Here is a 57671-nt window from a genome sequence, read left to right as displayed (position 1 = left end):
AATATAAATATTTATGTTATAAGTTCTATTACCAAGCATTTCTTTTAAAATATGTCAAATATTACCTTCTGTAAAACAACCTATATTTCACTTTGCACCTTGATTTTCAATACCTTGTTTATTATTTTTAAAATATTGTTTTTTTAATTTTTTATGGTTTTTTAATATTTCATTCATATATTTTATTAACTCAGCATATTGACCATTTTCAATAAAATTTCTACAAGTATTATATTCGTTTCAATATTTTCCTTTATTTCCAGCGATTATTCCAACATATAATTTTTTAACTAAATGAAATTTATCTAAAACAAATTGCGCACCTAAATAATCTGCTACATCTTTAATTCATCCTGCACTATCACCACAAATAATAATTTTTGTTTGGTCAAAATTTTCGAAAAATCTATTTCCTTGTTCTTTGATAAATTCAGCAGTTTTTTTAACACCAATTGCTGTTTTTGTTGGTCTTATTATTACATCTGCTCTTTTATTAACTAATTTATGATTAACATTATCTGTACAAAATAATACTAAACGCATTGAATATTTACCAGAATTGCGTTTAAATTTTCAAAATTTTCGATGTCCATCATCAATACTAATATAAATAAATTGATTTGGTTCTAATTTTATTTTTGGAACATTTAATTTATTAACTTGATATTCTTGAAATAATCTACTAATACTTGTTGTACTAAATTTTGTTTGCTTCATAGTATGTAAAATATCAACATATCTTTTTCCATCAGCAAAATGTTCAATAACATTATTTTTGATATCCTGACAAGTTCTTTTATATTTAGGTAATTCTAATTCTTCATCTAATAAACAAACTCTTACTCATTTTTTTAATTGTTCATCATAATATTTATAATCACGACATTTATAAGTAACAAGACCATTGATAGTATTTCTAGTTCTTTCTTTAATTTTAACTGGAATATATTTTCTATCTCTTTCTTTTAATATTCTTCAATCTGTTTTTTCTCATTGATTTTTTATATCATCTCTAAATGATTGATACATTCTTTTTGTTGCTTCTTTTAAAGTTCATAAATAATTAAAACTCATATTTTTTTTCCTAACTATTTTAAAAAATTCTAAATTTATTGTAAATAATTTAAAAAAATAATTTACTGCATATATTATATAAATATATAAGTGTAATTTTAACTAAAATAAAAAATTATTTAAAAAACCACTTTCATATTTAAAATATAATAAACAAGTTACATATAATTAATAGTATAGGTATTACAAAATAAAAACCTTTAATTTAGGCGTTTATTTTGCATTTAAAAGCATACTTGTAAAAATAATCAAAAATAGTACAATTTATAAGTAAAATCAAGGAAAAAAAGGAGAATTTAATATGAAAACATGAATAAAAACAAATTTAAGTAAAATAACATTAGCATTAGCATTAACTGGTACAACAACTGGAACAATAGGATTAATCATGGGGGTGCTTACCCATAATGTTAGTGGAGTTAAATATTTTTTAACTCCACATAAACAAGTTGAATGAGTTGTTCAAACTATTTGAACAACTAATCCTAATGATACTTTAAAAAAAGATTATAAATTTGAGTTATATTTTGCAGATGAACCATTAAGAAGAAAATTTGATATATCTTTTCAAAATTGATATTACACTACAGATATAATATGAAATGGTAAATATCCTAATGGATATTTTAATAAATAATTTATATTTCTAAGTTAATATAAGAAATATTTTCATTATATTTATCAAATAAATTAATATTTTGTAGGTTTATTTCTTGTTTATCGGTAATTAAAATTAAATCATAGTTACCAGCACCAAAAATACCACTTATTTCAATCCGATTTAAATTATTAATTGGATTTTCAATTAGTAATTCAAATTCATTAACATTTTCAATTTTAGAAATTTCTTTATAAAATTCTAATTTAGAAAATAATTTTGATTTATTTGAACCATATAAATTTAAAGCATTTTCAATTTTATTATTATGAATAATTAATTTTGTAAAATATTTTCCATATTCACCATTAGCTAATGTTCAATCAGCAGGAATTAATGAAGGTATATTATTACTTTCTAATTCATTTGTTATTGATAATCAATTAAATTGATTATCATCTAATTTAAATAATTCATTTTGACTAATATCATTATTTTTTAGTTTAATGTTATTAACATCAGTAAAATCAAAATATACAGATTTTAATATTACTTTTATATCCTTATACTGTCAAATATCATTTTCACTAGGTTGTATTGGACTTGATTGTAATTCAAAATAATATGGCAATAAAATTTTATTATCATCATTTAATCCTTTATTTATTGATAATGATGAATAAATATATTTTGATAACATAGTAAATATTTGTTTAAATATTTTAACTTGTGATAAATTAACATAATTTGGATAATCTAACTCTCATTGCCTAAATAAGTTGGTAATTACTTCATCGGGTTTTTGACCTTCAAATTTTTTTCTTAATTCTGCTATTTTATTTTTTGGTTTACCTTTATCATCATAATCTGCACCTTCGAAATTTCTATTATAGTTATATGTATAACTTAACATATCTAATAATAATTTTTGTAAACTATCAATTGTTGGTGCATCTTTTATTTCAATTTCTATACTTTTAAATCTATTATTGGTTGCAAGATAAACATATCATCCCTCATTATTAAAAGATAAAACTTTTTTATCTTCTAAATGTATTTCATGTTTTAATGGTCAATTACCATTTCAAATACCACCCATTTCTCAACCTAATCAAGTATCAGTTACTCTTGCATTATTAATTACTTCTTTTCTTGTTTCTTTACCCCCACTAATAGCAATTAAATCTAAAACTGATTTTTCTTGCCCAATAAATTGTTTTGCTAAATTTCAAGGTAAAATTTGTTCACTAAATCATTGTTGTAATATTCTAACTTTTGGTTGAGTTTCAATAGGCATTGATAACAACGGAAATGCTATCTTATCTTTAATAAATAACTTTGGGTATACTTCCATATTGTCAACTTCACCAAGTACCTTTATATTGCCAAAAATCATGCTTCTAGGGGCTTTAATTTTTAAACCAGTAACTTTTGTATCTTTATCTAATGGTTTTTGTAATTTAATTATGATTGGATAACCATCTCTTGTTTTAAAATCTTTAATTTTAATAATAGTTATACTTTTAGTACTTCTTGTTTTTGGATTTTGATAAGGTTGTGAATAATTATTAATAATATATAAATTATCAATATTATTTTCAGTTAAGGGTTCATTAATAGATACAGCATATAACTTAAATTGATTTAATAAATTTATTTCTTGAAAAATTAAATTTTTAATATCAGTCATACTATATTCAATTGTATTATCATTAATATTAGTACTTGCTCTTTGATTTAATTGCATAGTAAAGTCTGATGTTTCAACAGCAGTAGTTTTTAATACTTTCTCAATATCAATAAAACCAATTTTAATAGTATTTGCTGAAAATCTTAAACTATTATTTTCATTATTTTTAAATAAACGTTCAATTTCATAAATATAAATTGTTCTTTTTTTAAATTCATCATATGCTCTATTAATATCAGGGTCACTAGTAGCTCTCATCATATTAGTAAAGTCATAAGGAATATTATCAATTAAATAATCATTTTCTAATTCTGCTTGATTAAGTTTAGTTTGTTTCTGTGGAAATTTCGTTTGTGGTTTGTTGTTGTTTTCCATTGTTCTCTCCTATTAATTGGTTATTTTTGGGGTTAAATAATTTTAATTTAACAGTTAAATTATTAATTTCTTGTTCATCATTAATATTAAATGTTTTACTACTTAATAAGTCTTTATCTAAACGTACTAATATTTGAATAAATTTAAGAATATCAATATTAAATTGTCATAACTTTTGTTCAATATAATTAATAGTTGAAATATTTACAGCTGTACTTTCTGGAACTGATTGTTGTGCTGATTTCTTTTGACTTGGTATATGAATACCACAACGTTTAAATATTTCATTAACATTTCAATCGTATATATCAGTTAAATTTTTACCTTTAAAATTACTATTTGTCATATTAATATTTTCATTTTGTTCATTATTATCTCCACCACTTTTAAATATGTAATTTTTAGTAACCAAAGTTCTTACTGCGTCTTCTATTAAAGATTGAACATTGCCATAAGTTTGACTAAATATAAATTTAGGTGAATTTAAAATGGTATCTAAAACAATTTGTTCATAAATAACATCTAATGCTTTAATTTTATCCATTACTTTATTACAATCTGCTAGCTCATTTGCTTTATTTCTCATAATTGCTATTGGTATATAGTTAATATTTAGTGTTTGTTCTTGTGCTAAATTAGGATTATTAATATATAATTTAAAATCTAATGGAAATTGTTTTTTATTATCACTAATACTATAAATTGCACGATTAATTGTTACTTCTTCATTGTTTAATGTATAAACTTCAAATAGTCTTACTGTTTGTACATTTTGTTCATAGTTATCATAAAAAATAGTACATTGAATTAATTTACCAGTAATATCATAAACTCTTTGTTGAATATCTACTACTTGAAAATATAAGTCATCATTAGCAATATAAATTAAATAACCACTAATTCCTAATTTACTTAATTTAAAAATAGAATTTCAATTTTTTCTGTAAAATTCTTGTTGAATTAAGTATTGTTTAATAGTTTCATTATTTATTTCTAATGGAGCATTATATAAATTAGCATTATTTTCTGCCACAAAATCAGTAAAATATGTCTCATGATTAAAATCATTAAAACCAAAATAATTTAAAATTGAAGCATGCGTACTTTTGTGTTTATTAGTTAAAAATTTTACTTTTTCATTTTGATTATCACTAGTATTTATTTTATCTCTTCTAAAAAATCTACCTAACATAATATTTACCACCTTTCTTTAAAATATTTGATTAATTTTTAATATAATTTTGACAATAATAAATATAATTAAGCCAGCAGTTGCAGATGATAGAATTACTCCAATTAAACCTAAAATAATTTTTATAATTTTAAAAAACATAATATTATTCCTGTAATTCTTCTAATTTTTTAAAAATATAATCTCTACCCATACCCCACATTATTCTATTATTATAAATATTAATTTCAGTATCCGCATTAACATTATTATTTGATATTCATAAACTACTTTTTAAAACATTTGTATCTAATTGATAATAAAAATTAATTATTTGTCAACTATAATTTTTATTATTTTCTTTACTAGTATAATCACCAAAACTATAATATATTCTATAATGTGTTTTATCTTTAAATATATATTCTATATGTGTAATATTATTTTTATCTACTACGACTTTACCTACTTCTTTTCAATTTGAACCACTTGGACTGGGTTGTGGTTGTTTTTCTAATATTTCATTAATGGCTTGTAATAATTTTTTATTTTGAGTTTTTAATAATTTATATTCATTATTTTCTAATAAATCTTTACAAAGTAATGAATTTTCTTCATCATTTAATGCAATTTCATTTGTTTCAGTATTATATTTAAAATAATCATTTGAAAATTTTTTATCTTTTATTTTTTCTTTTAATTCATTAATAGCACCGACAATAGTTTTATCAGTAGTTTCTAAATTAGGAATTTCTGCACTAATAGTATTTATTTGAAATGCAATAGGAAATTGTGATTTTACATCTTCTAATTTTTTATCTACTTCTTCTTTTTTATAATAATCAGATAAATTAGGAATTTTATTATTGATTTCATTAATTGCAGGAACGATTTGTTTAGAAACTGTTTGTAAAGCATCATCATTGATATTTTGCTTTTTATCTAATAAATTATTAGTTTCTAGTTTTGTGTAATAATCATGTTCAGTACTTTCTTCTGTTATAAATTCAGTTGGTGTATCTATTCCTTGATATTGATATATTTCTTCTATATCACCAATTAAATTAATTTTTCCACGTTCAGGATAGGAATTACCACCACCCCTAAATTTTTTATTTCTATTGTCATAGTAAATCGTTCCGGTATTTAAAATTCTTTTATTTTGGATTTGTTCACTATACGTCATGGAATCAACATTTAGCAATTCAAATTCATTAAAAACATTATTTAAATAAATTTTAATTACTTTATAAAATTTCATAAAGTTATTTTCTGTTAAATATTGATAACTGATTTTAATAAAATATCATTTAAATATTTCTATATTATTATTTTCAACTTTTTTTCATAAAGGACTAGTTTCAATATTAAATCAATTATTTTTAACATCATTAATATTTTCATTTGCTTTAATTAATTCAGTATTTAATTTGGTAATTTCATTTTCATTAGTAGTAATTCGTTTTTGTTGTTTAGCAGAAAAATCACAAGTTGGTGCATGTGTATAATCACCAATTTGTGGATTATTTTGTAATGCTTCGGGGGGTAATGTACCAATTTCATCAGGTCAATCTAAAATCATTGTTTCAGTTTCTTTATCATAATCAGTTGCAACATAACCTTTATTAATAAATTTACTAACAGGACCTCTATATATTTCATTTTCATTATCATCAACTAAATCATCATATAATTTAATTTGTTTTAATAATGTAAATTCTTTTTGTTGTTCAATTAATTCATCAACTTGATTTCTAGTATAAAATGCTTTTAAGTCAATTTTTTCAACATCTATTTCATCATCATTATAACTTGAAAATATTTGTTTTAATTCTGTTAGTCTTGCCCATATTTTCATTCTACTAGGTGCTAAATCTCAAACATTAATTGTAGGAATACTACTTGCACTAAATTGATTACCATTATTAAATTGAATAGTAGCATCAACATTAAATTCAATTGGTGTACGATTAAATACTCAATGTTCTACCATTACATAAACCATATCTCTTAATGTTTCTTTAATTAATTCATCTTTAAAACTATCAAAAGGAAATTTAGATAAAATAAAATTAAGATAAGCATTAATATCATTTTGAGCACGAATAGCAAATGTTTTAAATCAATCATTAGCATTTGGTCATGTTTGTATATATTGCTGTGGCGTTTCTGTAATTTTTCCAGTTAATGGATATCAGTTATTATAATTTTCAAGACTGACATCAGTTCAAAGTTTATTAATCATAATTTATCATTCCTTAAAAAATGCTTGTTTATAATGATGAGTATGTTTTTTTGTTTTTTTATGTGTTATATGTTCAATTTCTTTTTGTATTTTATTTTTACCTTTTTTTAAATTTTTCTTACTTTTTGTTACAACTTGACTATATGCAAATTTTTCTAAATGATGTAATAATCCAGTACCAAATAAAGTATTAACACTAAATTTTAAACCAACATTTTTAAATGATTTGTTAATATTTTCAATAGGATTATTAATAATATTTACTACTTTATGATAAGTTCTAATAGTTCTAAATATTTCTCTATATACTTTAAAACTATCTCTAATTACTTGTTGTACCACTGGTGGAGCAAATGCTATTGCTTTTAATCATTTATTATGATTAACACCATAACCAATGTATCAACCACTATATCAACGATATCAATGGAATGGATGTATTTGAGTAACAAAAGTTTTTGCTTTAAGAATACTATCAACAACTGTAATTGATTTATATTTAGGATTGCGATGATAAATAGTAATTGCACATTTATTTAATGACAAAGGTTGAATTTTACAACCCATAAATACTGGTGAATTTAATGGAATTAATTGTGCGTGTTTAATTGCTCTTTTTTCTGCACTAGTAAATAAATTAGTTGCTTTTTCTTTTAATTTCTGAATTTTTTCAAATACTTGTTTTTCTAACTTTTCAAATTTTTCTTGTAATTTATATATACTTTCTCGTATTTTTTCAAAATATGGTGTATCTTTTCAAAATTTATTTAAACCTTTTTTTAAATAAAATCTAATATCAAAATATTTAAAAGTTTGATTTGCTTTTAAAACAAGTTGATGAATAACATTATTTTTAAAATTAAATTTAATAGCATTAGCACGAATTTTTTGTAAATCTAAAATTAAAGTTTTTCCATATCTATTTTCTGTATGTATTGTATGAACTAAATTTAATCAATCATGTTGATTCATTTTTAATACTTCTTTTAAATCAGTATTAAATTTTTTTAAAAAGTTATTTGCTTTTTCAATATCTTTAATTTTAAATTTAGGAGTTAATTGTGGACTTAGTTTTATTAATGTATTTTGTAATAATAAGTAATCTTTTAACTCTTGTGCTTCTAATTTTTGAAAATTATTTTTATATTGTCTTTCAGCAACATAACCTAAATCTCGTAATACTGTTTCACGATTAGGAGTAAAACTATAATTCATTAAATAACGTTTATTACCAATAATTTTATCTGTTAAAATTTCTTTTCCACTTACTTGACTAATAATTTCTTGTAAATTTTTTGCTTCTTTAATTCCCACTTGTTCTAATGTTTTAGTTTTTTGTGCTAGTTTAATAAATTTACTTGTACGATAACCACGACTAATTTTATTAAGTCCAGCAAATGCAGGAAGTATATTAAAGAAAGTATTTAATTTTGTTACATTTCCTTTTAAATAATCATAAACTTGATTAATAGTAAAATCAGTTAAAAACTCTACACCAACAGCACTAATACTAGCAACTAAATCACTTGCACCTAATCCAAGTGCAAAACTTTCACTTAATCCACCAGTAAAAGGAGCAAGTGCTACTGCTATAACTTGTACACCAATCATTTCTAAAATTTCTCATCAAAAACTTTTGTTTTCTTGTTGGTTACTTGTTCTAGTATGTTTTGGTTTATTTATGTTTAAAAGTATTGCTGTACTAGTTGTACCGATTGGCATAATATTAATTTCCTTTATTTAAGAGTTATTTTAATTGGATTTGTTGTTCCTTTATAATTTAAGTCATTAACATTAGCAGTAATGGTTATATATAAGTCACCTGCTTTTTGTTTTTGATTACTTACATTAGTTTTTCCTTGTGCATCACTAAAATATTTAATAGTTGGATTTGTTAAATTTGGATTTAATGATTTAAGTTCATTAGTACTTTTTATTTGTGTATTTAATTCACTATTATTGTTATTAACATTTGCAGTAATATCAGTTGTTAAACTTGTAATTTTAGTTTTTAAATCAGTTTTTTCTGTTTTAATAACTCCACATAACATTCAACGTGATGTTGTTTCATTATTAGAAATATATGGTATTGCTTCTCCAACAACTTCACCAGCAACTTTATATGCTCTTCCTGCTTTATCATCTTTAATAAAATCTACATAAATAACTGTATTTTCTATCATATATCTTTTCATCGCTCTTGGTGTTGCTAAAATAAAGGTCATTAATTGTTGTTCATTTTTATCATTAGTAAAAATCATATAATCATCAAGAACAATTTCACATAATACACCTTTTACATATAAATTATTTCCATTTAAACGTAATTGTTGTGCCAACTGATTATCGGTAATTAAACCTTTATTATCTGCTAAATAAACTAAACTATCATAAAGACCATTAGTAATAAAAAATTTACTATTTGCAATGTTTCTAAATTGAAACAAAGTATTTCAAGCAGATAACATTGATTTTAAATAGTCTACTGGTGTTGTATCTTCAATATCGATTTTAGTAGCAAATTTTGCAATTGCTTGTGTATCATCAATTGCCAATTTATCTGCTAAATCATTTGCAACTTCATATTGCATACTATCTAATAAATTTTGTCCATTATTTGCTTTTAAATCTACATCTGCAATAATTTCTCCTGCAAGATATTTTTTAGTTATTTTTTTACTAATTTTATCTGTATCAACATATGGTAATTCATATCTTTTACTTTTATCATCTCAAGCAATAATTTTTACTTCTGGTTTTTTTGGTTTTTTAACAATAAACTCAATATTTACTGAGTCAACAATTTCAGTAGGGAAAAAGTTTGCTCATGGACTATTTGAAATTTTAAAAAATTCTATAAATTCTGGCGCTTCTACTAATCTCTCTGTATTGTCTAAATTTTGATTAAATGGTACTGACATTTTATTTCTTCCTTTCGTTTATAAATAATTTTTCTTTTTATAATTAATTAAAAAATTTTCTTTATCATTTGTTTTATTATTAATAATTATTTGTTTATTTCCACCTGTATTAATTGTTTCTTTAAATACTGGTTGTTCTTTAATCATTTTTTTAATAGTTTCTTCAATTTTTGAATTTTCTAAATTATTAGTTTTAAATTTTAAATAATCATAAAATTCAGTTTTAACTTGATATTTTTTAAATATATTAATTATTTCTTTTTCTTTAATTTCTTGATTAAGTTTATTTAACTTATTTTCTGCTTCATTAACTTTATTTTCTATTTCTTGTTGAACATTATTTTCAGTTAAAGGTTCAGTTGTTTGTTGAACATTATCTTTATTTTCTAACATTTAACATTCTCCTAATCTTATCCCAATAATCAATCTTTAACTAATTGTGGTATTTCACTTATTAATTTTTTATAATCATTAACTGCATTTTCTAATGTATCAATATCAGAAAATTTAAAACAATTATTAATATGTAAATCAAAATTTCTATCAATACTAATATCTTGTTTTCTATATTTTTCATTAAATTCAATTTTTGTCATATTATTTTTCTCCTTTATTAATCTTTTCATTTAATTTTGCTAATTTTTTTTGATGTTTTATAATTTTGTTATTTGCTCTAACATGTTTTGGAGTTGTGATAAATCTTTTTAATAAAACAATAATTTCTCTGCAAATTAATGTTCCAACACTTGTTCCAATAATTATTAATTCATGTAAAAATTCTTTCATTTCAATATTTTCCTTTCAATTATTTATTTTTTAATTATTCATCAAATTGACCACCATTAATTCTTTCAATCATCGATTTTGAATTACTTATAATGCTTACTAATAAGGCAATTTCTTTATTTAATTGTTCCATTCTCTCTTTATATGTATGAATTTCATTATTATAATATTCAAGTAATTTTTCTTTATTCATAAATTATTCACCTCCTTTATAAACTCATGTGATTATAATCTCAATTTAGTGAAGCATTATCATGATTTAATGGAACTTCGCTCATATTATCACTACCATATTGACTAGTTCTTTCACTATTAATTGTGAAACTATTATCATTAATTAATCTTGCAGTTTCATTATTAAATGATGTTTCTTGCATTTCTTCAATATGATTAGTTGTTTCCATTGGTAATAAATTATGAATAATTTCACTTATTCCTGCAATAATAGTAGGTACTGCATAAGCATTATTAAAATCATTATTAATACCCATAGCAACTCCACTTGATATTAAACATCCACCAGTTGCCATATTACAAATCTTTCTTATTGTTTCAAATTTATTAGGTATTAACTCAGTTAATCCACTAATAAGATTTGATATACCATAAGCATTTAAACTAATATATGTATCTCAATCCATTAATGACTGATTTTCTTGTTTATTTAATAGTAATCATGGAGGACCTTCTGTTGTAGTTGTAGTAGTTATTGGAGTTGGTGTTGTAGGAATAATAGGACTAATATTATTTTCTGTTCATTTACTATAATTTGCTAAACCAATTGTTCCTAAACCTAATAATATTTTTTTACTACTATTAATTAATTTAGTTTTAGTATTTGGTCTTTGATTTAAATTTCATATATCTAAACCTAATTTTTTACCAAATAATAAACTATTAATTGAACCTAATACTGGATTTGCAATTACTTGACCATAATAAGCACTTGTACCAATCATTGCACAAATTGGACTTATACCAGTTCTAATTAACTTAGTTAAAGTATAATTTGATTGTGTATTTTCGTTTGGCATTTTAATCTCCTTTATTTACTTTTAACATTTCTCTTACAATATCTAATAAAGTATTTACTTGATATTCATATAATTCAAATTCATAATTTCTAATTTTAATTTTTTCCTTTTTCATTTTTTTATTCTCCTTTAATTTTCTAATTTTTTAATTGTTACTTTAATTCAACCTTGATAAACATCATTATTACCAACTATTAATGCAACATTACTTTCTGGGTCCGAAACAATTATGTGTTTGGATTTAACATTTGGGTATTGTCTTAAAATAATTGCTCTAATATCATTACTTGTATGAATTGCTTTTGGAAATGGTGATAATATTTCAATTTCATCTTTATTTTCAAACAAAGTAGGTAATATTATCATTAGTCAAATTCACCTTTTTCTATTTTTTCAATTAATAAATTTAAAATATTTTTGTCAAAATCAGAGTTTGTATAATTAATTTTTTTAGTTCATTTAATTATATCTTTCATATATTTAAGTAATTTTTCTTTATTCATTATCAAAGTCTCCTAAATTTCCTCAACTTCTTCTATTTCATTTATTAACTGCTTCTAATCAACAACTATTACAGGTATTGGATAAAAAGTTTTCTTTTACTTTATTGCACATAGAACATTTATCTTCATATTTCATATTATTTCTCCTTATTTTCAATTTGATTAGCAATTTCATTTAATATTTTTAATACTTTATATTCATTTTTTAATTCTTTAATAATAAATATTAAAAATATTATTAGTGTTATACTTGTTATTAATATTGGTACTATTAATAAAAATTTTCATAATATCATTTTTTACTCTTTTCATTTTTTAAATCATTTAACATTTATTGAACAAAATGCACGATTTTTAGGAATGTTTAAAGTGTTAAAGATTTGACCAGTTACAATAATTTCATCATTTTTGTTTAATAAAATACAGCGTCTATAAAGTTTTGGGTTATTAAAAATTAAAGTAACGTAGTTTAATCCATTTCATTGACCACGAACACTATAATATAATTCTTTATTACCTTTTTCGTAATATTTTGCTTCAATAGTGTTACTCAGTTTTACTGTTAATTTGACATAATTTGCTTTATCTTTCATTTTTATAATTCCTTAAATAATATTGAATATGTTTATATGCATCTTGTTCATGTTTTGTAAATTTTATATTTCCTTTATAATTTTCTATTTTAGTTTTATTTTTTGGTTCGTTTTCTTGAAAATCTCAATTCATAACGTCTTCTACTAATACCATTAATGCACCAATAATTTTAGGAGTTGCTAATGGATTAGTTAATAATTGTTTTGAAGTTAAAAAGAAATTTTCTACAATAACTAATATTTTTTTATCAATAAATTTGTTTTTAGTTATTTGAAAATATATTTTATAAAAATCTTTACTTTCTAAAATAGTTTTTGTTTTAAATGTTTTATTTAAAACAATACTATTAGTTTCATTTGAATATATAACGATTCCATTATTACCAATTCCAGCAGGGTCAATTCCAATAATTAAGTCATATTGCATTATTAATCAAAGTTTCCATTTTTAATTTTTTCTTGTAATCTCATTATTAATTTCATTTTTCAATTACTAATATTAATTTTAATTTCATCACTAATATCATCTTTAAGTAATTCCATAAATTCATTATCAAGATAATAAATTAATTTTTCTTTATCCATATTTATACCTCCTGCTTAACCTAATATTTAAGATACAGTCGTAACAAATTGTTTTACTATTTTTATCTCTTAAAAAATATTTTCTTGTTTTTATATCATTAGTATTAAAGAATAAATAATCTAATTTATTTTGTTTACATGTTCAACAAAAATACTTTTTCATTATGAGTTGAAATTTCCTTATAAGAAGTAACTATATAATTAATTGGTAAATCATCATGTTTATATGGATTATTTATTTTAAAACATTTTCTGTTTTCTTCTCATGTAATGTTATATTTAAAACAAGGATTAGTAATTTTAGTTTTGTTATCTGTTATTTCACCCATAAATCAACTATTATGCTGTTCATAAAATTTTAATGGTTCAAGTTTTATATCATTAAGATAATATTCTTTTGAAGCAGTTGGTTTATTAACAGTTATTTTTTGGTCTTTAATATATGGTTCTAATAATTTTATTAATTCATTACCACTTAATTCTCTTTTAATATTTTCTAAATTAAAAACTCAATATGTATATTTATCATCAGCAATAAAACTATTATTTTTAACCATTCATTTTGGACATTGTAATTTATATTCACCATAATCAATAAGAATAGCTTGTGGTTTATCTTTAACAATTTGTTCTTTTTTAAATTCTATTTGCATAATAATCCTTTCCTAATATGTTCTGTTGCTTATAGCATAAAGAACATATATTTTGATTTTTAGATTATTAATAATACTACTATTAGTTTTATTCATTTCAGAAATTCTGGGCTCAAAAATAAATTGTGAAATTTTAAAAAGAAATCGAGGCATTCGATTCAATATTTATTTAATTTGTGTTAAACAAATTAATATTTTAATTGAACCGGCACCGCTCAATTTTTTTTACAAGTTTGAAATTTATTTTCTCGCCCAAAAAAATTTTCAAAAAAAATAAAAAATAAAACCAACACTTGCTCACTGGGGGGTGGCAAGGTTGGTTAAATAAAGAATAGAATTAATACAATAGGTCCCTACAACAGGTCTATATATACTAGTTTCCAATTCGCTCCCACCCCAAGAATTACCATTAAATGGTTAGTATATTTTATTAGGTATCACTCCACTTTTTATTTATCCATGCAAGTCCACATGTTCTAGCTACTATTTTTAACAACTGTGTTGTAGTTCACTTTTTTAGTTCCCTAACACGTGTTGATAATAGCGTTAAAGAGGTTTATTAAAAATTTTAAAATTTTACAATTACAAAAAAAAGACAAGATTATTTCTTGTCTTTTTCCTTAATAATAACTTTGAGAATAATTTTTATTTTATTTAAATATATATTTTTTAAAATACGTCGAATATAAATTTAAGGGTAAAAGAGAATTTAATTTTTCTATCATCATTTTTAAATAGTAATATTGGAAAGAATTTATTTATCTAGTAATTCATCTTCCTACTTTTTTGGGAACCTCCCATATAGGGACGATAACAAAAACGGAGGATATAATTACTTTTTAAACATTTCTTTCAAATTATAGACAAGAAATAACTATAATTATATGCAATTGTAAATATATCTTACTACTAAATTAAATTAATTTCAATTAAAATACAAATATTGAAAAAATCAATAAAAAAATTAATATTTATACACAACAAAAATTCTTATTAACTTTTAATTTAATAAGTTTTTAAAATTTTAATAAAAAAAATTAATTAAGTTATGTTTTTAAATTTATTTGATTACATTTAAAAATAACCATTTTAATATAAATATTTATGTTATAAGTTCTATTACCAAGCATTTCTTTTAAAATATGTCAAATATTACCTTCTGTAAAACAACCTATATTTCACTTTGCACCTTGATTTTCAATACCTTGTTTATTATTTTTAAAATATTGTTTTTTTAATTTTTTATGGTTTTTTAATATTTCATTCATATATTTTATTAACTCAGCATATTGACCATTTTCAATAAAATTTCTACAAGTATTATATTCGTTTCAATATTTTCCTTTATTTCCAGCGATTATTCCAACATATAATTTTTTAACTAAATGAAATTTATCTAAAACAAATTGCGCACCTAAATAATCTGCTACATCTTTAATTCATCCTGCACTATCACCACAAATAATAATTTTTGTTTGGTCAAAATTTTCGAAAAATCTATTTCCTTGTTCTTTGATAAATTCAGCAGTTTTTTTAACACCAATTGCTGTTTTTGTTGGTCTTATTATTACATCTGCTCTTTTATTAACTAATTTATGATTAACATTATCTGTACAAAATAATACTAAACGCATTGAATATTTACCAGAATTGCGTTTAAATTTTCAAAATTTTCGATGTCCATCATCAATACTAATATAAATAAATTGATTTGGTTCTAATTTTATTTTTGGAACATTTAATTTATTAACTTGATATTCTTGAAATAATCTACTAATACTTGTTGTACTAAATTTTGTTTGCTTCATAGTATGTAAAATATCAACATATCTTTTTCCATCAGCAAAATGTTCAATAACATTATTTTTGATATCCTGACAAGTTCTTTTATATTTAGGTAATTCTAATTCTTCATCTAATAAACAAACTCTTACTCATTTTTTTAATTGTTCATCATAATATTTATAATCACGACATTTATAAGTAACAAGACCATTGATAGTATTTCTAGTTCTTTCTTTAATTTTAACTGGAATATATTTTCTATCTCTTTCTTTTAATATTCTTCAATCTGTTTTTTCTCATTGATTTTTTATATCATCTCTAAATGATTGATACATTCTTTTTGTTGCTTCTTTTAAAGTTCATAAATAATTAAAACTCATATTTTTTTTCCTAACTATTTTAAAAAATTCTAAATTTATTGTAAATAATTTAAAAAAATAATTTACTGCATATATTATATAAATATATAAGTGTAATTTTAACTAAAATAAAAAATTATTTAAAAAACCACTTTCATATTTAAAATATAATAAACAAGTTACATATAATTAATAGTATAGGTATTACAAAATAAAAACCTTTAATTTAGGCGTTTATTTTGCATTTAAAAGCATACTTGTAAAAATAATCAAAAATAGTACAATTTATAAGTAAAATCAAGGAAAAAAAGGAGAATTTAATATGAAAACATGAATAAAAACAAATTTAAGTAAAATAACATTAGCATTAGCATTAACTGGTACAACAACTGGAACAATAGGATTAATCATGGGGGTGCTTACCCATAATGTTAGTGGAGTTAAATATTTTTTAACTCCACATAAACAAGTTGAATGAGTTGTTCAAACTATTTGAACAACTAATCCTAATGATACTTTAAAAAAAGATTATAAATTTGAGTTATATTTTGCAGATGAACCATTAAGAAGAAAATTTGATATATCTTTTCAAAATTGATATTACACTACAGATATAATATGAAATGGTAAATATCCTAATGGATATTTTAATAAATAATTTATATTTCTAAGTTAATATAAGAAATATTTTCATTATATTTATCAAATAAATTAATATTTTGTAGGTTTATTTCTTGTTTATCGGTAATTAAAATTAAATCATAGTTACCAGCACCAAAAATACCACTTATTTCAATCCGATTTAAATTATTAATTGGATTTTCAATTAGTAATTCAAATTCATTAACATTTTCAATTTTAGAAATTTCTTTATAAAATTCTAATTTAGAAAATAATTTTGATTTATTTGAACCATATAAATTTAAAGCATTTTCAATTTTATTATTATGAATAATTAATTTTGTAAAATATTTTCCATATTCACCATTAGCTAATGTTCAATCAGCAGGAATTAATGAAGGTATATTATTACTTTCTAATTCATTTGTTATTGATAATCAATTAAATTGATTATCATCTAATTTAAATAATTCATTTTGACTAATATCATTATTTTTTAGTTTAATGTTATTAACATCAGTAAAATCAAAATATACAGATTTTAATATTACTTTTATATCCTTATACTGTCAAATATCATTTTCACTAGGTTGTATTGGACTTGATTGTAATTCAAAATAATATGGCAATAAAATTTTATTATCATCATTTAATCCTTTATTTATTGATAATGATGAATAAATATATTTTGATAACATAGTAAATATTTGTTTAAATATTTTAACTTGTGATAAATTAACATAATTTGGATAATCTAACTCTCATTGCCTAAATAAGTTGGTAATTACTTCATCGGGTTTTTGACCTTCAAATTTTTTTCTTAATTCTGCTATTTTATTTTTTGGTTTACCTTTATCATCATAATCTGCACCTTCGAAATTTCTATTATAGTTATATGTATAACTTAACATATCTAATAATAATTTTTGTAAACTATCAATTGTTGGTGCATCTTTTATTTCAATTTCTATACTTTTAAATCTATTATTGGTTGCAAGATAAACATATCATCCCTCATTATTAAAAGATAAAACTTTTTTATCTTCTAAATGTATTTCATGTTTTAATGGTCAATTACCATTTCAAATACCACCCATTTCTCAACCTAATCAAGTATCAGTTACTCTTGCATTATTAATTACTTCTTTTCTTGTTTCTTTACCCCCACTAATAGCAATTAAATCTAAAACTGATTTTTCTTGCCCAATAAATTGTTTTGCTAAATTTCAAGGTAAAATTTGTTCACTAAATCATTGTTGTAATATTCTAACTTTTGGTTGAGTTTCAATAGGCATTGATAACAACGGAAATGCTATCTTATCTTTAATAAATAACTTTGGGTATACTTCCATATTGTCAACTTCACCAAGTACCTTTATATTGCCAAAAATCATGCTTCTAGGGGCTTTAATTTTTAAACCAGTAACTTTTGTATCTTTATCTAATGGTTTTTGTAATTTAATTATGATTGGATAACCATCTCTTGTTTTAAAATCTTTAATTTTAATAATAGTTATACTTTTAGTACTTCTTGTTTTTGGATTTTGATAAGGTTGTGAATAATTATTAATAATATATAAATTATCAATATTATTTTCAGTTAAGGGTTCATTAATAGATACAGCATATAACTTAAATTGATTTAATAAATTTATTTCTTGAAAAATTAAATTTTTAATATCAGTCATACTATATTCAATTGTATTATCATTAATATTAGTACTTGCTCTTTGATTTAATTGCATAGTAAAGTCTGATGTTTCAACAGCAGTAGTTTTTAATACTTTCTCAATATCAATAAAACCAATTTTAATAGTATTTGCTGAAAATCTTAAACTATTATTTTCATTATTTTTAAATAAACGTTCAATTTCATAAATATAAATTGTTCTTTTTTTAAATTCATCATATGCTCTATTAATATCAGGGTCACTAGTAGCTCTCATCATATTAGTAAAGTCATAAGGAATATTATCAATTAAATAATCATTTTCTAATTCTGCTTGATTAAGTTTAGTTTGTTTCTGTGGAAATTTCGTTTGTGGTTTGTTGTTGTTTTCCATTGTTCTCTCCTATTAATTGGTTATTTTTGGGGTTAAATAATTTTAATTTAACAGTTAAATTATTAATTTCTTGTTCATCATTAATATTAAATGTTTTACTACTTAATAAGTCTTTATCTAAACGTACTAATATTTGAATAAATTTAAGAATATCAATATTAAATTGTCATAACTTTTGTTCAATATAATTAATAGTTGAAATATTTACAGCTGTACTTTCTGGAACTGATTGTTGTGCTGATTTCTTTTGACTTGGTATATGAATACCACAACGTTTAAATATTTCATTAACATTTCAATCGTATATATCAGTTAAATTTTTACCTTTAAAATTACTATTTGTCATATTAATATTTTCATTTTGTTCATTATTATCTCCACCACTTTTAAATATGTAATTTTTAGTAACCAAAGTTCTTACTGCGTCTTCTATTAAAGATTGAACATTGCCATAAGTTTGACTAAATATAAATTTAGGTGAATTTAAAATGGTATCTAAAACAATTTGTTCATAAATAACATCTAATGCTTTAATTTTATCCATTACTTTATTACAATCTGCTAGCTCATTTGCTTTATTTCTCATAATTGCTATTGGTATATAGTTAATATTTAGTGTTTGTTCTTGTGCTAAATTAGGATTATTAATATATAATTTAAAATCTAATGGAAATTGTTTTTTATTATCACTAATACTATAAATTGCACGATTAATTGTTACTTCTTCATTGTTTAATGTATAAACTTCAAATAGTCTTACTGTTTGTACATTTTGTTCATAGTTATCATAAAAAATAGTACATTGAATTAATTTACCAGTAATATCATAAACTCTTTGTTGAATATCTACTACTTGAAAATATAAGTCATCATTAGCAATATAAATTAAATAACCACTAATTCCTAATTTACTTAATTTAAAAATAGAATTTCAATTTTTTCTGTAAAATTCTTGTTGAATTAAGTATTGTTTAATAGTTTCATTATTTATTTCTAATGGAGCATTATATAAATTAGCATTATTTTCTGCCACAAAATCAGTAAAATATGTCTCATGATTAAAATCATTAAAACCAAAATAATTTAAAATTGAAGCATGCGTACTTTTGTGTTTATTAGTTAAAAATTTTACTTTTTCATTTTGATTATCACTAGTATTTATTTTATCTCTTCTAAAAAATCTACCTAACATAATATTTACCACCTTTCTTTAAAATATTTGATTAATTTTTAATATAATTTTGACAATAATAAATATAATTAAGCCAGCAGTTGCAGATGATAGAATTACTCCAATTAAACCTAAAATAATTTTTATAATTTTAAAAAACATAATATTATTCCTGTAATTCTTCTAATTTTTTAAAAATATAATCTCTACCCATACCCCACATTATTCTATTATTATAAATATTAATTTCAGTATCCGCATTAACATTATTATTTGATATTCATAAACTACTTTTTAAAACATTTGTATCTAATTGATAATAAAAATTAATTATTTGTCAACTATAATTTTTATTATTTTCTTTACTAGTATAATCACCAAAACTATAATATATTCTATAATGTGTTTTATCTTTAAATATATATTCTATATGTGTAATATTATTTTTATCTACTACGACTTTACCTACTTCTTTTCAATTTGAACCACTTGGACTGGGTTGTGGTTGTTTTTCTAATATTTCATTAATGGCTTGTAATAATTTTTTATTTTGAGTTTTTAATAATTTATATTCATTATTTTCTAATAAATCTTTACAAAGTAATGAATTTTCTTCATCATTTAATGCAATTTCATTTGTTTCAGTATTATATTTAAAATAATCATTTGAAAATTTTTTATCTTTTATTTTTTCTTTTAATTCATTAATAGCACCGACAATAGTTTTATCAGTAGTTTCTAAATTAGGAATTTCTGCACTAATAGTATTTATTTGAAATGCAATAGGAAATTGTGATTTTACATCTTCTAATTTTTTATCTACTTCTTCTTTTTTATAATAATCAGATAAATTAGGAATTTTATTATTGATTTCATTAATTGCAGGAACGATTTGTTTAGAAACTGTTTGTAAAGCATCATCATTGATATTTTGCTTTTTATCTAATAAATTATTAGTTTCTAGTTTTGTGTAATAATCATGTTCAGTACTTTCTTCTGTTATAAATTCAGTTGGTGTATCTATTCCTTGATATTGATATATTTCTTCTATATCACCAATTAAATTAATTTTTCCACGTTCAGGATAGGAATTACCACCACCCCTAAATTTTTTATTTCTATTGTCATAGTAAATCGTTCCGGTATTTAAAATTCTTTTATTTTGGATTTGTTCACTATACGTCATGGAATCAACATTTAGCAATTCAAATTCATTAAAAACATTATTTAAATAAATTTTAATTACTTTATAAAATTTCATAAAGTTATTTTCTGTTAAATATTGATAACTGATTTTAATAAAATATCATTTAAATATTTCTATATTATTATTTTCAACTTTTTTTCATAAAGGACTAGTTTCAATATTAAATCAATTATTTTTAACATCATTAATATTTTCATTTGCTTTAATTAATTCAGTATTTAATTTGGTAATTTCATTTTCATTAGTAGTAATTCGTTTTTGTTGTTTAGCAGAAAAATCACAAGTTGGTGCATGTGTATAATCACCAATTTGTGGATTATTTTGTAATGCTTCGGGGGGTAATGTACCAATTTCATCAGGTCAATCTAAAATCATTGTTTCAGTTTCTTTATCATAATCAGTTGCAACATAACCTTTATTAATAAATTTACTAACAGGACCTCTATATATTTCATTTTCATTATCATCAACTAAATCATCATATAATTTAATTTGTTTTAATAATGTAAATTCTTTTTGTTGTTCAATTAATTCATCAACTTGATTTCTAGTATAAAATGCTTTTAAGTCAATTTTTTCAACATCTATTTCATCATCATTATAACTTGAAAATATTTGTTTTAATTCTGTTAGTCTTGCCCATATTTTCATTCTACTAGGTGCTAAATCTCAAACATTAATTGTAGGAATACTACTTGCACTAAATTGATTACCATTATTAAATTGAATAGTAGCATCAACATTAAATTCAATTGGTGTACGATTAAATACTCAATGTTCTACCATTACATAAACCATATCTCTTAATGTTTCTTTAATTAATTCATCTTTAAAACTATCAAAAGGAAATTTAGATAAAATAAAATTAAGATAAGCATTAATATCATTTTGAGCACGAATAGCAAATGTTTTAAATCAATCATTAGCATTTGGTCATGTTTGTATATATTGCTGTGGCGTTTCTGTAATTTTTCCAGTTAATGGATATCAGTTATTATAATTTTCAAGACTGACATCAGTTCAAAGTTTATTAATCATAATTTATCATTCCTTAAAAAATGCTTGTTTATAATGATGAGTATGTTTTTTTGTTTTTTTATGTGTTATATGTTCAATTTCTTTTTGTATTTTATTTTTACCTTTTTTTAAATTTTTCTTACTTTTTGTTACAACTTGACTATATGCAAATTTTTCTAAATGATGTAATAATCCAGTACCAAATAAAGTATTAACACTAAATTTTAAACCAACATTTTTAAATGATTTGTTAATATTTTCAATAGGATTATTAATAATATTTACTACTTTATGATAAGTTCTAATAGTTCTAAATATTTCTCTATATACTTTAAAACTATCTCTAATTACTTGTTGTACCACTGGTGGAGCAAATGCTATTGCTTTTAATCATTTATTATGATTAACACCATAACCAATGTATCAACCACTATATCAACGATATCAATGGAATGGATGTATTTGAGTAACAAAAGTTTTTGCTTTAAGAATACTATCAACAACTGTAATTGATTTATATTTAGGATTGCGATGATAAATAGTAATTGCACATTTATTTAATGACAAAGGTTGAATTTTACAACCCATAAATACTGGTGAATTTAATGGAATTAATTGTGCGTGTTTAATTGCTCTTTTTTCTGCACTAGTAAATAAATTAGTTGCTTTTTCTTTTAATTTCTGAATTTTTTCAAATACTTGTTTTTCTAACTTTTCAAATTTTTCTTGTAATTTATATATACTTTCTCGTATTTTTTCAAAATATGGTGTATCTTTTCAAAATTTATTTAAACCTTTTTTTAAATAAAATCTAATATCAAAATATTTAAAAGTTTGATTTGCTTTTAAAACAAGTTGATGAATAACATTATTTTTAAAATTAAATTTAATAGCATTAGCACGAATTTTTTGTAAATCTAAAATTAAAGTTTTTCCATATCTATTTTCTGTATGTATTGTATGAACTAAATTTAATCAATCATGTTGATTCATTTTTAATACTTCTTTTAAATCAGTATTAAATTTTTTTAAAAAGTTATTTGCTTTTTCAATATCTTTAATTTTAAATTTAGGAGTTAATTGTGGACTTAGTTTTATTAATGTATTTTGTAATAATAAGTAATCTTTTAACTCTTGTGCTTCTAATTTTTGAAAATTATTTTTATATTGTCTTTCAGCAACATAACCTAAATCTCGTAATACTGTTTCACGATTAGGAGTAAAACTATAATTCATTAAATAACGTTTATTACCAATAATTTTATCTGTTAAAATTTCTTTTCCACTTACTTGACTAATAATTTCTTGTAAATTTTTTGCTTCTTTAATTCCCACTTGTTCTAATGTTTTAGTTTTTTGTGCTAGTTTAATAAATTTACTTGTACGATAACCACGACTAATTTTATTAAGTCCAGCAAATGCAGGAAGTATATTAAAGAAAGTATTTAATTTTGTTACATTTCCTTTTAAATAATCATAAACTTGATTAATAGTAAAATCAGTTAAAAACTCTACACCAACAGCACTAATACTAGCAACTAAATCACTTGCACCTAATCCAAGTGCAAAACTTTCACTTAATCCACCAGTAAAAGGAGCAAGTGCTACTGCTATAACTTGTACACCAATCATTTCTAAAATTTCTCATCAAAAACTTTTGTTTTCTTGTTGGTTACTTGTTCTAGTATGTTTTGGTTTATTTATGTTTAAAAGTATTGCTGTACTAGTTGTACCGATTGGCATAATATTAATTTCCTTTATTTAAGAGTTATTTTAATTGGATTTGTTGTTCCTTTATAATTTAAGTCATTAACATTAGCAGTAATGGTTATATATAAGTCACCTGCTTTTTGTTTTTGATTACTTACATTAGTTTTTCCTTGTGCATCACTAAAATATTTAATAGTTGGATTTGTTAAATTTGGATTTAATGATTTAAGTTCATTAGTACTTTTTATTTGTGTATTTAATTCACTATTATTGTTATTAACATTTGCAGTAATATCAGTTGTTAAACTTGTAATTTTAGTTTTTAAATCAGTTTTTTCTGTTTTAATAACTCCACATAACATTCAACGTGATGTTGTTTCATTATTAGAAATATATGGTATTGCTTCTCCAACAACTTCACCAGCAACTTTATATGCTCTTCCTGCTTTATCATCTTTAATAAAATCTACATAAATAACTGTATTTTCTATCATATATCTTTTCATCGCTCTTGGTGTTGCTAAAATAAAGGTCATTAATTGTTGTTCATTTTTATCATTAGTAAAAATCATATAATCATCAAGAACAATTTCACATAATACACCTTTTACATATAAATTATTTCCATTTAAACGTAATTGTTGTGCCAACTGATTATCGGTAATTAAACCTTTATTATCTGCTAAATAAACTAAACTATCATAAAGACCATTAGTAATAAAAAATTTACTATTTGCAATGTTTCTAAATTGAAACAAAGTATTTCAAGCAGATAACATTGATTTTAAATAGTCTACTGGTGTTGTATCTTCAATATCGATTTTAGTAGCAAATTTTGCAATTGCTTGTGTATCATCAATTGCCAATTTATCTGCTAAATCATTTGCAACTTCATATTGCATACTATCTAATAAATTTTGTCCATTATTTGCTTTTAAATCTACATCTGCAATAATTTCTCCTGCAAGATATTTTTTAGTTATTTTTTTACTAATTTTATCTGTATCAACATATGGTAATTCATATCTTTTACTTTTATCATCTCAAGCAATAATTTTTACTTCTGGTTTTTTTGGTTTTTTAACAATAAACTCAATATTTACTGAGTCAACAATTTCAGTAGGGAAAAAGTTTGCTCATGGACTATTTGAAATTTTAAAAAATTCTATAAATTCTGGCGCTTCTACTAATCTCTCTGTATTGTCTAAATTTTGATTAAATGGTACTGACATTTTATTTCTTCCTTTCGTTTATAAATAATTTTTCTTTTTATAATTAATTAAAAAATTTTCTTTATCATTTGTTTTATTATTAATAATTATTTGTTTATTTCCACCTGTATTAATTGTTTCTTTAAATACTGGTTGTTCTTTAATCATTTTTTTAATAGTTTCTTCAATTTTTGAATTTTCTAAATTATTAGTTTTAAATTTTAAATAATCATAAAATTCAGTTTTAACTTGATATTTTTTAAATATATTAATTATTTCTTTTTCTTTAATTTCTTGATTAAGTTTATTTAACTTATTTTCTGCTTCATTAACTTTATTTTCTATTTCTTGTTGAACATTATTTTCAGTTAAAGGTTCAGTTGTTTGTTGAACATTATCTTTATTTTCTAACATTTAACATTCTCCTAATCTTATCCCAATAATCAATCTTTAACTAATTGTGGTATTTCACTTATTAATTTTTTATAATCATTAACTGCATTTTCTAATGTATCAATATCAGAAAATTTAAAACAATTATTAATATGTAAATCAAAATTTCTATCAATACTAATATCTTGTTTTCTATATTTTTCATTAAATTCAATTTTTGTCATATTATTTTTCTCCTTTATTAATCTTTTCATTTAATTTTGCTAATTTTTTTTGATGTTTTATAATTTTGTTATTTGCTCTAACATGTTTTGGAGTTGTGATAAATCTTTTTAATAAAACAATAATTTCTCTGCAAATTAATGTTCCAACACTTGTTCCAATAATTATTAATTCATGTAAAAATTCTTTCATTTCAATATTTTCCTTTCAATTATTTATTTTTTAATTATTCATCAAATTGACCACCATTAATTCTTTCAATCATCGATTTTGAATTACTTATAATGCTTACTAATAAGGCAATTTCTTTATTTAATTGTTCCATTCTCTCTTTATATGTATGAATTTCATTATTATAATATTCAAGTAATTTTTCTTTATTCATAAATTATTCACCTCCTTTATAAACTCATGTGATTATAATCTCAATTTAGTGAAGCATTATCATGATTTAATGGAACTTCGCTCATATTATCACTACCATATTGACTAGTTCTTTCACTATTAATTGTGAAACTATTATCATTAATTAATCTTGCAGTTTCATTATTAAATGATGTTTCTTGCATTTCTTCAATATGATTAGTTGTTTCCATTGGTAATAAATTATGAATAATTTCACTTATTCCTGCAATAATAGTAGGTACTGCATAAGCATTATTAAAATCATTATTAATACCCATAGCAACTCCACTTGATATTAAACATCCACCAGTTGCCATATTACAAATCTTTCTTATTGTTTCAAATTTATTAGGTATTAACTCAGTTAATCCACTAATAAGATTTGATATACCATAAGCATTTAAACTAATATATGTATCTCAATCCATTAATGACTGATTTTCTTGTTTATTTAATAGTAATCATGGAGGACCTTCTGTTGTAGTTGTAGTAGTTATTGGAGTTGGTGTTGTAGGAATAATAGGACTAATATTATTTTCTGTTCATTTACTATAATTTGCTAAACCAATTGTTCCTAAACCTAATAATATTTTTTTACTACTATTAATTAATTTAGTTTTAGTATTTGGTCTTTGATTTAAATTTCATATATCTAAACCTAATTTTTTACCAAATAATAAACTATTAATTGAACCTAATACTGGATTTGCAATTACTTGACCATAATAAGCACTTGTACCAATCATTGCACAAATTGGACTTATACCAGTTCTAATTAACTTAGTTAAAGTATAATTTGATTGTGTATTTTCGTTTGGCATTTTAATCTCCTTTATTTACTTTTAACATTTCTCTTACAATATCTAATAAAGTATTTACTTGATATTCATATAATTCAAATTCATAATTTCTAATTTTAATTTTTTCCTTTTTCATTTTTTTATTCTCCTTTAATTTTCTAATTTTTTAATTGTTACTTTAATTCAACCTTGATAAACATCATTATTACCAACTATTAATGCAACATTACTTTCTGGGTCCGAAACAATTATGTGTTTGGATTTAACATTTGGGTATTGTCTTAAAATAATTGCTCTAATATCATTACTTGTATGAATTGCTTTTGGAAATGGTGATAATATTTCAATTTCATCTTTATTTTCAAACAAAGTAGGTAATATTATCATTAGTCAAATTCACCTTTTTCTATTTTTTCAATTAATAAATTTAAAATATTTTTGTCAAAATCAGAGTTTGTATAATTAATTTTTTTAGTTCATTTAATTATATCTTTCATATATTTAAGTAATTTTTCTTTATTCATTATCAAAGTCTCCTAAATTTCCTCAACTTCTTCTATTTCATTTATTAACTGCTTCTAATCAACAACTATTACAGGTATTGGATAAAAAGTTTTCTTTTACTTTATTGCACATAGAACATTTATCTTCATATTTCATATTATTTCTCCTTATTTTCAATTTGATTAGCAATTTCATTTAATATTTTTAATACTTTATATTCATTTTTTAATTCTTTAATAATAAATATTAAAAATATTATTAGTGTTATACTTGTTATTAATATTGGTACTATTAATAAAAATTTTCATAATATCATTTTTTACTCTTTTCATTTTTTAAATCATTTAACATTTATTGAACAAAATGCACGATTTTTAGGAATGTTTAAAGTGTTAAAGATTTGACCAGTTACAATAATTTCATCATTTTTGTTTAATAAAATACAGCGTCTATAAAGTTTTGGGTTATTAAAAATTAAAGTAACGTAGTTTAATCCATTTCATTGACCACGAACACTATAATATAATTCTTTATTACCTTTTTCGTAATATTTTGCTTCAATAGTGTTACTCAGTTTTACTGTTAATTTGACATAATTTGCTTTATCTTTCATTTTTATAATTCCTTAAATAATATTGAATATGTTTATATGCATCTTGTTCATGTTTTGTAAATTTTATATTTCCTTTATAATTTTCTATTTTAGTTTTATTTTTTGGTTCGTTTTCTTGAAAATCTCAATTCATAACGTCTTCTACTAATACCATTAATGCACCAATAATTTTAGGAGTTGCTAATGGATTAGTTAATAATTGTTTTGAAGTTAAAAAGAAATTTTCTACAATAACTAATATTTTTTTATCAATAAATTTGTTTTTAGTTATTTGAAAATATATTTTATAAAAATCTTTACTTTCTAAAATAGTTTTTGTTTTAAATGTTTTATTTAAAACAATACTATTAGTTTCATTTGAATATATAACGATTCCATTATTACCAATTCCAGCAGGGTCAATTCCAATAATTAAGTCATATTGCATTATTAATCAAAGTTTCCATTTTTAATTTTTTCTTGTAATCTCATTATTAATTTCATTTTTCAATTACTAATATTAATTTTAATTTCATCACTAATATCATCTTTAAGTAATTCCATAAATTCATTATCAAGATAATAAATTAATTTTTCTTTATCCATATTTATACCTCCTGCTTAACCTAATATTTAAGATACAGTCGTAACAAATTGTTTTACTATTTTTATCTCTTAAAAAATATTTTCTTGTTTTTATATCATTAGTATTAAAGAATAAATAATCTAATTTATTTTGTTTACATGTTCAACAAAAATACTTTTTCATTATGAGTTGAAATTTCCTTATAAGAAGTAACTATATAATTAATTGGTAAATCATCATGTTTATATGGATTATTTATTTTAAAACATTTTCTGTTTTCTTCTCATGTAATGTTATATTTAAAACAAGGATTAGTAATTTTAGTTTTGTTATCTGTTATTTCACCCATAAATCAACTATTATGCTGTTCATAAAATTTTAATGGTTCAAGTTTTATATCATTAAGATAATATTCTTTTGAAGCAGTTGGTTTATTAACAGTTATTTTTTGGTCTTTAATATATGGTTCTAATAATTTTATTAATTCATTACCACTTAATTCTCTTTTAATATTTTCTAAATTAAAAACTCAATATGTATATTTATCATCAGCAATAAAACTATTATTTTTAACCATTCATTTTGGACATTGTAATTTATATTCACCATAATCAATAAGAATAGCTTGTGGTTTATCTTTAACAATTTGTTCTTTTTTAAATTCTATTTGCATAATAATCCTTTCCTAATATGTTCTGTTGCTTATAGCATAAAGAACATATATTTTGATTTTTAGATTATTAATAATACTACTATTAGTTTTATTCATTTCAGAAATTCTGGGCTCAAAAATAAATTGTGAAATTTTAAAAAGAAATCGAGGCATTCGATTCAATATTTATTTAATTTGTGTTAAACAAATTAATATTTTAATTGAACCGGCACCGCTCAATTTTTTTTACAAGTTTGAAATTTATTTTCTCGCCCAAAAAAATTTTCAAAAAAAATAAAAAATAAAACCAACACTTGCTCACTGGGGGGTGGCAAGGTTGGTTAAATAAAGAATAGAATTAATACAATAGGTCCCTACAACAGGTCTATATATACTAGTTTCCAATTCGCTCCCACCCCAAGAATTACCATTAAATGGTTAGTATATTTTATTAGGTATCACTCCACTTTTTATTTATCCATGCAAGTCCACATGTTCTAGCTACTATTTTTAACAACTGTGTTGTAGTTCACTTTTTTAGTTCCCTAACACGTGTTGATAATAGCGTTAAAGAGGTTTATTAAAAATTTTAAAATTTTACAATTACAAAAAAAAGACAAGATTATTTCTTGTCTTTTTCCTTAATAATAACTTTGAGAATAATTTTTATTTTATTTAAATATATATTTTTTAAAATACGTCGAATATAAATTTAAGGGTAAAAGAGAATTTAATTTTTCTATCATCATTTTTAAATAGTAATATTGGAAAGAATTTATTTATCTAGTAATTCATCTTCCTACTTTTTTGGGAACCTCCCATATATGCCCCATCGACGACAAGATTTGATAAATATAATATGCCCCATCGACGACAAGATTTGATAAATATAATATGCCCCATCGACGACAAGATTTGATAAATATAATATGCCCCATCGACGACAAGATTTGATAAATATAATATGCCCCATCGACGACAAGATTTGATAAATATAATATGCCCCATCGACGACAAGATTTGATAAATATAATTACGATGAATTTAAAAAAAGAACTATATATATTTATGAAATTGAACGTTTATTTAAAAATAATGAAAATAATAGTTTAAGATTTTCAGCAAATACTATTAAAATAGGTTTTATTGATATTGATAAAGTATTAAAAACTACTGCTACTGAAACATCAGACTTTACTATGCAATTAAATCAAAGACCAAGTACTAATATTAATGATAATACTATTGAATATAGTATGACTGATATTAAAAATTTAATTTTTCAAGAAATAAATTTATTAAATCAATTTAAGTTATATGCTGTATCTATTAATGAACCCTTAACTGAAAATAATATTGATAATTTATATATCATTAATAATTATTCACAACCTTATCAAAATCCAAAAACAAGAAGTACTAAAAGTATAACTATTATTAAAATTAAAGATTTTAAAACAAGAGATGGTTATCCAATCATTATTAAATTACAAAAACCATTAGACAAAGATACAAAAGTAATTGGTTTAAAAATTAAATCCCCTAGAAGCATGATTTTTGGCAATATAAAGGTACTTGGTGAAGTTGACAATATGGAAGTATACCCAAAGTTATTTGTCAAAGATAAGATAGCATTTCCCTTGTTATCAATGCCTATTGAAACTCAACCAAAAGTTAGAATATTACAACAATGATTTAGTGAACAAATTTTACCTTGAAATTTAGCAAAACAATTTATAGGACAAGAAAAATCAGTTTTAGATTTAATTAAAATTAGTACTGGTACTGTAACAAGAAAAGAAGTTATTAATAATGCAAGAGTAACTGATAATTGATTAAGTTGGGAAATGGGTGCTGTTTGAGATGGTAATTGACCATTAAAACATGAAATACATTTGGAAGATAAAAAAGTTTTATCTTATAGTAATGAAGGATGATATGTTTATCTTGCAACTAATAATAGATTTAAAAGTATAGCAATTGAAATACAAGATGCGCCAACAATTGATAGTTTACAACAGTTATTATTAGATATGTTAAGTTATACATATAACTATAATAGAAATTTTAATGGTGCTTTATACAATGACAAAGGAAAAGCAATAAATAAGATGGCAGAATTACGTGATACATTTTCAGGACAAAAACCCGATGAAATAATTACTAACTTATTTAAACAATGGGAGTTTGAATATCCAAATTATATAAAATTATTGCAAATTAAAGTATTTAAACAAGTATTTATTATGTTATCAAAATATATTTATTCATCATTATCAATAAATAAAGGATTAAATGATGATAATAAAATATTATTACCTTATTATTTTGAATTAAAATCAAGCCCAATAAAACCTACTAAAGATGATATTTGAAGATTTACAGATATAAAAGTAATATTAAAATCTGAATATTTTGATTTTACAGATATTAATAACATTAAGTTAAAAAATAATGATATTAGCCAAAATCAATTATTTAAATTAGATGATAATCAATTTAACTGATTATCTATAACTAATGAACTTGAAAGTAATAATATTCCGTCATTAATTCCTGCTGATTGAACATTAGGTAATGGAGAATATGGAAAGTATTTTACAAGAGCAATTATTAGTAACAATAAAATTGAAAATGCTTTAAATTTATACGGTTCAAATAAATCTCAATTATTTTCTAAATTAGAATTTTATAAAGAAATTTCACAAATTGATAATAATAATCAATTTGAATTACAAATTGAAAATCCGATTAATAACTTAAATCGGATTGAAATTAGTGGTATATTTGGTGCTGCTAATTATGAAATAATTTTAATAACTGATAAACAAGAAATAAATTTAAAAAATATTAATTTATTTGATAAATATAATGAAAATATTTCTTATATAAATATAGAAATTTAATTATCAAAATATCCATCTGGATAAATACCATCTCATTTTATGTCATAATCAAGAATTTGTTTAACACTAAAATATAAATTTATTTTATGTTCATCACTTGTTTCATGTGATCATATTGTTGTTCCAGCCCCCCCAGTAGACTGTATAATCATGTCCTAAATATGACTTATAATTATAAGTTTTATAATATGACATTATACTTAATAAAAGTGCAGCTATAACAGCAGTTCATAATATTATTTTTTTATAATTTATTTTAATTCATTTTTTAAAATTATTTAATTTTTTTCCTTTTTCTTCTTTTTCATTTTCTACATTTTTTATCATTTCTTTGCTATCTTGCATTTTAATTCTCCTTTTTTCCTTGATTTTACTTTTAAATTGTACTATTTTTGATTATTTTTACAAATATACTTTTAAATGCAAAATAACGCCTAAATTAAAGGCGTTTATTTTATGAGACCTATACTATTAATTATATTGAAATTGTTTATTATATAGCAAATGTGAAGATGCTTTTTTTCACAGTAGCATTATTTTTACCTCTAATTACATTTTTATATGGATATAGTGCATAAAACAAAGCATCATATGGGTCTTGGTACATATTTTTGTCTGGAATGTTAGTTTTTGTTTCATCATAACGTAATTCTTCTAAACATTGAGTAGTTTTTGGTAAATCATCTTTATTAGCATAAAAGTTTCCATAACTCATAATATTTCTCATTCAAACCACTCTATTAGTTAATCCTGCTTCTTGATTTAAATTTGAAGCATGTTTAATAGCAGTTTGTGTTATTAAAATAGTATTATGTTCATCTATTAATTTTTGATTTAATCAATCCATTGCTGTTCTTGCTTTATCATCATAAAAATAAATTACTTGGTCAAAATTTTCAAAATTATCCATTAATCCTAAAATTTCATTAACATAAGCATTAATTTTTTCGTTTTCATTAATAAAATCGTTTGGAGTAACTACTAATTCACAAATAACATACGGGTCATAATAACCAGTATTATTATATTCTTTAAAACCAACTATCATAAATACAGTATGGTCTTTTGGTCCCGTAGCTCAATCAATACCAACACTATAAAAATCAAATTTATACATATCTTTTTCTTGATTATAAAATTGTTTTAAATTATATGATTGTCAATATTTTACTGTTTTTTGAAATGGAAAAATTGTTGCATCACTATCTAAAAATTCAAAACCATAATAAACAGTATTAAATTCATCAGGATTACTTTTTTTCATTTCTAATAATGTTCTTTTTTGAATTTCAGGTAATTTATTTCAAAATGGTTGAATAGTAAATCTTAAAACAAATAAACCTAAACCACTAAATATGTCTTGATTTTCATAGTAAACTTTACCAACTTTTTTAAGATTATTCATCACTTTATCATTTAATGGTAAAAACGACGTACAGTATTTTAAATAAAATGGATGATATTTATCATATGGATTACATGTAAAAGTAATAAAGAAACTTTTGTAAAAATAGCGAGTAATCTTTTGTCCAAATGTACTACTATATATATTTTTATCAATAAATGTTCAACTTCACTCTTTAATTGGTTCATTTGACACTTTAATTCTGTTGCTTCTAAACATAGAGTTTTGTAATCTTTCATATCGATATGTTAGTTGCTTTTCTGTTAAAGTTTCTTTTTCTTCAGCCATTATTATTTCATCTGTTCTTGAACCTAAAAAACTTGACCCACCCGCTTCTTTTCCAAAAATTTTATTACCATTAGCATAACCAATAAAATCAATTTGTTGATTATTAGGAAAAATGATACAACCACCATCCTTAGTTATTTTTCATTTAATACCATGTGGGTTATTAGGTAGTAAATTAATATCATATTTATCTAATAAAACTTGACAAACATTCATTAATGCACCAATTGTAGTTTCACTATGAGTATTTTCATATCTTCTTACTTCTTGGACACTACTATCACTAAAATTACAACATATAAATAAATCAAATGCTAAACAGTTTCAAGTTTTTCTTGTTCCACGTGCAGTTGGTACAAAACGATAAAAACAATTGGTAGTAAAAAATTCTGCTCATTCATCACCAACAAATTGTTTAAAAATATCTCAACTAAAACCATAATTATTATCACTAAAATTAAGACTATATTTTTTATTTAATTGTGCATAACTAGTGATAAAAGCCATATTTACTCCTTATTTTTTAAAAAAAAAATTAAACTTAAATTATTAACAAACAAAAATTAGAAAGGAACATTAAAAATGTTTATATTACCATTTACTAATAATTTTGATTGAGATAAACATGATTTTAATCAAGATGAATTAAGTTTAAAACAAACAGAAGAATTATTTTCCAAAATAGATGATTATTTATGAAGTATATGTGATAAATCTGAATATAAATCATATAGATTTAGAAAAAGAAAATTAAAAGCAAAAAAGGGTTTACTAACTTATAAACGGCGTATTTATAAACATTATAACATAGAAAAACAAAAAACTGAATACGTATCCTTATTAGATAACTATCTTGGTGTTAAAAAATATAGTAAGCTTGCACCAAATGTTATTAAACAAATTTTAAAATATTTTGCTGATGATAAAAAGTATCGTGATGTTTGTGATACTTTTATTGAAGGTTTAATAAGCAATAGTACAGTTTGTAGAACATATCAAAAATTTGAATTACCAAAAGCAAATATACCTAAAATAGTATTAGAAAAAAATCAAACTTTATATATAAATATTGATGATGGACATAGAAAATTTAAGTTTAATGAAAAACACAATACTAAAAATTGTAAAAAATGTTCTATGAGATTATTAGTATTTTGTACTGGTAAAAAGAAAAATGGAAAATTAATTAATAAAAGAGCAGTTTGTAAAATAAGAGTATCAAAAACAGAAATTGGTGCAGAAAAAACAGCTAAATTTATTCAAAAATATGGTAATTTATATTTTGAAAACTTTGAGCAAGCAAATTTAATAGTTTGTGGTGATAGTGCAAAATGAATTAGAAAAACTGCTACAATTTTAAATGCTAAATTTATTTTAGATAAATTTCATGCTTTTCATGTTTTATTTCTTGGAATAATGGCTGGAAGAAGAAAAAATAAAATCACTAAATTACACTATCAAAATGCAATAACTTTATTTAAAAAAGGTCAATATTATGAATTAATTGATTTTTTACAATCATTAACCTTACAATATAAAAAATTAAAAGTTGGTTATTTTATTAATGCAAAAGATGGTGTATTAAACCAAGCATTAGTTGAAAATATTGGTTGCTTTACTGAAACTAATATTAAACAAATTTTAAAACATATGATTGGTGATAGAACTTATAATATTGATATGTATACAAAAATGGTTAATTTTAAATGCTATCAAATAAATACTGCCATCCAGTTATTATAAATTAAGATTAAAGATTTTTAAAAAAAATGAAAAATAAAATAAAACTTATTAAAGTTTACTTTAATAAGAGTTTTTGTGTTATAAAAGTAAGTATTATTATTGACTAATATTTTTCAAGTGTTAAAATTAACATACAATTGCATATTGAAGTCAAAATTATTCTCGTCTAACTTTATAATTTTAAGACAAATTTGAATCTTATTGACAACATCGGTACGCTCCCATTTTATTTAAAAAATATATTAATGATGAAAAATCATGAGAAGAAATCAATGTTAAAAATAGAAGTATTTCAAAATTTATATAAAAAAATTAAATTATTAAATTTCTTTCCTTATTAATTTTAAATTCCAGATAATTTAATTATCTGGAAAATATGCATTATTTATAAGTTTAAAACTTTTGATTATATATTATTTGTAAATGCTATCTTTTGTTCAGAAAGTACTAGACCAACTGATACTTCTTGGTTTATTGATTCAACATCTGCTATTTGTAATACATTATTAGAATTTCCTATCAAACAATCTGAATTTATTGAATTTAATGTTATATCTAAAATATTAGATATTTCTTTTACCATTTTATATACAAAATCATTTTCTTTAAGAAATTCACTAGTTTGTTGAGATTCATAATCACTTATTTTTATATTTTGCTGTTTTTTATTTAAATCAAGAAATTCATTAAATTCAAAAAATAAATGTTTTAACTCTTGTAATTGATCTTTTTGTTGATAAATTTTTTCATATAATAAATCTAAATTTTTAATATAATTTTTAATATTATTATTTTGTACTCTAAATTTTATAAACATAAATTTATAATCTTTTTTATTTTTTTGTTCAAAATTATTAACTATTTTTTTACATATTTTTTGATTTAAATTATATTTTTTTTGATAATCATACATTAATGGAATAAACTTTTTAGGAATTTTAATTAATGTTGTAAAATCAATTAAAAACAAAAGATTTTGCGAACTATCATTTTCATTAGTACATAATAAAGCAAATTTTTTGTTTTCATTAAAAAGAAAATTCTTTTTACTGTTTTTTGCCATTTTATTTTGTAATTTTTTAAAAATCATTTGTTCTTCTTCATTACAATCTTCAAATAATAGTAATGGATTAAAATAAAGGTTTTTTGCTATTTTTTGATTCTTCCCTTCATTTAAACTATCATCTTTAATAAAAATTAGATAAGAATATGGACCTTTATATTCTTGTAAAAAATTATAATAATTAAGAGTCATTTTTACTATTGATCCTGATTCTAATTTTAATTCTTCAAAATCAAATAATTTGCATTTACCATTATTTTCATTATTGATATTAATAGTGATATCACTAGAAGTTGATGGTTGTAATTCTTGTTGAGCATTACTTTCTTTATAGTTATTAAACTGTTTTATACTTTTTAAAAGTTCACCATATTTATTTTCTCCAAAAAAAGTAGTGAAATTCTTGATAATAATTTTAAGTGCAGCATCATAATCAGCAACTATTGATATAGAATTTTCAATTTTAGAGTTTTTAATAAAAAAATATTCACCTAAAAATTTATCTACTTGTTCTTTTATTGTAATGAAAAACTTAAAATCTTCTTTTATTTTTTCATGAAAAGTTTTAAATTCATTAAATAAATTAATAATATCATTACTCTTTTTGGTTATATTCAATTTATTTTCAGTAAAACAACTATTCATTTTATTATTAATTTCACTTAATTTATCCCTTATTTCTTTTATATTTTTTTCAATTTTATCTTTAATTTTTTTTATATCAATTTCTAACTTTAATTGTTCTTGCGTTAATACTATTATTTCTTTTTCTTGGCTTTTAATACTAATTTCATTTTCTGAAATTTCTTTTTTTCAATTTGAAATTTCTGTTTCTAAAATATGAACTCTTTCTTTTGAATTTTTAACTTTATTATTATAATCGATTCATAATGCATCTCAATGCTTTTGTATGTTTGCATCACTTGAATTAACTTCAATTAAAGTTGATACTACTTCAACATATTTTATTTTTGTTCTCATAGTAGTTTGGAAATCTTCAATATTTTTTTGAGTTTCTTGAAAAGTATCTTTATCTATCTTTACGCTTTTTTCTTTAAACTCTTCTTTATCTTTTTGCAAAGCTTTAATTTCTTTTCTTATTTTTTTTAATTCTTTTTGATCTTTTGCTATTTTTTCATCCAATGTTTGATTTCTAAGTTGATTATTAGTCCTACTTTTTGTTAAATTTTCAATATTACTTTTTAAGTTTTTTAAATCATCTTCTTTATAAAATAAATCCTTTTCATATTTACTATTTTCTAATTCTTCTTCTGATAAAATATCTTGATATCTTTGTTTATAATTACGTTGTTCCTCAACACTTTCATTTATGAAAAATGTGAATTCTTTTTTAAAAATTTCTAAATTTTCTTTAAATTTTCTAATCTTATTTTCAATATCACCTATTGAAACATTTGTTGTCGCTATCTCTAGAATAATTTTAAACCTCTCTTTCTTTTCTTTCAAAAATAAAAAACCACTTGCTTTAAAACTAAAGCAATGGCCAAACGCTTTTATTTTTGTAATTACATTATATAGAAATTATAATTATAGTTAAGGAATATGCTTACTTATACTATTGAATATAATAAAGAAATTTTTATCTTTGATTCTTATTATTTTTAATGTTAAAATTATTCAAATTAAATATGTAAAATGCCTTTTATATATAAAATTATTAATAAGCAAAGTACGAAAAATTTATAGATTACATTTTATAAATAAAATAATATAAAATAATATTAGAAGGATATGGGCAAACAGATAGGGTTGATTTTTATGAACGCAAAAGAATTAATTGCAAGAGTATCAGTTAAAACTAAATTTAACATTCAAGATATTGAAATAGTTTTTAATTGTGTAATTGAAGAAATTAAAAATATTAACCAACTAGGTAAAGTAATTACTATTCCTAATTTTGGTACTTTTAAAATCAAAAAAGTAAAACCCTGTTTACGACGAAATAGTAAAAATAATGGACAACACGTAGTTAGCAAATACAAATATATTAAATTTATACCTTATAAAAAATACAAAAAATATATTCGTTGTAAACCAAAACCAACAATATTAAATAACATCGACTATTAAAGTGTATGACCTAAAATGTGAGGAAAACTAATGAAACAAAGTAGTATTAATAGAATAAAATTAAGACAAAAAGTTAATATAAATTCAATTGAAATGTTTAAAGCATGCTTGCAATATAATTCTCAATTTCAACCGAAAGTTAAAATTGAATTAGCAAAATGGCGAATGTATTTTGAATATTGAGAATACCTAGAAAAACATGAAAATATAATTCCTTTTTCAATTAAAACATCAATTGACAATTTAACATTATACGGTAATCTTTTAAAAAGTCCCCTTAAAAATGAAAATAATAATAAAACAATAATTTTATTACATGGAATAACTAATACAAGATTTTGAATATTTAAACAAGCTTTCATTTTTTTACGTGCTGGCTACAATGTTATTTGATATGATGCTCGTAACCATGGTGAAAGTGATGCATCACCAACAACTTTTGGTTTAAAAGAATCACAAGATTTACAAGACATTATTGAATACTGTTGTAAAACATATAAACAAGAAACTACTGCTTTAGGATTATATGGTTTTTCATTAGGTGGCGCAACAGTAGTAATGTGAAGCAATTTATATGCAAAACATAAAATTAATCAAAAAGTAAAATTCATTATTTCTGATTGTACATTTAGTCGCTTAGATCGTACGTATAGTGAAAAACTATACAATTATGCTTTCTTACCTACTAATTTAATGTTGAAATTAAGTCGTAAAAAAGCACAAAAAACATTTGGTGTCGATGGTTTACAAGAAATACAACCAATTAAATATTTAAAACTAATACCTGATATGCCAATGTTATTTCTTCATGGTCAAAATGATCACTTTATTAACTACACTAATGCTAACGAATTATTTCAAGAAAAAATTCGATATGAAATACCAAAAAAAAGTTCATTATACACTATCCTTGATGCTAACCACGGTCAAAGTTTTTTAATTGGTGATTTAGACCACACAGTTGTTAATGAATATAATTTAGTAACTGATAAAGGTATTAGTGACACTACTTTAGAATTTGTTCAAAAATGAATCAATACTTAAGATAAACACTATTAATTGATATTTTTATTAAATATATATTATAATTAATGAGAGTGGAGCGATGATAAAAATGAAAATTAAAGTTATTATTATTGGTGCTGGCGCGACTGGGATGGGAGTTGCGAGTAAATTATTACGTAGTGAAAAAAATAGTGATAAAAATTTTGATATCCATGTTTATCAAGAAAAAAACTATATTTCACTTGGTGCTTGTGGTATTCCTTATTATATTGCTAATGAATTTAAAGATAAAAAACTTTTAAATGATCGTACAAAAAAAGATTTTTCAGAAAAAACTAATAATAAAAATAAAAATAAAATTCATTTAAATCAAAATGTTATTAAAGTCGATACAGCAAAACAAGAAATTCATGTCAAAAAAACAACAGACGATAAAACTAAAGCAAAAGTTGTATCTTATCATGCCTTAGTTATTGCAACAGGAGCCAAACCAAAAATTCCGCCACCTTTTAGTCATGGTATTTTGCCACATAATGTTTATAATGTTTTTACTAAAGAAGATGCCATAAATCTAAAAAAAGCAATGAAAAATGCTAAAAAAATAGTTATTATTGGTGGTGGATTCATTGGCATGGAAATGGCAGAAGCATGCTTAAAACAAAAAAAAGATGTCACAATCGTTGAAATGAAAGATCGATTAATGGCAGACGTTGTTGATAAAGAATTTAGCCAATTAATTTATGATGAACTAACCAAAAAAAATATTAATCATAAAACTAAATCAAAAAACAATGCCACTATTTTACTAAACTATCAAGTTGAAGAACTAATGATGACTCATAATAATGTTAATGATTTGCGTTTAAGAAGTGTAAGTGATAAAAAAAATGGAAAAACAATACCTTGTGACTTAGTAATACTAGCAGTTGGTTTTGAACCAAATACGAATTTTTTACAAAATAGCAACATTGAATTAAATAAAAATAAAGCAATTATTATTAACGAATTCTGTCAAATTCCTTCTAAAGAAAATGTTACAAAAAAGTTTTCAAATATGTATAGTGGTGGTGATTGTGCACAAATATATAGTCAATTTGATAAATCATCAATATATGTTCCCTTGGCAACTAATGCTAATAAAATGGCACGTATTATTGCTGATAATATTAAAAACCCAGAACATAAATATCCAGGAACTTTAGGATCAAGTATTTTACGTGTTGGTAATTTAGAAATAACAAAAACTGGTAGTTTTGATACGATTGATAAAAATAAAATTGGTAGTGTTTATATTAAAGATTATGATCTACCAAGATACTTAAAACAATCTCGTCCTTTATACTTGAAACTATTTTATGATAAAACAAATTTCCAATTACTGGCAGCACAAATGGCAGGCTATAATCATGCCACATTAAGAATTAATGCTCTTGCTACTGCCATTTGAAATAAAATGGACATCCGTGATTTACAAAATTTAGATTTAGTTTATTCACCTCCTTTTGCTCGTACTAGTGATATTATTCATATAGCAAGCAGAAAAGTAACATCGTCATAACCTATAAAAAATAAAAAGAATGAGGTAGCAACTATGACAACTCTTAGTAATGACAATATTAACTTATTAAGAGACTTTGTTGGTATTTCACACTGACAAAGTCTAATCGGGATAATTGTCTTTTTTAGTATTATCCTAGCACTTTCTATTTTTATTAAAAAACTAAACTTAAATTTCCAATTCGTATTTTTACTGGAATGGGATTAGGACTAATTTTTGGTATTACTATCCAAGCTATTACTGGTTTTAATAGTCATAACATTACTTATCCTAACTTACCTGGAACACCAATAAAACCCAATCCTGACTATATACCCTGAATTGCAGAAATTGTACACTGAATTGAATTATTAAAAACTATTTTTATTATTGGTATTACTATGTTAACTATTCCATTAGTATTTTTAGCTATTGCTAGAATTACTAGTAAAAAAAATAGTAACTCAAAAACAATAACTAAAGTTTCAGGAGTTGGTATTACTATTTTATTAATAAATGTGGCTATTGCTTTTACTATTGCCTTTGGACTAGGAATTGCTTTTAAAATTGGCCAAGGTTTTAATTTAACTGATGGTGGTAGTTACGATAAAACTACTGCCAAAACAATTCCCGAAATTATCATTAGTTACGTTCCTAGCAACTTAATTGGTGTTTTTACTCAAACATTAATTATTCCAATCATTGTCCTTGGTGCTTTAATTGGATTTGCAATTAAAAAACTAACTAAGCATAATGAAGAACGAATGGACAAAGCAAGAAACACTTTAGAAACAATATGAAAAATTATTATTTCAATATTAATGATGTTTATTAAAATTATGCCATTTGCTGTTATGAGTATGCTAGCAACAGCAATTATTAATCAACCAATTGGTGCACTTGCTAATATTGGCATTATTATTGGAGTCACTTATTTAGCACTACTTATTACTTTCTTATGACATTTATTATCATTATATTTATTTGGTATTAATCCTTATCGTTGATTATTAAAAGCACAGAAACCAATTATTGCTGGTTTTACAACTCAGTCTTCTAATGCCGCTTTACCAATTGCTATGAATACCTTAAAAGAAGATTTAAAAGTGAAAGAAGAGGGTAGTGATACAGTAATGCCGCTTTCAACAACAATAGGTTTAAATGGCTGTGCTGGAGTGCAAGCTGGCATTATTTTATCTTTCTTATGATTTAGTTTTATCCTTCCTGGTAATTTCCCCAACTGAACAATTGCTATTTTATTTATTAATGGCTTAATTGTAACATTAGTTGCTTCATTAGGAATTGCGGGAGTACCAGGAACTGCTGCTGTTGTAACAGCTGGTGTTTTAGGTGGTCTTGGTTTTGGTAGCTATTATGCTGCTGTTTATGGTATTATTGGTGCTTTAGATGGTTTATTTGATATGGGCAGAACTGCAGTTAATATTTCTGGTGGTTTACAAGCTACTGTTATTGCTTCTCGCAATCAAGAATTAATTGAATATGAAAAACTTTTATTAAAAAAATACCCTTTTAGGGGTTTACACATTTTAACAAAGAAAGTTGGAGCCAAATTGTTAATTAGAACTGAAAAAAATGATAAGATTCAAGCATTAAAAAAAGATACTAAAGTTAAAATTGAAGCATTAAAAAAAGTAAAAAATAGTGAGAATGATATTAAATTTTTAAAAGAGCAGTTAAAAAAAGATATTAAAACAATTAAAAGTGGTAAAGATATCTAATTTCCAATTATTATCTAAATAAATTTTTAGTAATCTATTTCATAAAGATATCACAAAACTAAATATATAGTAGAAATTAAGTGAGGAAAATAACTAATTTTTTGATATGGACTAATAAAAATTAATTGATGCGCTAATACATTTCTACCTTCAATAATACCTTTTATTAAAGGACTCTTATCAAATCTTAATGTATAATCATTATCCTTTGATTAAAATCATTTTTTTCTTTATACATACCTTCTAATTGACTTAGTAAGATATTCATTTTTTTGAATTTTCTTTAAACTGCAATTGCCTGCTGTTTATCTGATGTTACTGGTTTAGTTTTCTCTGCAAAATAATTTTGCATATAAATATCTGAAATATTTGTTTGTTTAGTTATATCAATAATTATTGAACTTTGATAACTTTTATCATTAAAACTACTAATTATTTTTACACTTTATTTTAGAAATTTTTTGTCATTCTTATTTATTGCCGTGAATAATATTATATAATGGTATTTAAGTTTTATTTTATATAATTTATATGAAGGTAAATGAATTTAAAGGAGAAAAATAAAATGAAAAATTTATTAAAATTATTATCAATTTTAGCAATATCAACACCAATACCATTAACTGTAGTTGCTTGTGATACACCAGACTCAAAAAAAGATACAAAAATTGATATTTCAACAAAAATTCCTAATAATATAAATTTAGGTACATTAAAATTTAAAAAAAATATAAAATCTGAATTTTTAAATAAATTACAAGCAAAATTAGTAGCAATGTCAGGTTTAAAAACTATTACAAGTGATGACTATGATGTTTATATAAAAATTTTTGAAAAATATTTTTACTTTAAAGATTTATACTTTATTGATATTTTTAAACCAAATGATTTTTTAACTTTAAATTTAAATATTAAAATTGTTGCTAAAAATGGAGCCAAATTTAAAGGAGAAAAAAATAATATTACAATTAGTTATTGCTTATTACAATGATGAAATGATTTAAACGAAATTACTAATATTGATAGTCCAAGTCAAATTGAGGCTATTTACCCAAATGCTGTTACAAAAGAAGAAATAGAAAATGCATTAGATTCAATCATCAATAATTCTGTACAAAAAATATGTTATGGCGATATTGTCATCAAAAACCTTGATTATGTATATGATATAATAGATGAAGATTGTATTAATAGAATTACTACTATTGATTTATCAACTACTAGTAAGATAGTCAAAGTTAAAATTACTGCTCAATGAAATTCAATTGATTTTGTTGGAATGACTAATTTAATATCTGTCACTTTACCAAAAGCTATTAAAATTATTAACTAATGTAAATTTTAAATCAAACATGAAAGAAGTCTATTGAAAATACACAAAATTTAATAACATATAGTTGCTATCCAATATATAATTTTAACCCATTACTTTTATGCCAAAGTAAATGGGTTAATTGTTTAAAAAGGGTAATTAAAATAGAAGCAATTCAACAACATATTTAGTTTAATTTCAAAAATAAAATTTCCATTCTATTAGAGTGTTTTATAATTTAATTATAAAATAAAATCAAAATTTTTTTCAAAAACTATTATGCTGTTAATAAAAAATTACTTATTTTTTCAAAAACAACATTCATATTTAATTTCTTAGGTTTAAAAGAACCATTATTATTAATTTTCATAAACATTTCTTTATACCACAAAGAAAGTTGTTCATAAAAATCTTTATTTATTTTATCTTTATTTTTAATTGTCATCATCATAATTTCATATCAATTTAAATTACATTTATATGGCTGAAAACCTTTTAAATCTCATTGTATACAACATTCAATAATTAAAAAATCAGGAGTTGCAACAAATTCAAAATCATTGTATTTAGTATAACATTTAAATAATGAATTAACATAATGATTTCGTTTTTTCATTTCTAATTCTCATTTACATAAAAGTAAATTAAAATAGTTGCGTTCCAAATCTAAAAATGGTTGCATGGCCATATTTGTAATTTTTTTATTTAAACAATGATCATACATTAGTAGTTCTTTACGCAATGCAGTTAAACTCATATCTGGTGTATAACTAAATAATTCATACGGAATAATTCTCATTATTAATTTTCCATTCTATATTATTTAACTTTTACTTTATTTTGTTCTTTTTTAATTAATTTATTAACTAAAAGTCTAATTCCTTTATACACTTCTAATAATCACATTGATATTGTTGATAAAGCAATACAAAGTAATCAATCAACTACCCGAAAACCAGCACCAATACCAAAAGCATTGCTAACAACAGGTGTAAAAATAATAAAAGTATTAATAGCAAAAGCACTAATCGCCGCAACTCAAATATATTTATTTTTTCAAGTAATCTTATTAAAAATACTTGTATTAGCACCTGAAACAAAAGAAAATGCATAAAAAACAGGAACATTAGTCATTATAACAAAAACAAAACCTTCACTATTATTTTCACGTAAAATTTGAGGTAAAAAATGAAAAGCTAATAGTAATAAGGTACTTAATATTATACTAACAATACAAATAAATCCTCAACTACCAGTAAGAATTCTATTATTCCGTTTCGTTGGTTTTCTAAGCATTAAATCAGGGTTATTAGGTCCCATTGACATTGGAATTGCAATAACAGATTCAACAATTAAATTAATTCATAAAATTTGAATTGGTTGCAATAATTCATTTCATCCAAAAATAGCACCAATAACAATTGAAAATACTTGGGCCATATTAGTAATTAAAATAAAAATAACAATTCTTTTAATTTTACTGTAAATATTGCGTCCTTCTTCAATAGCATCAACAATAGTAGCAAAATTATCATCAGTTAATACTATTTGTGAAGATTCTTTAGCAACATCAGTTCCCATAATACCCATCGCTACTCCAATATCTGCCGCTTTTAAACTAGGAGCATCATTAACACCATCACCAGTCATCGAAACAACCTTATTATGACTCTGCAATGCTTTAACAATCTTAACTTTATGTTCAGGAGAAACACGAGCAAAAACTCGATATTGATTAATATTAGCATTAAATGATTCTTCTGGAATATCATCAATCGTATTACCACTAAGTGCTTGTGTTTTATTTTCAATGAAACCTAATTCTTGACCAATAGCAACAGCAGTATTTAAATGATCACCAGTAATCATAATTGTATCAATACCTGCTTTTTTAGTTTTAACTAAAGAATCTTTAACTTCGTTTCTTGGTGGATCAATCATTCCAACTAATCCTAAAAAAGTTAAATTACTTTCAATTTCACTAATATTACTATAATCTTTCGTATTATTAACAGTTTTATAACTTGCTCCCAAAACACGTAATGCTGAATTTGACATTTCTTCCATACTTGCAATTATTTCTTTTTTAATTTGTGCAGTTAATACTACCCTTTCATTATTAATAAGCGCATGAGTACAAATATTAATCATATTATCAACCGCACCTTTAACAAAAACATAAGTTTCTTTATCGTATTCATTAATTGTTGACATTAATTTACGATTGGAATCAAAAGGTATTTCATGAACTCGAGTATGTTTATCACTAAGTGCCTTTGTTGGAAACTTTAATGTTTCTGATCAATTAATAAGTGCTGCTTCCGTTGGATCACCAATAGTTTTATTTTTACTAACTTCACTATTATTACATAATACTAAACAATCTAAAAATAATTGTTCTTGCTTAGTTTTCTTTTTAAAGTCATTACTATCATTAACTGATTTTGTTAAATAATATTTTTTAACAGTCATTTTATTTTGTGTTAAAGTTCCGGTTTTATCAGAACAAATAATATCAACTTGACCTAATGTTTCAACAGCAGGTAAATGTTTAACAATAGCATGTTTTTTTGCCATTCTTGAACTTCCCAGTGATAATGAAACGGTAACAATAACTTGCAAACCTTCAGGTATTACTGCTATTGTTAAAGCAATTCCAAAAATTAAAGCATTAATAGCAGGTACTTTAATTAAGAAAAATTGTAATAAAAACATAGCTAAACCTAATAATAAAGCAAAAACCGAAATTATTCTAATTAAAAAAGACATTTGTCGCGTTAATGGTGATTTAGGTTTTTTTTCTTCTTGTAATAACTTAGTTATTTTTCCAATTTCAGAAGTTTTTGCTGTTGCATAAACTAAACCAAGACCACTACCTGTCGCAATAGAAGTAGACATAAAAACAAGATTAGTTCTTTCACCAATTGATAATTTTTCTTCAGTTAATGCTTCAGTAGTTTTACTAATTAAGGTTGATTCACCAGTTAAAAGTGATTCATTAGTACGTAAATTATAAGACTGAATAATACGCAGATCAGCAGGTACAAACATTCCCGCATCTAAATAAACCAAATCACCTACCACTAAATCTTTAGCATCAATATCGTATTTATTACCATTACGAATTACTACTGCTTGTGAAGAAACTAATTTCTTTAAAGAGTCCAAAGAAGCTGCAGCTTTTACTTCTTGATAAGTAGCCAAAGTAGCATCAACAATTACAATTAAAAAAACAACTAATGCTTCTTGTCATTGACCAATAACAGTAGCAATAATTGCTAATGCAATTAATACTAAAACAAATGGTTCAATAAAATGTGCTAAAACTATTTTTCAAATTGGTTTTTTTTTCGTAACTGGTAATTGATTAGGTCCTGTTTCTATTAGCAATTGAGCTGCGGCTTCTTCAGTTAAACCTGTAACAAAATTAGTATTTAATTTTTTTGCTAATTCCTTAGTTGAATCATTTCAAATCACAATTATTTAACCCCCTTTTTAAATTTAATCCATCATAATTCCTTTTCAAAATTTTTTATCATTAGATTGTGGCCCTAAAGCAGTTTGTGGTAATTTTTGAATTTTTAACATCTCTTCTTCTGTTAGTTGAAAACCCCCAATATCGGGATTACTAATAATTCGCTCTGGATTAGTTGATTTAGGAATAACTACTTGACCCAATTGTCAAGCTCATCTTAAAGCAATGTGACTAGTAGTAACCTTGTATTTATTTGCTAATTCTTGTAATAATGGTATTTCATCTGCTCTACCACCTAGCATTGTTCTTCATGAAGTAACAGCAATATTATTCTCGTAACAAAAATCTATTGTGTTTTTTTGATTAAAACCAGGATGTGTTTCAATTTGATTAATTGCTGGTTTTATTTTTATTTTTTTTAAAAAATCTTTCAATTGTGAACTATTAAAATTTGAAACACCAATTGCCCTAACTTTACCATATTCATAAAATTCTTCTAAGGCTCTTCAACATTCAAAACTTTGTTTAGTTGGTCAATGAATTAAACATAAATCTAAATAATCTAGTTTTAAACGATTCAGGATACCACGCAAAGCATCTTTAGTAAGTTCATATTCATGATTGTCATTTCAAATTTTAGAAGTAATAAATAAATCTTCCCTTTTAACTTCTGGATTTTCTGCTAAAAAATCTTTAATTGCATTCCCAATTATCTCCTCGTTTTTATAATATTCTGCAGTATCAATATGACGATAACCATTTTGCAAAGCACAAATTACTAAATTATAAATAGATTTACTATCAACCATTAAATATGTACCTAATCCAAATTGAGGAATTTTGACACCATTATTTAAAGTTATCGTTTTTTGTAAAATTTGTTCTTTTGTAAGTTTTAACATTTGTCTAATATCCTTTCAAACAAAATATTAATTATAACCCGCTGTAAAACGTTTTTTAATAAATTTTTGTTCTTTAATCTCATTAATAATAGCAATTGCTGCATCACCATAACTAATTTCACTTTTTCCTTCTTTATTAACAATTAAGTGATTGTTACCAATTTTAAATTTGTCTAAAGTTGGTAATTCTGGGTCATAGTATAAAGAAGGGCTAAAATATGTTCAATTAATGTCACTGCTACGATAAGTATCTAATGCTTGAACTTGTTGTTGTGCATGCTCTTTTCATGCTTCAGGAAATGCAATTGTTTCTACTAATATTTCATTCTTATCATTTAACAAACTACCAGCACCACCAACAATTAATAACCTTTTAATATTTTGACATTCATGCATGATAGTAATTAAGTTTTTAGCAACTTGCTGATGAATATTTTGGGGATTATCAATAGTAGGGCCGTAAGCACTAATTAAAATATCAACATCATTAACAACCGCTTTAATACTACTTTTATTAGTAAGATCAGCTTTTTTAATGGTCAATCGATTATCATTATTAAGAATTGGCATTTTAATAAGATTTCTAGTAATGGCAACAACTTGATATCCCTGTTTTAAAGCTTCTTTAGTTAAGGCAAGTCCTGATTTTCCTGATGCTCCAATAATTCCAATTTTCATAGTTAGTACTCCTTTTCAAACTTAATTTTAACGAAGAGTCAACAATATACTATAGTAATTATAACATAAGTACACCTTATATTAGGTATTAGTTTGGGTGTTAGTAAATCATAAAATTATGATTTTAATTTATAATATTGCTACTTTTACTTATAATTTTACAATTATATATAATAATTTAATTACAAAAATATTTTTAAAAAAGATAAAAAAATGATATTATTAATAATAATTTATTAAATGTTCATTACTAATATAGATATTTTTATCTATATTAGTTTTTTTAATTTTATTAAATTATTTTAAAAAAAATAAAGATAAATATTGAAATTTAAAATTTACTATATGTTTATTTTTAAAATAAAGTCTTTATTCAAAAAACAAAAAGATGAAGGAGAAAATATGTTATTTAAAGAAAATACAGAAAATTCAAATGTTACATTTTGTATTAAAAATCCTACTGTAAAATATGAATTTCAATTACATCAAGATAATAACCCATTAGAAATTGAAACACTAGAAAAAGTAACAGTAACTTGTCATCGCGATGATTATATTATTACAGGAGTTATTGGTGAACATTGAGTTGTTAACCAAAAAAATTTAAAACTACTTATATTCCGGTTATTAATAATATAAGTAAGGGGGAAGCTTGAGCAAATCCCGATTCTAAAATAAAAATAGTTAATCTTAATAAAGATAATAAAAGCGGAGAATTATCACTACCTTGGGGTCCAAATGGTACTAAAAAAGAAGTAAAATATACTAAAGAAGATGTTTTAATTTGAGATGAAGATGGATATTGATATCCTTGCAAAAAATCAGTGTTTGAAAATACTTATTTAATTAGTCAATCTAAAACAGAACTTGAAAAACAATTTCAAAATTTACTTAAATTAACAAATAATAATGATAATTTAGAAACTCAAGATGTAAGTTCAAATAGTGAAACAAGATTGAATGTTAATGAAATTAATAATTTAATGCCTTTATCAACAAATACAACAATATATAATTCACAAATACCAAAAAATTTGAACTAAAAAAATAAAATTTAATAAAAAATATTAATTTAAATAATTAATATTTTTTATTTTCTTAATATTTATCACAAAAAGTATAAAGTAATGATAAGATTGCAGCGCCAATTAAAACATCATTTTGATTATGATTTGCTACTTGCGTAGTAAAACTAGGTAATAAACAAATATTATTAAAAAAATATTGATCAATAATTCTTCCAATATTATTATTTGTTAATGAAAATTGTTCTTTTAATATTTTACAATAATCATTATTATTTTTAATTAGTATTGAAGTTTTTTTACTAGCACCAACATCAAGATGTAAACCTTTTTTATATAAAGGTAAATTTAAAACTTGATCATTATTTCAAATATCATATAAATCAAAAATTTTATGTTTTTGAAAAAAATAACTAACTTTATTTTTGAATTTACTTTCATCATTATGATAACTCAAATAGTTTTTTAACATTAATATTTCAGTTCTGGCACCAAGTAAAATCAAAGATTTAATGTTATATTTTAATAACTTATTAGTTAAAAATTTAAAAAACTGTTGTTGATGTTTAACAAGTTTTAAATCTTCATTTAAAATATTTGGTTGTGGAATAACAGTTTTAACGAATAAATGTAACTTTTTATTTTGTAAATTACTAACACTTAAATCTTCTTTTTTATTAATAATTAATAATGCAATTGAAAAAATTTTTTCAAAATCATGAGCATACGAATTGTTCTTTTTTTTATGTAATAAATTACGAAAAGTCTCAAAATCAAAAATAAGAATTGGATATTCAATCTTATCTAAAAATTTACCAATAACATTAATATTTAATTCAATATCTAAGTTATTTATTTTTAATTTTTCCATTGCAATACCTTTTCTAATACATTTATTTGATAAGAGTACTGATTTCACTAACTTCATTTTTAATAATTTTAGTTTTTGATGGATAACCATAACCAGCAGACACTAAAATTGTAACATGATACTTATTAGGTTCAATAATCTTATTTGATTCTAAGTAAGTTAATAATTGTTGTTCATTAAAACCACCTAATACAACATTATCAATTTCATGAGCAGTTAATAATAATAAAAGGTTTTGTAATAAAATAAAAGTTTGACATTGTGCCCAATGATTTATTTGTGTTTTTTTGTCATGATCAAAGAAATTATTAAATGTTGATTTATAAATTTCGTATTGTGGTTTTGTTAAATTACGTCTTTTCATAACAGTATCAACAAATCATTGATTACTAGTATTGAAATTTTCACCACTATAACTTAATAAAATAAATAAATGTGAACAAGTACTAACTTGTTGTTGATTATTTATGATTGGTTGCAATTGTGCTTTAATTTTAGAATTACTAATAACTAAAATTTTTCATGGTTCTAAACCATATGAAGATGGGGTATGACGCACATAGTTAAGAATATCGTTAATTTTACTATCACTAATAACTTTACTAGGATCATAATTACGAATTGATTTACGATTTAAAATTAGACTTTCCAGTTCTTTAACATAAGGCATTGATTTGTCATCTCTTTTCTATAAATTAATTTTACTACTAAAATATTTTTAATCAAAAATCTTTATTCTCTTTTGAGAATAAAGATTTTTGATTAAATGTGATTATTCAATAACTTCAGTAACTTGTCCGGCTCCAACAGTTCTTCCACCTTCACGGATTGAGAATTGAGTACCTTTCTCAAGGGCAACTGGGTGAATTAATTCAACAGTAATAGTAACGTTATCACCTGGCATAATTAATTCCGATTTTTCACCTTTATTAATAAAGTTTCCCATACTTCCTGTAACATCAGTTGTACGAAAATAAAATTGTGGTCGATATCCCGGATTAAATGAAGTATGACGTCCACCTTCTTCTTTAGTTAGAATATAAACTTCACCTTTAAATTTAGTATGTGGAGTAACTGATCCTGGTTTAGCAATAACTTGTCCACGTTGAATATCTTCACGTTTAACTCCACGTAATAATACTCCAACGTTATCACCAGCTTGTGCTTCATCTAATAATTTTCTGAACATTTCAATACCAGTAACAACAACTTTTTTAAGACCTTTGTTAATACCAATAATATCAATTTCATCATTAACTTTTAAAGTTCCACGTTCAATTCTTCCAGTAGCTACTGTTCCACGTCCAGTAATAGTGAAAACATCTTCAACAGCTAATAATACTGGTTTATCAACTTCTCTTTTTGGTGTTGGGATTCATTCATCCATTGCTGTTAATAATTCTTTAATTTTTGCTTCTCATTCTTTTTTACCATCTAATGCTCCTCTTGCAGAACCACGAATAATTGGTGTATCATCACCTTCAAATTCATACTTAGTTAGTAATTCACGAATTTCCATTTCAACAAGTTCTAATACGTCATCGTCTACACTTTCCATATCACACTTATTTAAGAATACAACAATTTTTTTAACTCCAACTTGACGTGCCAATAGAATGTGTTCACGTGTTTGTGGCATTGGACCATCAGTTGCAGAAACAACTAACACTGAACCATCCATTTGAGCTGCACCTGTAATCATATTTTTAATGTAGTCAGCGTGACCTGGACAGTCAACGTGTGCATAGTGACGAGTTGGTGTTTCATATTCAACGTGAGCTGTATTAATAGTAATACCACGTGCTTTTTCTTCTGGAGCAGCATCGATAGAAGCATAGTCCTTAAACATACCTTTATATCCATCTGCTTCATGTTTTGAACAATAACTAGTAATTGCAGCAGTTAATGTTGTTTTTCCGTGATCAACGTGACCAATTGTTCCAACATTAACGTGCGGTTTTGTACGTTCAAATTTTTGTTTTGGGCCTGTTGATACAGGCTTTGATTTTTTTACTTCTTTTTCTGCCATTTTTGTTTCCTCCTTGGAAATAATTAATACTTATTTTTATTTAATTAAATTAAACACTAAGATAATTTTAAAGTAAAGTTATTATACTTTCAATTAAATTATTTTATTTTTTAGTAATTCTTCCTTTTTGATATTTACCAGCAACTGCTTCAGCAACTGATTTTGGTGCTTCTTCATAGTGTGAAAAAGACATTGTATATGTTCCGCGTCCTTGGGTCATTGAACGTAATTCAGTAGCATAACCAAACATTTCAGATAAAGGCACTTTAGCTTTAACAACTTTACTATTACCACGCATTTCATCTGCTTCGATAGTACCTCTTTTACCAGAAATTTTACCAACAATAGAACCATAATATTCATCTGGAATAATAACTTCAACATTCATAATTGGTTCTAATAATACTGGTTTTAATAAATCTTTATTATCTTGTAAAGATTTAGAAGCTGCAATATTAAAGGCACGTTCTGAAGAGTCAACAGGGTGGAATGAACCATCATATAATGTTGCTTTAACGTCAATAACTGGATATCCTGCAATTAAACCATTAGCTAATGATTCAATTAATCCTTCTTGTACTGGTTTAATGTATTCACGTGGCACTTTACCACCAACAATTTTATCAACAAACTCGAATCCTTTATCTGGATTTGGTTCAAATTTAATAATAACATGTCCATATTGGCCGCGACCACCTGATTGATGAATATATTTACCCTCAGCGCGTTCACAAACTGCTTTAATTGTTTCACGATAAGCAACTTGTGGATTTCCAATGTTAGTTGCTACTTTAAATTCACGTTTTAAACGATCAGTTAAGATGTCTAAATGCAGTTCTCCCATTCCTGAAATAATTGTCTGTCCTGTTTCTTTATCTGATGAAACACGGAATGTTGGATCTTCTTCTGCAAGTTTTTGTAAACCTAAACTCATTTTTTCTTGATCAGCTTTTGTTTTAGGTTCAAGCGCTAATGAAATAACTGGTTCTGGAAATACCATTTTTTCTAAAATAACTTCATGTTTTTCATCACATAATGTATCACCAGTAGTTGTATCTTTTAAACCAACAATAGCAGCAATGTCACCAGCATAAACCTTTTTAATTTCGGCACGACTATTGGCATGCATTTGTAAAATTCGACCAACACGCTCTTTTTTTTCTTTAGTTGAGTTTAATACATAACTACCAGATTCTAATGTTCCCGAATATACTCTAAAAAAAGTTAATCTTCCAACAAAAGGGTCAGTCATGATCTTAAATGCTAACGCTGAGAAAGGTTCTTCATCACTAGAATAACGTTCTACTTCTTTTAATGAAACAGGTAATATTCCTTTAATTGCAGGTACATCTAATGGTGAAGGCAAGTAATCAATAACTGCATCTAACATTAATTTAACACCTTTATTTTTAAAGGCACTACCACATAATACTGGGAAAAACTCAGCAGCAATTGTTGCTTTACGAATTACTGTCTTAATTTCAGCAACAGTTACTTCTCCTTCAGCATATTTCATAAAGAAATCATCATCAAAGTGAGAAAGTGCTTCTAATAATTCCTCACGTCTACTTGCAATAACATCTTTAAGTTCTTCAGGAATTGCAATTTCTTTATAATCCTCATTTGGTTTACCATCAAAATGGTATGCTTTCATCTCAATTATATCAATAATTCCATCAAAAGCATCTTCTGCACCAATTGGTCATTGAATTGCATGAGCATTAGCACCAAGACGATCTTTTAATGTTTGAATTGAATGAGCAAAGTCAGCCCCAATTTTATCCATTTTATTTGCAAAAACAATTCTTGGTACATTATACCTAGTTGCTTGATTTCAAACAGTTTCGGTTTGTGGTTCAACTCCAGTTTGCGCGTCTAATACAGCAACTGCTCCGTCTAAAACTCTTAATGAGCGTTCAACTTCAACAGTAAAATCAACGTGACCCGGAGTATCAATAATATTTATTCGATTATTTCTTCAAACAGCAGTTGTTGCAGCTGAAGTAATAGTAATACCACGTTCTTGTTCTTGTTCCATTCAGTCCATAGTTGCGGCACCTTCATGTACCTCACCAATTTTATGAATTTTACCAGTATGATATAAAACTCTTTCTGTTGTTGTAGTTTTACCAGCATCAATATGAGCCATAATTCCAATATTTCTAGTATTTGCTAGTGAATATTCTCGACCTGATTTTTCTGCCATTTTCTCTCTCCTTTATTATCATTTATAGTGAGCAAAGGCTTTATTAGCTTCAGCCATACGATGAATTTCATCACGTTTTTTAATTGATGAACCATTACCAGTAGCAGCATCCATAATCTCAGCTGCAAGTTTATCTTGCATACTATTACCATATCTTGCTTGTGAATAAGAAACTAATCAACGAATTGCTAAAGTTATCTTACGAGTAGCACTAACTTCAATAGGAACTTGATAGTTTGCACCACCAATTCTTCGAGTTTTAATTTCTAATTGTGGTGTAATATTAGCAATTGCCTTTTCAAATACTTCTAATGGTACTTGTTGGGTTTTTTCTCCAACAATTTTAAAAGAATTATAAACAATTTTTTGAGCTACACTTTTTTTACCATCAATCATAATGGCGTTAATTAATTGAGTAACAATTTTTGAATCATAAATTGGATCAGCAACTAATTCTCTTTTAATAGCTTGATTTTTACGCATTTAGTTTTACCTCCTTATTTCTTATCTTTTGGTTTTTTAGTTCCGTATTTAGAACGACCTTGATTACGATTTACTACTCCGGCAGTATCAGAATACCCACGAATAACATGGTATCTAACTCCAGGTAAATCTTTAACTCTCCCACCACGGATTCCAACAATAGCATGTTCTTGCAAATTATGACCTTCTCCAGAAATATAAGCAGTAACTTCCATACCGTTAGTTAAACGAGCACGAACAATTTTTCTTAAAGCTGAGTTAGGTTTTTTTGGTGTTCTTGTAGTAACTACAAGCGCTACACCTTTTTTTTGCGGACTGCTAATTGAAGAAGTTGTTTTTGTTAATGAATTATATGAAACATTTAACGCTGGTGATTTAGATTTGTATTTTTTATCTGTACGTCCTTTACGTAATAGTTGGTTCATTGTTGGCATTAATCGTTAGCCTCCTTTATGATTTTAAAGAATTAATTATATACACAATTCCTAGTGTATCAAAATTTAGTCCAATAAGTATAATACCAGTTTTTAATAGTAATAGTCAAATAAATTTTGAAAAATAATTAGAAAAAAATGACACAATTTAAATTGTGTCATTTTAATTATAATAAAATATTATATTTCTTATTCGTGTGCTGTTACACCAGTTAATTTAACAGCAACTGCAACATCTTTTGATTGCCCAAGTGTAACTTTAATATTAACTGTAATATCTCCTACAGTTAAATCTGTATCTTCTTTATCAAAAGTAAATGTTGCTTCACTAGCTTTATCTTCATCAGTAACTTTTTTAATTGCTGCTGTAATAATATCTTTAGCATCACTTTGTTTTTGTGAATCATTTAATGATTTACCATCAACACCTTTTTCTAAAGCTGCTTTAATATCAGTTGTAACTTCAATATCTGTCTTTTTATGTGCTGTTACACCAGTTAATTTAACAGCAACTGCAACATCTTTTGATTGCCCAAGTGTAACTTTAATATTAACTGTAATATCTCCTACAGTTAAATCTGTATCTTCTTTATCAAAAGTAAATGTTGCTTCACTAGCTTTATCTTCATCAGTAACTTTTTTAATTGCTGCTGTAATAATATCTTTAGCATCACTTTGTTTTTGTGAATCATTTAATGATTTACCATCAACACCTTTTTCTAAAGCTGCTTTAATATCAGTTGTAACTTCAATATCTGTCTTTTTATGTGCTGTTACACCAGTTAATTTAACAGCAACTGCAACATCTTTTGATTGCCCAAGTGTAACTTTAATATTAACTGTAATATCTCCTACAGTTAAATCTGTATCTTCTTTATCAAAAGTAAATGTTGCTTCACTAGCTTTATCTTCATCAGTAACTTTTTTAATTGCTGCTGTAATAATATCTTTAG

67 protein-coding genes (2 of these 67 cut by a window edge) are annotated in these 57671 nt (G+C 23.5%); 11 read left to right on the top strand and 56 right to left on the bottom strand.

The annotated features are described in order from the left end of the window. Nucleotides 1–1074, bottom strand: partial view of an Mbov_0401 family ICE element transposase-like protein gene (locus AACK81_RS00635; RefSeq protein ID WP_338961714.1) — the 5' portion only. It extends 45 nt beyond the left edge of the window; 1074 of the gene's 1119 nt are visible here — the first part of the coding sequence; it begins with the start codon at nucleotides 1072–1074; its stop codon lies off the left edge, out of view. 301 nt (nucleotides 1075–1375) lie between these two features. On the opposite strand from AACK81_RS00635, the gene AACK81_RS00630 reads away from it, so the two are divergent. Then, the gene (locus AACK81_RS00630; protein ID WP_338961713.1) at nucleotides 1376–1711 is read left to right on the top strand and encodes a hypothetical protein; all 336 of its coding nucleotides are present in this window, start codon (nucleotides 1376–1378) and stop codon (nucleotides 1709–1711) included. A gap of 1 nt (nucleotide 1712) precedes the next feature. On the opposite strand, the gene AACK81_RS00625 is transcribed toward AACK81_RS00630, so the two are convergent. The 21 genes from AACK81_RS00625 to AACK81_RS00525 form a co-directional block, all read right to left on the bottom strand. Further along, the gene (locus AACK81_RS00625) at nucleotides 1713–3737 is read right to left on the bottom strand and encodes a hypothetical protein (RefSeq protein ID WP_338961712.1); all 2025 of its coding nucleotides are present in this window, start codon (nucleotides 3735–3737) and stop codon (nucleotides 1713–1715) included. After that, on the bottom strand, nucleotides 3688–4929 hold the full coding sequence (locus AACK81_RS00620) for a hypothetical protein (protein ID WP_338961711.1): 1242 nt from the start codon (nucleotides 4927–4929) through the stop codon (nucleotides 3688–3690). The genes AACK81_RS00625 and AACK81_RS00620 overlap by 50 nt, the downstream gene beginning before the upstream one ends. Nucleotides 4930–4947: 18 nt before the next feature. Further along, on the bottom strand, nucleotides 4948–5070 hold the full coding sequence (locus AACK81_RS00615; protein WP_255495924.1) for a hypothetical protein: 123 nt from the start codon (nucleotides 5068–5070) through the stop codon (nucleotides 4948–4950). A 4-nt stretch (nucleotides 5071–5074) separates the two neighbouring features. Beyond that, nucleotides 5075–7153, bottom strand: coding sequence for a hypothetical protein (locus AACK81_RS00610; RefSeq protein WP_338961710.1), 2079 nt, complete (start codon nucleotides 7151–7153; stop codon nucleotides 5075–5077). A 3-nt stretch (nucleotides 7154–7156) separates the two neighbouring features. Further along, nucleotides 7157–8875 carry a hypothetical protein gene (locus tag AACK81_RS00605; RefSeq protein WP_338961709.1) on the bottom strand — a complete coding sequence of 573 codons (1719 nt, stop codon included), beginning with the start codon at nucleotides 8873–8875 and terminating at the stop codon, nucleotides 7157–7159. Nucleotides 8876–8889: 14 nt separating this feature from the next. Next, nucleotides 8890–10074, bottom strand: coding sequence for a hypothetical protein (locus AACK81_RS00600; protein WP_338961708.1), 1185 nt, complete (start codon nucleotides 10072–10074; stop codon nucleotides 8890–8892). Between the two features lie 18 nt (nucleotides 10075–10092). Next, the gene (locus AACK81_RS00595) at nucleotides 10093–10467 is read right to left on the bottom strand and encodes a hypothetical protein (RefSeq protein ID WP_338961707.1); all 375 of its coding nucleotides are present in this window, start codon (nucleotides 10465–10467) and stop codon (nucleotides 10093–10095) included. A 17-nt stretch (nucleotides 10468–10484) separates the two neighbouring features. After that, complete coding sequence (locus AACK81_RS00590; RefSeq protein ID WP_338961706.1) at nucleotides 10485–10670, bottom strand: hypothetical protein; 186 nt, start codon at nucleotides 10668–10670, stop codon at nucleotides 10485–10487. Nucleotide 10671: 1 nt separating this feature from the next. Next, nucleotides 10672–10860 (bottom strand): hypothetical protein, encoded by a 189-nt coding sequence (locus AACK81_RS00585; protein ID WP_174481134.1) that lies wholly within the window; start codon nucleotides 10858–10860, stop codon nucleotides 10672–10674. Nucleotides 10861–10894: 34 nt separating this feature from the next. Continuing rightward, nucleotides 10895–11053 (bottom strand): hypothetical protein, encoded by a 159-nt coding sequence (locus tag AACK81_RS00580; RefSeq protein WP_338961498.1) that lies wholly within the window; start codon nucleotides 11051–11053, stop codon nucleotides 10895–10897. 16 nt (nucleotides 11054–11069) lie between these two features. Beyond that, on the bottom strand, nucleotides 11070–11894 hold the full coding sequence (locus tag AACK81_RS00575) for a hypothetical protein (protein WP_338961705.1): 825 nt from the start codon (nucleotides 11892–11894) through the stop codon (nucleotides 11070–11072). A gap of 129 nt (nucleotides 11895–12023) precedes the next feature. Next, a complete protein-coding gene (locus AACK81_RS00570; protein ID WP_338961704.1) occupies nucleotides 12024–12260 on the bottom strand; it encodes a hypothetical protein in 237 nt (78 codons plus the stop codon). Then, nucleotides 12260–12397 (bottom strand): hypothetical protein, encoded by a 138-nt coding sequence (locus AACK81_RS00565; RefSeq protein ID WP_281747958.1) that lies wholly within the window; start codon nucleotides 12395–12397, stop codon nucleotides 12260–12262. The genes AACK81_RS00570 and AACK81_RS00565 overlap by 1 nt, the downstream gene beginning before the upstream one ends. After that, the gene (locus AACK81_RS00560) at nucleotides 12390–12533 is read right to left on the bottom strand and encodes a hypothetical protein (protein WP_338961243.1); all 144 of its coding nucleotides are present in this window, start codon (nucleotides 12531–12533) and stop codon (nucleotides 12390–12392) included. Before AACK81_RS00560 ends, AACK81_RS00565 begins: the two co-directional genes overlap by 8 nt. Nucleotide 12534: 1 nt before the next feature. Then, complete coding sequence (locus tag AACK81_RS00555) at nucleotides 12535–12693, bottom strand: hypothetical protein (protein WP_338961242.1); 159 nt, start codon at nucleotides 12691–12693, stop codon at nucleotides 12535–12537. A gap of 3 nt (nucleotides 12694–12696) precedes the next feature. After that, the gene (locus AACK81_RS00550; RefSeq protein WP_338961240.1) at nucleotides 12697–12990 is read right to left on the bottom strand and encodes a hypothetical protein; all 294 of its coding nucleotides are present in this window, start codon (nucleotides 12988–12990) and stop codon (nucleotides 12697–12699) included. Then, nucleotides 12980–13417, bottom strand: a complete 438-nt coding sequence (locus AACK81_RS00545; protein WP_338961703.1) for a hypothetical protein — start codon at nucleotides 13415–13417, stop codon at nucleotides 12980–12982. The genes AACK81_RS00550 and AACK81_RS00545 overlap by 11 nt, the downstream gene beginning before the upstream one ends. A gap of 2 nt (nucleotides 13418–13419) precedes the next feature. Next, entirely contained in the window at nucleotides 13420–13575 is a 156-nt protein-coding gene (locus AACK81_RS00540) for a hypothetical protein (protein WP_338961479.1), read from the bottom strand. Further along, nucleotides 13568–13738 carry a hypothetical protein gene (locus AACK81_RS00535; RefSeq protein WP_338961476.1) on the bottom strand — a complete coding sequence of 57 codons (171 nt, stop codon included), beginning with the start codon at nucleotides 13736–13738 and terminating at the stop codon, nucleotides 13568–13570. Before AACK81_RS00535 ends, AACK81_RS00540 begins: the two co-directional genes overlap by 8 nt. Beyond that, entirely contained in the window at nucleotides 13710–14228 is a 519-nt protein-coding gene (locus tag AACK81_RS00530) for a hypothetical protein (RefSeq protein WP_338961702.1), read from the bottom strand. The genes AACK81_RS00535 and AACK81_RS00530 overlap by 29 nt, the downstream gene beginning before the upstream one ends. 1046 nt (nucleotides 14229–15274) lie before the next feature. Continuing rightward, entirely contained in the window at nucleotides 15275–16393 is a 1119-nt protein-coding gene (locus tag AACK81_RS00525; protein WP_338961714.1) for an Mbov_0401 family ICE element transposase-like protein, read from the bottom strand. 301 nt (nucleotides 16394–16694) lie between these two features. Between AACK81_RS00525 and AACK81_RS00520 the strand changes: the two genes are divergently transcribed. Further along, nucleotides 16695–17030, top strand: coding sequence for a hypothetical protein (locus tag AACK81_RS00520; protein WP_338961713.1), 336 nt, complete (start codon nucleotides 16695–16697; stop codon nucleotides 17028–17030). A gap of 1 nt (nucleotide 17031) precedes the next feature. Here AACK81_RS00520 and AACK81_RS00515 read toward each other — a convergent pair whose 3' ends face one another. From AACK81_RS00515 to AACK81_RS00420, 20 genes are all read right to left on the bottom strand, one after another. Then, complete coding sequence (locus AACK81_RS00515) at nucleotides 17032–19056, bottom strand: hypothetical protein (RefSeq protein ID WP_338961712.1); 2025 nt, start codon at nucleotides 19054–19056, stop codon at nucleotides 17032–17034. Next, the gene (locus AACK81_RS00510; RefSeq protein WP_338961711.1) at nucleotides 19007–20248 is read right to left on the bottom strand and encodes a hypothetical protein; all 1242 of its coding nucleotides are present in this window, start codon (nucleotides 20246–20248) and stop codon (nucleotides 19007–19009) included. Before AACK81_RS00510 ends, AACK81_RS00515 begins: the two co-directional genes overlap by 50 nt. 18 nt (nucleotides 20249–20266) lie before the next feature. Then, complete coding sequence (locus tag AACK81_RS00505) at nucleotides 20267–20389, bottom strand: hypothetical protein (RefSeq protein ID WP_255495924.1); 123 nt, start codon at nucleotides 20387–20389, stop codon at nucleotides 20267–20269. A gap of 4 nt (nucleotides 20390–20393) precedes the next feature. Beyond that, complete coding sequence (locus AACK81_RS00500; RefSeq protein WP_338961710.1) at nucleotides 20394–22472, bottom strand: hypothetical protein; 2079 nt, start codon at nucleotides 22470–22472, stop codon at nucleotides 20394–20396. A 3-nt stretch (nucleotides 22473–22475) separates the two neighbouring features. After that, complete coding sequence (locus tag AACK81_RS00495) at nucleotides 22476–24194, bottom strand: hypothetical protein (RefSeq protein WP_338961709.1); 1719 nt, start codon at nucleotides 24192–24194, stop codon at nucleotides 22476–22478. A gap of 14 nt (nucleotides 24195–24208) precedes the next feature. Continuing rightward, nucleotides 24209–25393, bottom strand: a complete 1185-nt coding sequence (locus AACK81_RS00490; protein WP_338961708.1) for a hypothetical protein — start codon at nucleotides 25391–25393, stop codon at nucleotides 24209–24211. Nucleotides 25394–25411: 18 nt separating this feature from the next. Then, nucleotides 25412–25786 carry a hypothetical protein gene (locus tag AACK81_RS00485; protein WP_338961707.1) on the bottom strand — a complete coding sequence of 125 codons (375 nt, stop codon included), beginning with the start codon at nucleotides 25784–25786 and terminating at the stop codon, nucleotides 25412–25414. 17 nt (nucleotides 25787–25803) lie between these two features. Beyond that, nucleotides 25804–25989: a hypothetical protein gene (locus AACK81_RS00480; RefSeq protein WP_338961706.1), complete on the bottom strand. Its 186-nt coding sequence runs from the start codon at nucleotides 25987–25989 to the stop codon at nucleotides 25804–25806. 1 nt (nucleotide 25990) lies between these two features. Further along, complete coding sequence (locus AACK81_RS00475; RefSeq protein WP_174481134.1) at nucleotides 25991–26179, bottom strand: hypothetical protein; 189 nt, start codon at nucleotides 26177–26179, stop codon at nucleotides 25991–25993. Between the two features lie 34 nt (nucleotides 26180–26213). Continuing rightward, nucleotides 26214–26372 (bottom strand): hypothetical protein, encoded by a 159-nt coding sequence (locus AACK81_RS00470; RefSeq protein ID WP_338961498.1) that lies wholly within the window; start codon nucleotides 26370–26372, stop codon nucleotides 26214–26216. 16 nt (nucleotides 26373–26388) lie between these two features. Next, entirely contained in the window at nucleotides 26389–27213 is an 825-nt protein-coding gene (locus AACK81_RS00465) for a hypothetical protein (protein WP_338961705.1), read from the bottom strand. Nucleotides 27214–27342: 129 nt separating this feature from the next. Continuing rightward, a complete protein-coding gene (locus AACK81_RS00460) occupies nucleotides 27343–27579 on the bottom strand; it encodes a hypothetical protein (protein ID WP_338961704.1) in 237 nt (78 codons plus the stop codon). Continuing rightward, a complete protein-coding gene (locus tag AACK81_RS00455; protein WP_281747958.1) occupies nucleotides 27579–27716 on the bottom strand; it encodes a hypothetical protein in 138 nt (45 codons plus the stop codon). Before AACK81_RS00455 ends, AACK81_RS00460 begins: the two co-directional genes overlap by 1 nt. Further along, nucleotides 27709–27852 (bottom strand): hypothetical protein, encoded by a 144-nt coding sequence (locus tag AACK81_RS00450; RefSeq protein ID WP_338961243.1) that lies wholly within the window; start codon nucleotides 27850–27852, stop codon nucleotides 27709–27711. Before AACK81_RS00450 ends, AACK81_RS00455 begins: the two co-directional genes overlap by 8 nt. A gap of 1 nt (nucleotide 27853) precedes the next feature. Next, nucleotides 27854–28012, bottom strand: coding sequence for a hypothetical protein (locus tag AACK81_RS00445; protein WP_338961242.1), 159 nt, complete (start codon nucleotides 28010–28012; stop codon nucleotides 27854–27856). 3 nt (nucleotides 28013–28015) lie between these two features. Continuing rightward, nucleotides 28016–28309 carry a hypothetical protein gene (locus AACK81_RS00440; protein WP_338961240.1) on the bottom strand — a complete coding sequence of 98 codons (294 nt, stop codon included), beginning with the start codon at nucleotides 28307–28309 and terminating at the stop codon, nucleotides 28016–28018. After that, nucleotides 28299–28736: a hypothetical protein gene (locus AACK81_RS00435; protein WP_338961703.1), complete on the bottom strand. Its 438-nt coding sequence runs from the start codon at nucleotides 28734–28736 to the stop codon at nucleotides 28299–28301. Before AACK81_RS00435 ends, AACK81_RS00440 begins: the two co-directional genes overlap by 11 nt. A gap of 2 nt (nucleotides 28737–28738) precedes the next feature. Then, a complete protein-coding gene (locus AACK81_RS00430; RefSeq protein WP_338961479.1) occupies nucleotides 28739–28894 on the bottom strand; it encodes a hypothetical protein in 156 nt (51 codons plus the stop codon). After that, nucleotides 28887–29057, bottom strand: a complete 171-nt coding sequence (locus AACK81_RS00425) for a hypothetical protein (protein WP_338961476.1) — start codon at nucleotides 29055–29057, stop codon at nucleotides 28887–28889. The genes AACK81_RS00430 and AACK81_RS00425 overlap by 8 nt, the downstream gene beginning before the upstream one ends. Beyond that, a complete protein-coding gene (locus tag AACK81_RS00420) occupies nucleotides 29029–29547 on the bottom strand; it encodes a hypothetical protein (RefSeq protein WP_338961702.1) in 519 nt (172 codons plus the stop codon). Before AACK81_RS00420 ends, AACK81_RS00425 begins: the two co-directional genes overlap by 29 nt. Nucleotides 29548–30725: 1178 nt before the next feature. Between AACK81_RS00420 and AACK81_RS00415 the strand changes: the two genes are divergently transcribed. Beyond that, on the top strand, nucleotides 30726–32432 hold the full coding sequence (locus AACK81_RS00415) for a hypothetical protein (RefSeq protein WP_338961701.1): 1707 nt from the start codon (nucleotides 30726–30728) through the stop codon (nucleotides 32430–32432). Nucleotides 32433–32516: 84 nt separating this feature from the next. Here AACK81_RS00415 and AACK81_RS00410 read toward each other — a convergent pair whose 3' ends face one another. Both AACK81_RS00410 and AACK81_RS00405 read right to left on the bottom strand, forming a co-directional pair. Then, nucleotides 32517–32777, bottom strand: coding sequence for a hypothetical protein (locus tag AACK81_RS00410; RefSeq protein WP_338961699.1), 261 nt, complete (start codon nucleotides 32775–32777; stop codon nucleotides 32517–32519). 148 nt (nucleotides 32778–32925) lie between these two features. Further along, entirely contained in the window at nucleotides 32926–34632 is a 1707-nt protein-coding gene (locus AACK81_RS00405) for a hypothetical protein (protein WP_338961696.1), read from the bottom strand. Nucleotides 34633–34707: 75 nt separating this feature from the next. Between AACK81_RS00405 and AACK81_RS00400 the strand changes: the two genes are divergently transcribed. Beyond that, nucleotides 34708–35868, top strand: coding sequence for an Mbov_0401 family ICE element transposase-like protein (locus AACK81_RS00400; RefSeq protein ID WP_338961694.1), 1161 nt, complete (start codon nucleotides 34708–34710; stop codon nucleotides 35866–35868). Nucleotides 35869–36274: 406 nt separating this feature from the next. Here AACK81_RS00400 and AACK81_RS00395 read toward each other — a convergent pair whose 3' ends face one another. Next, the gene (locus AACK81_RS00395; protein ID WP_338961691.1) at nucleotides 36275–38398 is read right to left on the bottom strand and encodes a hypothetical protein; all 2124 of its coding nucleotides are present in this window, start codon (nucleotides 38396–38398) and stop codon (nucleotides 36275–36277) included. 312 nt (nucleotides 38399–38710) lie between these two features. On the opposite strand from AACK81_RS00395, the gene AACK81_RS00390 reads away from it, so the two are divergent. The 5 genes from AACK81_RS00390 to AACK81_RS00370 all read left to right on the top strand — a co-directional run bounded on the left by AACK81_RS00390 (nucleotide 38711) and on the right by AACK81_RS00370 (nucleotide 44636). Beyond that, complete coding sequence (locus AACK81_RS00390; RefSeq protein WP_338961688.1) at nucleotides 38711–39022, top strand: HU family DNA-binding protein; 312 nt, start codon at nucleotides 38711–38713, stop codon at nucleotides 39020–39022. 30 nt (nucleotides 39023–39052) lie between these two features. Continuing rightward, nucleotides 39053–40066: an alpha/beta hydrolase gene (locus AACK81_RS00385; protein ID WP_338961686.1), complete on the top strand. Its 1014-nt coding sequence runs from the start codon at nucleotides 39053–39055 to the stop codon at nucleotides 40064–40066. A 70-nt stretch (nucleotides 40067–40136) separates the two neighbouring features. Continuing rightward, nucleotides 40137–41585 (top strand): FAD-dependent oxidoreductase, encoded by a 1449-nt coding sequence (locus AACK81_RS00380; RefSeq protein WP_338961682.1) that lies wholly within the window; start codon nucleotides 40137–40139, stop codon nucleotides 41583–41585. 197 nt (nucleotides 41586–41782) lie between these two features. Then, the gene (locus AACK81_RS00375; protein WP_338961680.1) at nucleotides 41783–43303 is read left to right on the top strand and encodes a dicarboxylate/amino acid:cation symporter; all 1521 of its coding nucleotides are present in this window, start codon (nucleotides 41783–41785) and stop codon (nucleotides 43301–43303) included. A gap of 565 nt (nucleotides 43304–43868) precedes the next feature. Continuing rightward, on the top strand, nucleotides 43869–44636 hold the full coding sequence (locus tag AACK81_RS00370; protein ID WP_338961677.1) for a hypothetical protein: 768 nt from the start codon (nucleotides 43869–43871) through the stop codon (nucleotides 44634–44636). 256 nt (nucleotides 44637–44892) lie between these two features. Here the strand turns inward: AACK81_RS00370 and AACK81_RS00365 are convergent, their stop codons facing one another. From AACK81_RS00365 to AACK81_RS00350, 4 genes are read right to left on the bottom strand one after another with little or no spacing between them, the layout of a single operon-like run. Next, entirely contained in the window at nucleotides 44893–45414 is a 522-nt protein-coding gene (locus tag AACK81_RS00365; protein ID WP_338961674.1) for a hypothetical protein, read from the bottom strand. A gap of 20 nt (nucleotides 45415–45434) precedes the next feature. Beyond that, on the bottom strand, nucleotides 45435–48092 hold the full coding sequence (locus AACK81_RS00360) for a cation-translocating P-type ATPase (protein WP_338961672.1): 2658 nt from the start codon (nucleotides 48090–48092) through the stop codon (nucleotides 45435–45437). A 24-nt stretch (nucleotides 48093–48116) separates the two neighbouring features. Further along, nucleotides 48117–48992, bottom strand: a complete 876-nt coding sequence (locus tag AACK81_RS00355) for an aldo/keto reductase (RefSeq protein ID WP_338961669.1) — start codon at nucleotides 48990–48992, stop codon at nucleotides 48117–48119. 27 nt (nucleotides 48993–49019) lie between these two features. Continuing rightward, on the bottom strand, nucleotides 49020–49670 hold the full coding sequence (locus tag AACK81_RS00350; protein ID WP_338961666.1) for an NAD(P)-dependent oxidoreductase: 651 nt from the start codon (nucleotides 49668–49670) through the stop codon (nucleotides 49020–49022). 402 nt (nucleotides 49671–50072) lie between these two features. Here AACK81_RS00350 and AACK81_RS00345 point away from each other — a divergent pair, with 402 nt between their 5' ends. Together AACK81_RS00345 and AACK81_RS00340 are read left to right on the top strand one after the other, a co-directional pair. Continuing rightward, nucleotides 50073–50309 (top strand): hypothetical protein, encoded by a 237-nt coding sequence (locus tag AACK81_RS00345; protein ID WP_338961665.1) that lies wholly within the window; start codon nucleotides 50073–50075, stop codon nucleotides 50307–50309. Nucleotides 50310–50494: 185 nt separating this feature from the next. Further along, nucleotides 50495–50713, top strand: a complete 219-nt coding sequence (locus AACK81_RS00340; protein ID WP_338961663.1) for a hypothetical protein — start codon at nucleotides 50495–50497, stop codon at nucleotides 50711–50713. Nucleotides 50714–50768: 55 nt separating this feature from the next. Here AACK81_RS00340 and AACK81_RS00335 read toward each other — a convergent pair whose 3' ends face one another. The 7 genes from AACK81_RS00335 to AACK81_RS00305 form a co-directional block, all read right to left on the bottom strand. Continuing rightward, nucleotides 50769–51623 carry a hypothetical protein gene (locus AACK81_RS00335; protein WP_338961661.1) on the bottom strand — a complete coding sequence of 285 codons (855 nt, stop codon included), beginning with the start codon at nucleotides 51621–51623 and terminating at the stop codon, nucleotides 50769–50771. Further along, entirely contained in the window at nucleotides 51589–52236 is a 648-nt protein-coding gene (locus tag AACK81_RS00330) for a nitroreductase family protein (RefSeq protein WP_338961659.1), read from the bottom strand. Before AACK81_RS00330 ends, AACK81_RS00335 begins: the two co-directional genes overlap by 35 nt. A gap of 102 nt (nucleotides 52237–52338) precedes the next feature. Continuing rightward, a complete protein-coding gene (tuf, locus tag AACK81_RS00325; RefSeq protein ID WP_338961656.1) occupies nucleotides 52339–53595 on the bottom strand; it encodes an elongation factor Tu in 1257 nt (418 codons plus the stop codon). Between the two features lie 103 nt (nucleotides 53596–53698). Then, nucleotides 53699–55801 carry an elongation factor G gene (gene fusA, locus AACK81_RS00320; protein ID WP_338961653.1) on the bottom strand — a complete coding sequence of 701 codons (2103 nt, stop codon included), beginning with the start codon at nucleotides 55799–55801 and terminating at the stop codon, nucleotides 53699–53701. 15 nt (nucleotides 55802–55816) lie between these two features. Then, nucleotides 55817–56284 carry a 30S ribosomal protein S7 gene (rpsG, locus tag AACK81_RS00315; RefSeq protein WP_174481359.1) on the bottom strand — a complete coding sequence of 156 codons (468 nt, stop codon included), beginning with the start codon at nucleotides 56282–56284 and terminating at the stop codon, nucleotides 55817–55819. A 14-nt stretch (nucleotides 56285–56298) separates the two neighbouring features. Continuing rightward, complete coding sequence (gene rpsL, locus AACK81_RS00310) at nucleotides 56299–56718, bottom strand: 30S ribosomal protein S12 (protein WP_252320120.1); 420 nt, start codon at nucleotides 56716–56718, stop codon at nucleotides 56299–56301. Nucleotides 56719–56907: 189 nt separating this feature from the next. Beyond that, nucleotides 56908–57671 carry the 3' portion of a hypothetical protein gene (locus AACK81_RS00305; protein WP_338961651.1) on the bottom strand. It continues 445 nt past the right edge of the window, so 764 of the gene's 1209 nt are visible here — the last part of the coding sequence; the start codon falls outside the window, past its right edge; it ends in the stop codon at nucleotides 56908–56910.

This window comes from Spiroplasma endosymbiont of Lasioglossum villosulum (genome assembly GCF_964020195.1).
Classification (GTDB): domain Bacteria; phylum Bacillota_I; class Bacilli_A; order Mycoplasmatales; family VBWQ01; genus Spiroplasma_E; species Spiroplasma_E ixodetis_A.
The sequence above is the reverse complement of the archived record's forward strand: the minus strand, read 5'-3'. Positions and strand labels throughout refer to the sequence as shown.